Here is a 57,671-nt window from a genome sequence, read left to right as displayed (position 1 = left end):
TGCCCGGCCTGCTCTGGGCGCTCGTCCGGCTCGGCGGCCTCGACCGCGGGCCGCTCGTGCAGCTGCTGGCCTTCACCCCGTACGTGGCGGCCTGGTCGCTGGTGCCCGCGGCGCTGGCGCTGGGCACCCGGCGCTGGCCGGCCGCCGGGCTCGCGATCGTGGTGGTGGCGGCGTTCGCCGTGTTCGTGCTGCCCCGGGCCGTCCCGGGCGGCCGCGGACCGGCCGACGGCGTGCGGCTGCGGGTGATGACCAGCAACCTGCTGATCGGCGGCGCGGACCCGGACACGATCGTCCGGCTGGTCCGCGACCAGGGCGTGGATGTGCTGGCGGTCCAGGAGTTCACCCCCGACGCCAAGGACGCGCTCGCCAAGGCCGGCCTCGGCGATCTGCTCCCCTACGCGTCGCTCGCCGCCGAGCCCGGCGCGCTGGGCTCCGGCCTCTACTCCCGGTTTCCCGTACGCGAGGCGGGACACCAGCGGAATCGGGGCGGCTTCGAGCAGGCGTACGGGACGATCCAGCCGCCCGGCGCGGGAGCGCTGCTCGTCGAGTCGGCGCACCCGCTCGCCCCGTGGGCGCTGCGGGTCAACCCCGACTGGCGCCAGGACCTCGAGGCCGAGCCGCCCGCCGACCCCGGCGGCCCGCCGCGGATCCTGCTCGGCGACTTCAACGCGACGCTCGACCACGCGCCGCTGCGGCGGCTGATCGCCACCGGGTACCGCGACGCCGGGGCGGCCACCGGCCAGGGCCTGGTACCGACCTGGCCGTACGAGGGGCACCCGGGCATCCCCAAGATCACCATCGACCACGTGCTCGTGGACCGGCGGATCGGCGTACGGGAGCTGAGCGTGCGAAATATTCCGCGCAGCGACCACCGGGCCGTCATCGCGGAGTTGGCGGTGCCGAAGGCGTGACGGAGGGCGGTAAATCGGCTGCGCGGCCGCATTCGCGCGCCCTACCATCGGCCGCATGATGAAGCGCTGGTCCATGACGACGACGCCGGAGAAGTCCCGGCGTTGCTGACCTAGCGCACACGACCCCGGGCGAGATGCCCGGGGTTCGGGGTCTCGCTCTGCGTTGACCGAGGAGACCCCGTCATGCATGTCGACCATCGCAAGCTCGGGCGCGAGCTCGATTTCTTCGACTCCGACCCGCTGATCGGCGCCGGCCTGCCGTTCTGGCTGCCGACCGGCGCGGCCGCCCGCCACGAGGTGGAGTCCTATCTGTACGAGTTGGAGCGGCGCGCCGGCTACCAGCACGTCTACTCCCCCGCCCTGGGCAAGAGGCAGATGTACGAGCTGTCCGGGCACTGGAAGAACTTCGCCGACGACATGTTCCCGCCGATGGTGCTCGGCGGGGACGAGTTGGTGCTACGGCCGAGCCTGTGCCCGCACCACGCGCTGATCTTCAAGTCCCGCCAGCGGTCCTATCGCGACCTGCCGCTCCGCATCGCCGAGCTGGGCCCGATGTACCGGGCCGAGCGGTCCGGCGTGCTCGGCGGCCTGTCCCGGGTGCGTTCGATCCAGCTCAACGACTCGCACATCTTCTGCGCCCTCGACCAGGTCGGGTCGGAGGTGGCCGAAGTCCTGCGGCTGATGCGCCGGGCGCATGACGCGCTGGGCATGCGGCCCTCGTCGGTTCAGCTCTCGCTGCGCGGCGAGGGCGGAAAATACGCCGGCAACGACGACATGTGGGAGCGGGCTTCGGCGCTCCTGCGCGCCGCCCTCGACAGGTCGGAGATCTCCTATCAGGAGGCGCTGGGCGAGGCGGCCTTCTACGGGCCGAAGATCGATATCCAGGTCGAGGATGCCGCCGGACGGGAGTGGAGCCTCTCCACCATCCAGGTCGATTTCCACATGCCGGCGCAGTTCGGGCTCGAGTTCGTCGCCGCGGACAGCAGCCGACAGCGGCCCGTGATGGTGCACCGGAGCCTGGCCGGATCGATGGAACGGCTCTTCGGGCATCTGATCGAGGTGCACGAGGGCGCGTTCCCGCTCTGGTACGCGCCGGTCCAGCTGGACGTGCTGCCGATCTCGGAGGAGCAGTCTGCGGCGGCGGAGGCGTTGCGGCGTCTGGCGATCGAGTCGGGACTGCGGGCCGAGGTGCACCACGACGGGTCGATCGGGGCACGCATTCGGGGAGCGGCCGAGCGGAAGGTCCCGTACGCGGGAATCGTCGGCAAGCGGGAGGCGGCGGACGGCCTGGTCGCTCTCCGCCTGCGCGACGGACGTCAGTTGCCAGCGATGCCGGCGGCGGAGGCGATCGCGCTGATCGCCGCCGCCGCAGCAGAGTCTCAGGCGGGGGCCGACGTCCGGGCCAGGCCGTAGGTGAGGGCGTCGACGAGCGCGACCCAGCTGGCCTCGACGATGTTCTCGTGCACGCCCACCGTGGTCCACTCGCGCTCGTGGTCGCCGGTCTCCAGCAGCACCCGGGTGACCGCGTTGGTGCCGTGGCTGCCCTCCAGGATGCGCACCTTGTAGTCGGTCAGCTCGACGGTCTTGAGCTGCGGGTAGTGCTGAGCCAGCGCCACCCGCAGCGCCTCGTCGAGGGCGTTGACCGGGCCGACGCCCTCGGCGGTGGCGATCACCCGCTCGCCGCGCACCCGCACCTTCACGGTCGCCTCGGAGACCACCGCGCCGTCCTCCCGGTGCTCGACCAGCACCCGGTAGGACTCGAGGGCGAACGGCCGGATGTACGCCTCGCCCGGCAGCTCGCCGCGGACCAGCAGCTCGAACGAGGCGTCCGCGGCCTCGAACGACCAGCCGACGGCCTCCAGGTCCTTCACCTTCTGGGTGATCGTGGAGAGGGCGTCCGGGTGGCCGGCCAGTTCCAGACCGAGCTCCCTGCTCTTGAGCTCGATGCTGGCCCGGCCGGCCATCTCCGTCACCAGGATCCGCATGTCGTTGCCCACCACCGACGGGTCGACGTGGTTGTAGAGCAGCGGATCCACCTTGATCGCGCTCGCGTGCAACCCCGCCTTGTGAGCGAAGGCCGCGGCCCCGACGTAGGCCTGGTGGGTGTCGGGGGCGATATTGGCGATCTCGGCGAGCGCGGTGGACACCCGCGCCGCCTTCTCGAGGCAGCCGTCCGGTAGGACCTGCAGCCCGAGCTTGAGCTGTACGTTGCTGACCGTGGCGAACAGGTCGGCGTTGCCGGGCCGCTCGCCGTACCCGTTCGCGGTGCACTGGAAGTGCTTCACCCCGGCCTCGACCGCGGCGATCGTGTTCGCGACCGCGCAGGAGGTGTCGTTCTGGCAGTGGATGCCGAGCCGGTCGGCGCTCACCCCGGTGCGGGCGACGACCTCCTCGATCGCCTTGGTGACCATCGACGGGAGCATGCCGCCGTTGGTGTCGCACATGACGACCCGCTCGGCGCCGCCCTCGAAGGCCGCCCGCACCACGGAGGCGGTGTACTCGGGGTCGAAGCGGAAGCCGTCGAAGAAGTGCTCGCAGTCGAGGAACACCCGGCGGCCGTTCTCGACGAAGTACCGCACGGTGTCCCGGACCATCGCGAGGTTCTCCTCGCCGGTGGTGCGCAGCGCCCGCACGACGTGCCGGATGTCCGACTTGGCGACCAGGCAGACCACCGGGGTCCCGGCGTCCAGCAGCGCCCGCACCTGCTGGTCCTCGGCCACGTCGACGCCGGCCTTGCGGGTCGCGCCGAACGCGACGAGCAGCGCGTTCCGGAGGTTGAGCTCGGTCTTGGCCCGTTCGAAGAACTCGGTGTCCTTGGGCATGGCCCCCGGCCAGCCGCCCTCGATGAAGCCCACCCCGAACTCGTCCAGCAGCCGCGCGACCGCCAGTTTGTCGGCGACCGAGTAGCTGATGCCCTCGCGCTGCGCACCGTCTCGCAGGGTCGTGTCGAAGACCTGGTACTCCATGGGAGCTCGTTCCCTTCCGAGGATGTGGTGGCCCAACAAAAAGACCCCCCGCGGTCGCGGGAGGTCTGCGCATCGGCGAGAAGTCAGCCGACGCGCTAGGTGCCAATAATGAGCACGAGACGGGTCACGGAATGAAGCATGCCACTAACCGCGGCCGTGGGAAGCCTTGTTCCACCTTTCGAGACTAGGTTCATGGATGTGGTGACCGACCCCCCATCCAACCGCCCCACCGCCGCCCTTGACCGGACCGACGGCTCCTACCCTCGGAACCTCGGCTTCTCCGCTACCTACAACTTCCGCGACGTCGGCGGCTACCCCGGTCTCGACGGCCGCACGGTGCGCTGGCGGCGGCTGTTCCGCTCCGATGCCCTGCACCGCCTCGGCGACCCGGACGCCGCCGCGTTCGCCCAGCTGGGCGTGCGTACGGTGATCGACCTGCGACGGCCGTTCGAGGTCGAGAAGTTCGGCCGGGTCCCGGAGCGCTACGGCCTGGACTATCACCATCTGGTGCTCAACCACATCGACTGGGAGGGGATCGAGCAACCGGCCGCGGCGCAGCAGGAGCGGTGGCTCGCCGACCGCTACCTGAACTTCGCCGAGGACGGCCGGGAGGCCCTGCGCACCTCGCTCCAGGTGATCGCCGACCCGTCCCGGGCCCCCGTGATCGTGCACTGCATGGCCGGCAAGGACCGCACCGGCACGGTGTGCGCGCTGGCGTTGGCGCTGCTGGGGGTGTCCGACGAGGACATCGCCGCCGACTACGCCCTGACCACCGCGGCGATGCGCCCGCTGACCGAGTACCTGCTGGCGAAGAACCCCGAGGTGGTCCAGGGCAACGAGCACATGTTCGACTCGCCGCCCGGAGCGATGCTGCTGTTCCTCGACGACCTGCGGGCCCTGCACGGGTCGATCGAGGGGTACGTCCGCGAGATCGGCCTCACCGACGACGAGATCGCGTCGATGAGGTCCCATCTCCTCGCGTGATCGGTGGTCCCTGCTTCACAGCACCCGGTGGACCCAGCCGAACGGGTCGGCGGCGCGGCCGCGCTGGATGTCGACCAGCTCCTTGCGCAGGCCCATGGTGACCTCGCCCGAGCCGCCGTCGGCGACGGTGAACTCGAAGTCGGGAGACTTGACCGTGCCGATCGGGGTGATCACGGCGGCCGTGCCGCAGGCGAAGGCCTCGCGGATGCGGCCGGAGGCGGCGCCCTCGCGCCACTCGTCCATGCTCACCGGGCGCTCGGCCACCCGGCGGCCGGCCCGCTGGGCGAGCTGGATCACCGAGTCCCGGGTGATGCCGGGCAGGATCGTCCCGGTCAGCGGCGGGGTCGCCAGGCTGCCGTCGTCGAGGACGAAGAAGACGTTCATGCCGCCCAGCTCGTCGATGTTCTTGCGCTCCACGGCGTCGAGGTAGACCACCTGGTCGCAGCCGTTCTCGATCGCCTCGGCCTGCGCGGAGAGACCCGCCGCGTAGTTGCCGCCGCACTTGGCCGCGCCCGTGCCGCCCGGCGCCGCGCGGGTGAAATCGGGGCTGACCCACACCGAGACCGGCTTCACGCCGCCCGAGAAATAGGCACCGACCGGCGACGCGATCACCAGGTACAGGTATTCCCGCGAGGGGCGCACGCCCAGGAACACCTCGCTGGCGTACGCGAACGGCCGAAGGTACAGGCTGCCCTCGTCGCTCTGCGGGATCCAGCTGCGGTCGATCCGGATGATCTCGCGCAGCGACTGCAGGAACGTCGCGGTGGGCAGCGCCGGCATCGCCATCCGCTGCGCCGACTGGGCGAAGCGGGCGGCGTTGGCGTCCGGCCGGAACATGGCGACGCCGCCGTCGGCCATCTTGTACGCCTTCAGCCCTTCGAAGATCTCCTGCGCGTAGTGCAGCACCGCGGAGGCCGGGTCGATGGAGATCGACGCGCGGGCCTCCACCCGGGCGTCGTACCAGCCCTTGCCCTCCGCATATCGCACCGTCACCATGTGATCGGTGAAGACCCGGCCAAACCCGGGGTTGACCAGCAACGCATCGCGTTCGGCGACGGCTACGGGCGCCTGGTTCGGACGGATCTCGAAGTCGAGGTTGTCACCACCGCTCATGGCGAATAGACCTGCCTATCTGAAAAGAATGAGGGCACGCGTCAGCTGCAGTGCCACGAAGATACCCCGAACGGCCGTTAAGACCACGGGGGTGAAGTGACCCGACAGTAGGGTCAGAGCGACGCGGCCACCCGGTCGCCGACCTCGGCGGTGCGCAGCGAGGCGCCCGGGGCCCGGGACGCGACCTCGGCGGCGACCGCCTCGGATACTCGGCGCGCCTCGTCGTGGTGGCCCAGGTGCTCGAGCAGCAGCGACGCGGAGAGGATGGCCGCGGCCGGGTCGGCGATGCCCTGGCCGGCGATGTCCGGCGCGGAGCCGTGCACCGGCTCGAAGGTCGACGGGTACTTGCGCTCCGGGTTGACCGAGCCGCTGGCCGCCATGCCGATGCCACCGGTCACGGCGGCGGCGATGTCGGTGATGATGTCGCCGAAGAGGTTGTCGGTCACGACCACGTCGTACCGCTGCGGGTTGCTGACCATGAACATGCAGGCCGCGTCGACGTGCTGGTATTCCGTGGTGACCTGGGGGAACTCGGCGGCGACGGCGGCGAACGTGCGCGCCCAGAGGCTGCCGGCCTTGGTCAGGACGTTGGTCTTGTGCACCAGGGTGAGATGCCGGCGGTCGCGGCGCTGGGCTCGGGCGAAGGCGTCCCGCACGACCCGCTCGACGCCGTGCCGCGTGTTCAGGCTCTCCTCGGTGGCGATCTCGGCGGGGGTGTCCCGGTGCAGGACGCCGCCGGCGCCCACGTAGAGGCCCTCGGTGCCCTCGCGGACCACCACCATGTCGATCTCGCCGGGCTTCACGCCGGCCAGCGGGCTGACGGTGCCGGGCCAGAGCTTGGAGGGGCGAAGGTTCACGTACTGGTCGAAGTCGAAGCGCAGCTTGAGCAGCAGGCCCCGCTCGAGCACACCCGGCGGCACGCTCGGGTCGCCGATCGCGCCGAGCAGGATCGCATCGTGGGCAGCCAGCTCGTCCTCGATCGCCTGGGGCAGGACCTCGCCGGTGCGGTTGTAGAACCGGGCGCCCAGGTCGTAGTCGTCGAACTCGGTGCCGGGCAGCACGGCCTCGATCACCTTCCGCGCCTGCGCGGTCACCTCGGTCCCGATGCCGTCGCCGGCCACCACCGCGATCCGCGCCACGCTCACGACTGACTCCCTCGACGCACCACCAAAGACCCGACCAGGCTAGCCCGGTGTCCCGATCTTCGGTATGTGAGTCCCAGGAAGTGAGCGGGAGGCTCGGCCTTCAGTCCGGTTTTGGGTGGCGGGCGGGGCGGTCGGATGGGATAACGGCCCCCGCACCGCGGCAAACGGTGCTGGGGGCCGTTGCGACGAGTACGCGTGGCTCGGTCCCGCCGGATACACACATCCGTCCGGCGCGCAGCGGCGGACGCGTCACCCGAAGACGAACCCACCGGCGGGCCGTGCGGCAGGGACAACGCTAGCGATGCGGACTAATGACGCGCAAGACGCATCCCCCGCGTGTCGACCCACCACTTCCCGCGTGTCGTCCCCGGTGATGGCACCATGCGCCGGTGAGTTTTGACCTTGTGGTGTGGGCGATGGGCATGGCGGACCCGCCGCACGCCGTGCGGACCGCCAACGCGCGCTGCGCCCGCGGCGAGCACCCCCAGCGCCCGGCCGACCCCCGCGTTGTCGCCTTCTATGACGCCCTGACCAGGGAATACCCGGACCGTGGCCCGCGCGCCTCGGCGCCCGGCTCGCCGTGGGCGGTGGCCCCGCTGCACGCCGCCGCCGACCACATCGAGATGCGGCTGGACGACAACTGCGCGGACCTGGTGCTCGAGACGATCGAGCGGCTGGCCGGCGAGCTGAACCTGGACCTGCTCGACCTGCAGGACGGGACGGTGTATCCACCACCCGCCCGGGTCCGCTAGAAGGAGCGGAGGTCGACCAGGCTGCCCCGGGACGAGCCGATCTTCGCGGCCACCTCGGAGAGCAGCTCGGCGTCGATCGAGGAGTCCACGGTCAGGGTCATCAGCGCCTCGCCGCCGGCCTCGCGGCGGGCCACCTGCATCGCGGCGATGTTCACCCCCGACTCGCCGAGCAGCGTGCCGATCGCGCCGATCACGCCGGGCCGGTCGGAGTACCGGAAGAACAGCAGGACCCCGTCGGCGGTCAGGTCGAGGTCGAAGCCGTCGACGCCGGTGAGCTTGCTGATCTCGCGGGTGGCGGTCAGCGTGAGGGTGCCCGCGACGCTCACCGTCCGGCCGTCGGGCAGCGCGCCGCGTATCGTCACCAGGTTTTGGTGTTCCGCCGGCTCGTCGCTGACCAGGAGCTCGACCTCGACGCCCCGATCGGCGGCCAGCTGCGGGGCGTTGACGTAGGTGACCCGCTCGTCGACCACCGAGGCGAACAGGCCCTTGGTGGCGGCCAGCTTGAGTACCTTCACGTCGTGCGTGACGATCTCGCCGCGCACCTCGACGGCCACGCTGGCGGCCACGCCCCCGGCCACCGCCGTGAACACCCGGCCGAGCTTCTCGGAGAGCGCGAGCATGGGGCGGACGTCCTCGTCCACCACCCCGCCGGCCTGCACGTTAACCGCGTCCGGCACGAACTCGCCCTGCAGCGCGAGCTTGACGCTGCGGGCCACCGAGAGACCGGCCTTGTCCTGCGCCTCCACCGTCGAGGCGCCCAGGTGCGGAGTGACCACCACGTTGTCGAAGCCGAACAGCGGCGACTCGGTGACCGGCTCGGTGACGAACACGTCGAGCCCGGCCCCGGCCACCCGGCCCTCGCGCAGCGCGGCGGCCAGCGCCTCCTCGTCGACCAGCCCGCCGCGGGCCGCGTTGACGATCCGGACGCCGGGCTTGACCATGGCGAGCTCCTTCTCGCCGATCAGCCCGACCGTCTCCGGCGTACGGGGCAGGTGCACCGAGATGAAGTCGCTCTCCCGCAGCAGCTCATCGAGCCCCACCAGGCGCACCCCGAGCTGGGCGGCCCGGGCCGGCTGGATGTACGGGTCGTACGCGATCAGCCGGGTGCCGAACGACGCCATCCGCTGCGCGAACAGCACCCCGATCCGGCCCAGCCCGACCACGCCCACGGTCTTGCCCTGCACCTCCACCCCGGTGTAGCGGGACCGCTTCCATTGCCCGTCCTTGAGCGAGGCGTTGGCCGTGGCGGTGTGCCGGGCGACCGACAGCAGCAGCGCGATCGCCTGCTCGGCGGCCGAAACGATGTTGCTGGTCGGCGCGTTGACCACCATGACGCCGCGCAGGGTGGCGATCGGCACGTCGACGTTGTCCAGCCCGACGCCGGCCCGGGCGATCACCTTGAGCGACGCGCCGGCCGCGATCACCTCCGCGTCGACCCGGGTGGCGCTGCGCACGATCAGCGCGTCGGCCTCGGCGACGGCGGCGAGCAGTGCCGGACGATCGGTGCCGTCGACGTGCCGGACGTCGAAGTCGTAGGCAAGCACATCGATGGCGGACGGAGCGAGTTCCTCGGCGATCAGAACGACGGGAGTCAATGCGCCTCCATCCGGGTCGCGGACCTCGTATCCTGCCGCCGACCCCCGCCGTCATGTCATATGTATGTGACTGGCGTCACAATTATGACTACGCGACCCGCCGCGGGATCGCCGCCCGATCGATCGGCGGCGCCGCCGGGAAACCCGAGGCCGCGCGCCCGTCCGGCTGCCGGAAGCTGAGCGCCTCGGCGTCCAGCGCGTCGTAGAGAAGATCCAGGTCGAGCGTGCCGACCGGCGGGTAGACCCGCTCCTTCGGCGGCTCCTGGCCGATACCGAGCGCGCCCTGCTCGACCATGAAGTCGACGATCGCCTGCCGCACCGCCGGCAGCGTCACCGGCGAGTGGTAGAGCACGTTGAGCGCCTGCATCCGCATGCCCTGCACATGCTCCTCGCCCTTGTTGTCGTGGAAGTGCGGGTTGCGGGTCTCGATCTGCAGCACCGGGACCGAGCTGGCCATCACGTCCGCGCTGGTGCTTTCCAGCACCCCGCCGAACTGCTCGAACAGATCGAGATATTCGTACGGCTCGACCGCGAACCCGCCGGCCAGCCGCAGCTTGAGTCCGAGGTCGAGGGTCATCGCGTGCTCGCCCGCGTTGCCGGTGGCGATCACCTCGGTGCCGAAGCCGGAGTATTCCGCGAGGAAGCGGTTGAGCCACTCATTGGTGATCGCCGAGCTGCGGCCCTTGCGGCTGAAGAACAGCCGGCCGTCGCGCAGCTTGGGCTTCGAGTGCCAGGAGATCCGGACCATCGAGTACGGCGAGTCGGCCAGGTACAGGCCGGCCGCGTACACCTTGCAGTACTCGTGGACCGAGCCCGGCACGTAGTTGTCCGCATCCACGTAGCCGAGGTAGCGCCGGCCGGTCATCGCGGCCAGGGCCATCCCGATCAGCATGGCCTCGCCCTTGCCGGCCTGGACCAGCCCGCCGTCGTCGATCAGCTCGGACATCCCGGCCGCCTTGAACGCGCCGGCCACGCCCGGGTCACGCTGGTGGACGGTGATCGCGGAGCGGCCGGCCAGCCGGCAGAACTGCTCGACGGTCTGCGCCTCGATCTCGTACCGGTCGACCGGCGCGCGGTCGCTGTTGGACACCAGCACAATGAGGCAGTCGTGCGGAATACCGGAGAGCACTCCCTCGATCACGCCCCGTGCCTCATTCATGCACGGCACGACGATTACCATTTGCGATTCGACCGCGTGTAACTCGTCGGGAGCCACAATACGACTGCCAGCCCCCGCCGACATGCCCGAGTCCAGCTCGATGACCCGCTGCAGCTCATGAATCCGGACCGCGCCGAAGCGCTCACTCCGGAAAGAATCAGCCAGTCGCATGCGGCCGAAGATACCCGCCCAAGACCACCTTCCCGCACCTGAATGGCACACAATTCTGTTTCGGCGCCAACCAGGTAAGCGGGACGTAACGTGGACGTTTCCGTTTATCGAAAACGCCCGGTTTCATCCGACATTACGGACGAAACCGGGCGTTTGACCTGTCTAAAAGATGGCACCCCGCGATGCCGGAGGCGACGCCAGCCAGTTAGGCAGTTTCGGTGATCGGGCGGTCGACCCAGGACATCATGCCGCGGAGCTTGCGCCCGGTGACCTCGATCGGGTGGTTGGCGCCCTGCTCGCGGTACTTGGTCAGCAGCGGGCGGCCGTTGTCGTCGTCCTCGATCAGCTGGCGGGTGAACTCGCCGGACTGGATGTCGGCGAGGATCCGCTTCATCTCCGCCTTGGTCTCGGCGGTGATCACCCGCGGGCCGCTGACGTAGTCGCCGAACTCGGCGGTGTCCGAGACGCTGTAGCGCATCCGGGAGATGCCGCCCTCGTACATCAGGTCGACGATCAGCTTGAGCTCGTGCAGGCACTCGAAGTACGCGATCTCGGGGGCGTAGCCGGCCTCGGTCAGCACCTCGAAGCCGGTCTGCACCAGCGCGGCGGTGCCGCCGCAGAGGACGGCCTGCTCGCCGAAGAGGTCGGTCTCGGTCTCCTCCTTGAAGGTGGTCTTGATGACGCCCGCGCGGGCGCCGCCGATCGCCTTCGCGTAGGAGAGCGCGAGCGCGAGGCCCTCGCCGGTCGGGTCCTGCTCGACGGCGACCAGGCACGGCACGCCCTTGCCGTCCACGTACTGGCGGCGCACCAGGTGACCCGGGCCCTTCGGGGCGACCATCGCGACGGTCACATCGGACGGCGGCTTGATCAGCTCGAACCGGATGTTGAGGCCGTGCCCGAAGAACAGCGCCTTGCCGGCGGACAGGTTCGGGGCGATCGACTCGGCGTAGATCTTGCGCTGCGCGGTGTCCGGCGCGAGCACCATGATCACGTCGGCCCAGGCGGACGCCTCGGCCGGGGTCTTGACCTCGAGGCCCTGCTCCTCGGCCTTGGCCCGGCTCTTCGAACCCGCCTGCAGGCCGACGACCACCTCGACGCCCGAGTCACGCAGCGACAGCGAGTGCGCGTGACCCTGGCTGCCGTAGCCGATCACGGCGACCTTCTTGCCCTGGATGATCGACAGGTCGGCGTCGTCGTCGTAGAAAACTTCCGCGGTCATTACTTACCTCTCGGGCTTTCGATTAGGCGGCGCGGAGCGCCGGGCCGGTGGTGATGGAACGGGAGCCGCGGCCGATGGCCACCAGGCCCGACTGCACCATCTCTTTGATGCCGTACGGCTCGAGGTCGCGCAGCAACGCGTCCAGTTTGTCGGGGTTACCCGTGGCCTCGATGGTGAGGGTGTCCGGGGCGACGTCGATCACCTTCGCCCGGAACAACTCGACCGTCTCGAGGACCTGGCTTCGCTGCGCACGATCGGCGCGCACCTTGACCAGCAGAAGCTCACGCTGGACCGACTGCTGCGGGTCCAGCTCGACGATCTTGAGGACGTTCACCAGCTTGTTGAGCTGCTTGGTCACCTGCTCCAGGGGTGAGGAGTCGGCGTTGACCACGATCGTGATGCGGGAGACGTCCGGGTTCTCCGTCTCGCCCACCGCCAGAGAGTCGATGTTGAAGCTGCGCCGGGAGAAGAGCCCACTCACCCGGGCGAGCACGCCGGGCTTGTTCTCGACCAGCACGGACAGCGTGTGCTTGTTCATGGTTACAGGTCGTCCTCGTCGAAGCTGGGGCGCACGTCCCGGGCGAACATGATCTCGTCGTTGCTGGTGCCGGCGGCGACCATGGGCCAGACCATGGCGTCCTTGCCGACCGTGAAGTCGATGACCACCGGCGCGTCGTTGATCTCCATGGCCTGCTGGATGATCTTGTCGACGTCGGCCTTGGACTCGCAGCGCAGCCCGATGCAGCCGAGCGCCTCGGCCAGCTTCACGAAGTCGGGGATGCGGTGCTTGTGGGTGCCCAGCTCGGTGTTGGAGTAGCGGCCGTCGTAGAACAGCGTCTGCCACTGCCGGACCATGCCGAGGTTGCCGTTGTTGATCACGGCGATCTTGACCGGGATGCCCTCGAGCGCGCAGGTGGCCAGCTCCTGGTTGGTCATCTGGAAGCAGCCGTCGCCGTCGATCGCCCAGACCGCCGCGTCGGGGCGGCCCACCTTGGCGCCCATCGCGGCCGGGACGGCGTAGCCCATCGTGCCCGCGCCGCCCGAGTTCAGCCAGGTGCCCGGCTTCTCGTACTTGATGAACTGGGACGCCCACATCTGGTGCTGCCCGACGCCGGCCACGTAGATCGCGTCCGAGCCGACCAGCTCACCGATCCGCTCGATCACGTACTGCGGGGCGAGCGAGCCGTCGGTCGGCTCCTCGTAGCCCAGCGGGTAGCGCTCGCGGATCTCGTTCAGCGTGGCCCACCACGACTCGTACTGCGCGGCGCCGGTGGCCGTGCCCGTGACCGCGGCGATCAGCTCGTCGATGACATGCCGTGCGTCGCCCACGATCGGGACGTCGGCGTGCCGGTTCTTGCCGATCTCGGCCGGGTCGATGTCGGCGTGCACGATCTTGGCGTCCGGGGCGAACGAGTCGAGCTTGCCGGTGACCCGGTCGTCGAACCGGGCGCCCAGGGTGATCAACAGGTCGGACTTCTGCAGCGCGTACACCGCCGGGACGGTGCCGTGCATGCCGGGCATGCCCAGATGCTGGGGGTGCGAGTCGGGGAACGCGCCCAGCGCCATCAGCGTGGTGACCACCGGGATGCCGGTCAGCTCGGCCAGCCGGCGCAGCCCGTCGGTGGCGCCGGCCTTGAGCACGCCGCCACCGACGTACAGGATCGGCCGGCGCGCCTGGGCGATCAGCCGGGCCGCCTCGCGGATCTGCTTGCCGTGCGGGTGCAGCGTGGGCCGGTAACCGGGCAGGTCCAGCTGCGGCGGCCAGGCGAACGTGGTCTGCGCCTGCAGCACGTCCTTCGGGATGTCGACCAGGACCGGGCCGGGCCGGCCGGTGGCCGCCAGGTGGAACGCCTCGGCCAGGATCCGGGGCAGCTCCTCGGCGTTCTGCACCAGGAAGTTGTGCTTGGTGATCGGCAGGGTGATGCCCTGGATGTCCGCCTCCTGGAAGGCGTCCGTGCCGATCGCGGGCCGGGCCACCTGGCCGGTGATCGCGACGATCGGCACCGAGTCCATGTACGCGTCGGCGATCGGCGTGACCAGGTTCGTCGCGCCCGGGCCGCTGGTCGCGATGCACACGCCGACCTTGCCGGTGGCCTGCGCGTACCCGGTCGCGGCGTGCCCCGCGCCCTGCTCGTGGCGCACCAGGATGTGCCGCACCTTCGAGTCGTAGAGCGGGTCGTACGCCGGCAGGATCGCCCCGCCCGGAATGCCGAACGCAACCTCGACCCCGAGCGCCTCGAGCGACCGAACGAGAGCGCCGGCGCCGGAGGTGGGCACCGGGGAGGCTACGGCCGGCGCTGCGGTGGCCGCCGCAACGGTGGCCGGGTTGGCTCGGTGAGCGAGAGTCTCGGGAGTGGGTCTCGTCATGGCTTATCGAACCTTCTCGGGATGGTCGTACCGGTACTTGAGCAACAAAAAAGGCCCCTAGTGCTGAAAGCACGGGACCTAGCGCACTGCCTGCCTCGAAAGTCGCCGAAGATCAGGAAGTGCGCTCACATAAGTACTCGGAACGCGAAGCACATGGCCTTAAGGTTGCCCCATCTCACTCGGCGAGTCAACTGATCCCACATTTTGATCACTGACGAGTGCGCCGAACGCGGGATCCGTCGGCAGAACGGCCCTGAGCTGCTTCATTCCCGGCCCGAGGGTGACCACCTGGCTGCGCGCCGCCGCGCCCTTCGGTGGATCGTTGCGGGGGGCCGGCGCCGGCCGGGTGCCGGTGCGCAGGCCGTGCAGCTGCACCTCGAGGTGCTCGGCGGGCACGCCCCAGCCGAACAGCGAGCCCTGCCCGAGCCGGCAGCCCGCCTCCTCGACGGCGGCCCGCTGCGCCGGCGTGCTGATGCCCTCGGCCAGCACCTCCAGCCCGAGCCGGTGCCCGAGCCGCACGACGACGTCGACCAGCGGCGCGGCCGCCCCGGTACGCGATTCCGGCTCGTTCACCAGGGCATGGTCGATCTTGAGGATGTCGACCGGCAGGGTCTGCAACTGCCCGAGCGACGAATACCCGGCGCCGAAGTCGTCCAGCGCCACCCGCACGCCCGTGGCGCGCAGCGCGGCGAGCCGGCTGACCAGCTCGTCCATGTCGGTGGCCACGGCGTGCTCGGTCACCTCCAGCACCAGCCGTTGCGGCGGCACGCCGTGCTCGGCCAGCACGTCGGCGACCTGGCCGGCGTAGTCGGCGGCGTGCAGCTCCTTGGGCGAGAGGTTGACCGACACCCAGACGTCGTGCCCCTTGGCCAGCCAGTCGGCGAGCTGCGCGCAGGCCCGGGCGAGCACCCACGAGCCGATCCGGTTGATCAGACCGGACTCCTCGGCGACCGGGATGAACTCGTCGGGGCGGACCGCGCCGAGGGTCGGATGGTGCCAGCGCAGCAGGGCCTCGGCGCCGACCGGCCGCATCGAGGGCAACGCGACCACCGGCTGGAACACCAGGCGCAGCTGATCGCGGTCGATCGCGTGCCGCAGCTCGCTCTCCAGCGTGCCGCGGCGGCGCAGCAGCTCGTCGTACCGGGCCTGGTACCGCTCGACGCGGTTCTTCCCGCGCTGCTTGGCGTACCGCAGGGCCAGGTCGGCGTCGCGGATCAGCTCCCCGGTGTCGGCCACGCCCAGGCTCGCGGAGAGGAAGACCGAGCCGCCGTCGACCTCGTACGGCTCACCCAGCACCGCGAGCAGCCGGTGCGCCGTGAGCATCGCCTCGTCGGCCGTCCCGTGCATGAGCACCGCGAACTCGTCGCCGCCCAGCCGGGCGGCCACGTCGCCGTCCAGCAGGTTGCGCCGCAGCCGCTCGCCCACCTGGGCCAGCACCGCGTCGCCGGCGTCGTGCCCGCGCATGTCGTTGACCGTCTTGAAACCGTCCAGGTCGATGCCGACCAGCACCAGCGGGTCGTCCGGGCACTGACAGTCGCGCAGCGCCCGCTGCAGGCCGCGCCGGTTGGCCAGCCCGGTCAGCGCGTCGGTGTGCGCGAGCTCGCGGAAGTGCGCCTCGCTCTGCCGCAGCCGCAGCGTGTAGCGCCGGACGTCGCCGAGCGCCAGGTATTGCCGGCCGACCAGCGCGAAGCCCTCGACGGCGGCGCCGAGGAAGGCGTAGAAGCCGAACGAGCCGCCCTTGGCCAGATGGAGGCCGAGGGCGGTGACCATCGCGACCATCGGAACCACCGCGTACGCCGTGCCGCGCTCGCTCACGTCACCGACCACCTCGACCGGCTGGTCGGCCCGCTTCACCGCGTGCGCGATCAGGGACAGCCCGGCCGGCAGCAGCAGCGAGCCGCTCAGCGCCCACTGGTCGCGGGCCTGGCAGATACCGCCGGCCAGGGCGACCGTGGCCGCGGCCACCACGGTCACGCCGGTGGCCACCCGGACCGTGGTCAGCCGGGGGCGGTGCGCGTGCAGCGCCAGCACGATGGTGAGACCCAGCGAGATCACCAGCAGGCCGGCCGGGATCAGCACCGACGGGCAGGCCATCGGGGTGGCGTCGCCGAGGATGTGTACCGGCTCGGCGAGCAGCGCCCAGCCGACGAACCAGAACCCGGCGGCGATCACCAGGCCGTCGAGCAGATGGCGCACGGCGGCGCCCGGGCTCTCCGCCGCGCCCGGCAGCATGGCCGTGCCGACGAGCAGCGCGAGCGTGCCGATCGCGGCGCCGAGCGCCACCGCCGAGCCCAGGTGGACCCGGGGCGGCGGGGCGTCGCTGAGCATCGCGCTCAGCGCGCCGGCGAGTGCCGCGGCGGTGGCCACCGCGCCGCCGAGGGCGAGGATCAGATGCGCACGGCGGGCCGCGCCGGTGTGCCGGCGACCCGAATTGCCCAGCAGGGCCACCGCCGGGACGGCGAGCATCAGGCCCACAGCCCCGGCCAACTCCACGCCGGACGGTGATTGCACGGAAACACTGTGCCGGATCTCGCGCCGAATGGGGAGCCCCCATCGCATCGGCCCGCCGCAATCTCGTCCCGCGCTGTGGACGCCGCTGGCGTTCGAGGGCCGCCGCGGTGGCACTATGAGGGGATGCCTGACCTGCGCTCCCGGACCTCGACCCACGGTCGGACCATGGCCGGCGCGCGTGCCCTGTGGCGCGCTACCGGGATGACCGACGACGATTTCGGCAAGCCCATCGTGGCGATCGCCAACAGCTTCACCCAGTTCGTACCGGGGCATGTGCACCTCAAGGACCTGGGCGGCATCGTCGCCGACGCGGTGGCCGCGGCCGGCGGCGTCGGGCGCGAGTTCAACACCATCGCCGTGGACGACGGCATCGCGATGGGCCACGGCGGCATGCTCTACTCGCTGCCCAGCCGCGAGCTGATCGCCGACGCGGTGGAGTACATGGTGAACGCGCACTGCGCCGACGCCCTGGTCTGCATCTCGAACTGCGACAAGATCACCCCCGGCATGCTGATCGCCGCGCTGCGGCTCAACATCCCGACGGTGTTCGTCTCCGGCGGCCCGATGGAGGCCGGCAAGACGGTCGCCATCGAGGGCGTCGTGCACGAGAAGCTCGACCTGATCGACGCGATGAGCGCCTCGGCGAACGAGAACGTGACCGACGAGCAGCTCGGCACCATCGAGCGCTCGGCCTGCCCGACCTGCGGCTCGTGCTCCGGCATGTTCACCGCGAACTCGATGAACTGCCTGACCGAGGCGATCGGCCTGGCCCTGCCCGGCAACGGCTCGACGCTGGCCACGCACGCCTCCCGCCGCGCACTCTTCGAGCAGGCCGGCCGGCTGATCGTCGAGATCGCCAAGGACTACTACGAGAAGGACGACGAGTCGGTGCTGCCGCGCAGCATCGCGAGCCGGTCGGCGTTCGAGAACGCCGTGGCCCTCGACGTGGCGATGGGCGGCTCGACCAACACCGTGCTGCACCTGCTGGCCGCGGCCCGCGAGGCCGAGCTCGACTTCAGCGTGGCCGACATCGACGCGATCTCCCGCCGGGTGCCGTGCCTGTCCAAGGTCGCGCCCAACAGCGTGAAGTACCACATGGAGGACGTGCACCGGGCCGGCGGCATCCCCGCGCTGCTCGGCGAGCTGCACCGGGGCGATGCCCTGCGCACGGACGTCCGCTCGGTCCACTCGCCCTCGCTCGACGCCTGGCTGGGCAAGTGGGACATTCGGGGTAATTCCCCCTCGAGCGAGGCGCTGGAGCTGTTCCACGCGGCTCCCGGCGGCGTCCGCACCACCCAGCCGTTCAGCACCACCAACCGCTGGCACACGCTCGACACGGACAGCGAGAACGGCTGCATCCGGAGCGTCGGTCACGCGTACACGGTCGATGGTGGTCTGGCGATCCTGTTCGGCAACCTCGCGCCGGACGGCTGCGTGGTCAAGACGGCGGGCGTCGACGAGTCGCTGTGGAAGTTCACCGGCCCGGCCCGCGTCTTCGAGTCGCAGGACGCCGCGGTCGAGGGCATCCTCGGCAAGCAGGTGGTCGAGGGCGACGTCGTGGTGATCCGCTACGAGGGCCCGAGGGGCGGCCCCGGCATGCAGGAGATGCTCTACCCGACGAGCTTCCTGAAGGGCCGCGGCCTCGGCAAGGCGTGCGCACTGATCACCGACGGCCGCTTCTCCGGCGGCACCAGCGGCCTGTCGATCGGGCACGTCTCCCCCGAGGCGGCGTCCGGTGGCCTGATCGCCCTGGTCGAGACCGGCGACGAGATCACCATCGACATCCCGGGCCGCAGCATCACGCTCAACGTCGACGACGAGACGCTGGCCCAGCGCCGGCACGAGCAGGAGCGCCGCGCCAAGCCCTACACTCCGCTCAACCGGGAGCGTCCGGTCTCCGCGGCCCTGCGGGCCTACGCCTCGATGGCCACCAGCGCCAGCGACGGCGCGTACCGCCGCGTTCCCGACTAGCGCCTAATGGGTGGCGGTCACCGTGGTCAGTCGGTCCAGGGTGGCCGCCATCAGTTTGCCCAGATCCGGGTTGGCGGCGTCGGCGAGCCACTGCACCCAGGCGACCCGGAAGACGACGATGCCGGCCTCGGCGGCCAGGCTCGCGTCGCGCGCCGGGACGCCACGCCGGCGTAGGCCCTCGGTCAGCGCCTCGGCGATGGTCACCATCTTGATCAGCTCACGTTCGCGCAGCTCGGCGGCCGTGTCGATGACCGACTGGCGGCGCCGGGAAAACTCCGGGTCGTGGCCGAGCACCTGCGCCGCCGCGGCCAGCGCCGCCGCCACCGCGCGCATCGGCCCGTCGGCCGCCGGGGCCGCGTCGAGCGCCTCGACCATCCGGGCCAGCAGGAGCTCCGAGCCGGCGAACAGCACCTCGCGCTTGTCCGCGAAGTGCCGGAAGAACGTGCGGGCGGTCAGCCCCGCCTCCCCGGCGATGTCCGCGACCGTCGTCTGCTCGTAGCCCCGCTCGACGTACAGCCGCATCGCCGCCTCGCGGAGGCGGCCGGCCGCGTCTGGATCCCACCGTCCCACGGCATGATTCTAGTCATGTCACGTGATGACATCACCCATGCTATCGTCGGTGATGTCATCAAGTGACATCATCGGAGGTTCGACATGCGCATCTTCGTCACCGGCGCATCCGGCTGGATCGGCTCGCCCACCGTCGCCGAGCTGCTGAAGGCCGGCCACCAGGTCGTCGGCCTGGCCCGCTCGGACGCGTCCGCCGCCAAGGTGGCCGCGCTCGGCGCCGAGGTCCGCCGCGGCGACCTGGCCGACCTGGATGGCCTGCGCGCCGCCGCGGCCGACTCGGACGGCGTCATCCACCTGGGCTACAACCACGCCGACTTCTCGCCGGACGGCATGGCCGCCGCGGCCGCGCTGGACCGGGCCGCGATCGACGCGATCGGCGACACCCTGGCCGGCAGCGACCGGCCCTTGGTGATCGCCTCGGGCGTGATCGGCCTGGTCAACGACCGCCCCGGCACCGAGCACGACCGTCCCGACGCCCGGCTGCACCCCCGGATGGCCAACGCGGCGGCCACCCTCGCCCTCGCCGACCGCGGCGTGCGCTCCGCGGTGGTGCGGTTCGCGCCCACCGTGCACGGCCGGGGCGACCAGGGGTTCGTCGCCACGCTGGTGGACATCGCCCGCCGAAGCGGCGTGAGCGGCTACCCCGGCGACGGCGGCAACCGGTGGCCGGCCGTGCACGTCCTGGACGCCGCCGCTCTGCTCCGGCTGGTCGTCGAGCGGGCGACGCCCGGCTCGGTGTGGCACGCGATCGCCGAGGAGGGCGTCGGAACGAAGGAGATCGCCGAGGCGATCGGCCGGGCCACCGACCTCCCGGTGAAGCCGGTCCCGGCCGAGCACTTCGAGTGGCTGGCCATGTTCTTCGCGATGGACGTCCCGGTCACCAGCGAGATCACCCGGCAGGCCCTCGGCTGGACGCCGACCCACCCGGGCCTGCTCGAGGACCTCGACGCCGGCGCGTACGGCAGCTGAGGGGTCAGTGCCCGTGGTGGGGCACGTCGGCGTCCAGGTCGGGGCCCCCATGGGAGAGATCGATTCCCGGGCCCGCCTCGTTGGCGGTGACCTGCACCCGATCCGCCGGCACCCCGGCGGCGCGGCCCATCGCGGCGCGCACCGAGGCGATCGCCGGGTCGCTGAGGATCGCCCCGAAGTAGCGCACGGTCACCCCGGCCGGCTGGACCGTCGTGTCGTACCGGTTGAGCGTGTCGGCCAGGATGCCCTCGGCGTCCTGGCTGTCGCGCACCGACGCCGGGGTGCGACCGGCGGCCGGCACCACGGCGAACGTCAGGTCGTGCACGAGCACCGGCTGCACCACGTAGAAGGCCACGTCGGCGGGCTGGTAGTCGCGCATGAACGCATCGCCTCGGTCCAGCGGCACGCCCTCGGGCAGCACGAAGGTCATCTCCGGCACCAGGTAACGCAGCATCTGCTCGCTGAACACCGCGAACGTCGCCTCGCCGAGCGGCCCGACCTTCGACTTCAGCGCCGCCTCGGTGAGTTCGGCCCGGATGTGGGCACGGTCCGCGCCCTTCGCCGGGCGCACCGCGATCGCCGTCCGCTTGCGCACCATCGCGCCGTCGTACGTGGTGGTGGCGCGCTTGTCGCCCGCGTCGTCCCCACCGATGGCGGTCGGCGGAGACGACGCTTCCGGCCTGGCCGGCGCGTGCATCGTGACGGCCAGGACGATGGCGGCCAGCACGGCGGCGAGCACCGCGTTTCGGACCCGCATCAGGTGCCACCCGGGCAGCCGGACACGCATCAGGTGCCCGCCGGGAAGCCGGGAGCGTAGACCGGCGCCGTCTCCGGCTCGGACTCCGGCATCGGCCGGTCCGAGGAGATCGGGTCGTTCACCGTCGGGTCGCCGACCGCGAACTGGATCATCATGTCGTTGTCCTCGTGGATGAGGTTGTGGCAGTGCGTCATGTAGCGCCCGCCGGCGTTCCCGTCGCCGGTGGTGAACTGCATGAGCACGCTCACGGTCTCGTTCTCGCCGAGGTAGAAGACGTCCTTGCCGCCGGCCTCCCACGCGTGCGCCTTGCCGTTCGAGGTCGTGTTGCGGCCGATGATCTGCCCGTCGATCAGGTGGATGTGCAGCGGGTGGAACCAGCCGCCGGACTCGTTGACCAGGTCCCAGATCTCCACGTCGTACGGCTGCGGGTTGCCCAGCACCCGGGTGAAGCCGGTCTCCTCGACGTCCTCCCAGGTCTCCCCGTTGATCGTCCAGAGCCCGTTCGAGCGCTCCACGCGCACCCGGCGCCGAGCCGTGGCCATGTTCGGCGTGAGCTTGTTGACCTCGACGGCACCACGCTCCGACCACGGCTGCGGGCCGAGGTCGAGCAGGGTTGGGATCACGTACGGGTCCTTGGCGCCGGTGTCGGCGACCACCTCGAACTGCATGACCTTGCCGGTGTTGGCGTAGTCCTCGTTGTTCTTGTTGCTGAGGTTCTTCAGCTCGATCTTCTGGCCGACCTTGTACTTCCGGAAGTCGATCAGAACCTCGTACCGCTCGGCCGCGCCGTGCCGGTAGGAGGCGACCGCGGCCGGCTTGGGCGTCATGCCGGCGTCGGTGGCCACCACGTACAGCGGCTCACCCGTGCTGAGCGCGAACCGGTACGAGCGGGAGATGGAGGCCACCAGCACGCGGAACCGGTACACCCGGGGCTTGACCTTCATGGTCGGCCACGGCACGCCGTTGACCAGGATGATGTCGCCCATGAGGCCGGCGTTCGACTCGTCGTTGAAGGCGACCGAGCCGTCCGCGTTGAAGGCGATGTCGCTGACCACGAGCGGGACGTCGTACTCGCCCTGCGGGAGCTGGCCCCGCTCGTACGGGTCGCTGAGGTGGTACTGCGCGGCCAGGCCGGAGTACACGTTCTGCGCGGTGTCCCGGTGGTTGTGGTCGTGGTACCAGAGCGTGCGCGCCTGCTGCCAGTTCGGGTAGTGGTAGGTCTTGACCTGCCCGGGCTTCGTCTGGTCGTTGGCGTAACCGTCGTACTGCGGCAGCGACGCCGACCCGTGCAGGTGGGTGACGGTGGAGAAGGGCAGCCCGTTGAGCCGGTTCACGGTCAGCGAGTTGGAGATCCGCACCTCGGTCCGGGTGCCCTGGTTCACCTTGAGGGTCGGCCCCGGGAAGATCCCGTTGTAGCCGGCCACCGTGGTGGTCAGGCCCGGCACGATCGAGGCCTGGCCGACCTTCTGGGTGAGCCGGTAGCGCTGCCACGGCCCCTGGTCGTCGACGCCCTCCGCGACCGGCAGCAGCACCGGCGGCCGGCGGAACAGGTTCGCGTACGGCGTGGGGGTGTTCTTGGACGCAAGCCGGCTGGTCGTGTCCGATGCCATTACTTCACGGCCGCCGGCCACCGCGATGAGCCCACCGCCGCCCACCGCCAGTGCGCCGCGCAGCAGATTGCGCCGGCTCAACCTTCCGGACATGCGTACTCCCGTTCTCCTCAGGTTTCAGGAGCGGCAGACGCTAGGAACGACGGCTTAAGTCTGCCTGAGGAAATCCTGGGAATTGGTACAAACCCTGCGCAGATAGGGCGAGCTGTCGATGGTTCATCCGAGTTCTCCGGCGGAGGAGGAGCGGCGGTGTTGCGGGTAAGTGTGCTCGGGCAGCTGGCGGTGACCGCTGCGGACGGCACCGTGCTGCCGGCCGGCGAGCTGCCGCGGCGCGCCCGGCAGGTGCTGGCCGTGCTGGCCGCCAGGCACGGCCGGATCCAGACCAAGGACGCGCTGGCCGACGCGGTCTGGGGCACCGACCTGCCGGGCAACCACGTGAGCACGCTCGAGCACTATGTCTCGGTGATCCGCCGCCGGCTTCAGCCCGACGACCCGGCGTCCGCCTGCTTCATCGTGACGCAGGGCGGCGGTTACTTCTTCGACACCGGTCGGGCCATCCTCGACCTGGCCGAGCTCCGGCAACAGGTGCGCGATCTGGACGGCCTCCCGGGCGGCGACCCGGAGCGGGTGAAGCGACAGGAAGAGATCCTCGCGCTGGCTCGCGAGCTGCCGTTCCCCGAGGACCCGTACGCGGACTGGGCCGACTCGGCGCGGGTCGAGGTGCAGATCGCCGCGGTCGCGGCCCGGGTGGAACTGGCCACCGCGAGCCTGCCGACCGACCCCACCCGGGCGTTGCGCCTGGCCCAGGAGGCCATCGAGCTGAACCCGTTCCTCGAGCGGGCGTACCAGATGGCGATGGAGGCGGCCGCGGCGCTGGACCGGCGGGACGACGCGCTGCGGTTCTTCGAACGTTGCCGCCAGGTGCTGCACGACGAGCTGGGCGTGACGCCCTCGGACGACCTGATGCGGTTGCGCCGGCAGATGCTCGCCGACCGGCGTACGGGCGACACGCCGAAGACGGCGCACAAGCCGGCCCGGCCCTCGGTGCCCGAACGGTTCCTCGGCCGGGTCGCGGAGTTGCGCGTGCTGCTCGAACCTCAGCGACCGCGGATGGTGCACATCGTCGGCCCGTCCGGCTCCGGCAAGTCGGCATTCCTCGCCGAGCTGGCCCGGCACCTGGTCGGCCGGGTCGGCATCGGGGTCGCCGGCTCGTCGGTCGGGGTGCACCGGCTGGCCTGGCTGCACGCGGCGCTGGCCCAGCTCGGCGCCGGCCCGGAGGTGCTGGCCGTGGTGGACGCCGCCGAGGCGGAGCGCCCGCTGTGCCGCTCCGAGCTGGAGCTGATCGGCGCCGCGCTGGGCGCCCCGGCGCCCGTCGAGCCGGGGTCGCCCGGCGCGATACGGCCCGTCGTGCTGGCCGTCGACGACGCGGCCGACCTGGACGCCGCCGGCGTGGCCGAGCTGGCCTGGCTCTCCGCGAACTGCCCGGCGCTGCACCTGGTGCTGGCCTACTGCTACCCGTCGGAGATCGTCCGGCGGCCGCTGTCCGGGCTGGGCACGCCGGTGGTGCTGCGCCTGGAGCCACTGACCGCCGAGGAGTTGGCCCCGCTCGGCGACGACACGCTGCTGGAGCGTACCGGCGGCATTCCGGCCCTGGTCGCGGCCGCGGCCCGGCCCCGGGAGATCGCGCTCGGCGTGGCGATGCAGACCGCCCGGGCGCGCACCCGGTGGATGTCCGATCCGGCCTGGGAGATCCTGCGACTCTGCGCGGTCCTCGGCGACCTGTCCGCCGCCGACCTGGTCCGCCTCACCGACTACCCGGCCGGCGAGGTGCTGGCCACGATCGACGGCCTCGTGCACGCGCGCCTGCTCGGCGAGCGCGACGACGGACTGGCCGGCCACCGCGCCACGTTGATCCGTGACGCCGTGGCCGGCCAGGTCTCCGGCGCTTCCGCCCGCTACCTGCGGGAGCTGCGGGCTAGTTGGTGACCGTCACCGGCTGGGCGAGCAGTCGGCCGCCGGTCGTGGTGACCAGGCTGATGGTGGTGCTCCCGCTCAGGGCCGGGCCGTTGACCCGGATGCTGAACGCGCCGGTCGCGTCCACCGCGACCGGAGTGCCGATCACCCGGCCGGTCAGCGTGGAGCCGAGCACCGCCGTCACCATCTGGCCGGCGACCAGCGTGTCGGTGCCGCTGATCCGCCACTCATCCTTGTCGGTGCGGAAGCGCACGGACAGGTTGGTCAGCTGGTCGGCTGTCGGCCGGACTGTGGTGCGCACCACGTCGGAGCCGGCCGAGTTGCGCACGGTCAGCTCCAGCACGACCGGGTCGTTGTTGTAGAGGTAGCCGGCGTTCGGGCCCGGCGCGGCCGGCAGGGCCTGGGCCGGGTAGGTGAAGGACGGCTTCGCGGTGGTCGTGCTCGAGAGCGTCACCTGCGGTCCGGAGACCTGGCGCCAGGCGTACGACTCGACGCCGGTGGAGCCGCTGCCGTCGACCGTCACCGAGCGCCCGCGCGTCACGGTCTGGTCGGCGCCGACGATCGCCTTGGGCGCGGCGACCTGGTCGGCAACGGTGAAGGTCACCGTGGCCTTCGCGCCGGCGCCGCCGGGACCGGCCACGTCCAGGGTGAACGTGTAGTCGCCGGCCTTGGCCGGGGTGAACGTCGCGGTGCGCTCGGTGGCACCGGTCAGCGTGACGGACGGGCCGCCCGTCTGGGTCCAGGAGTACGCGTCGATCTCACCGACCGAGCCCGAGCCGTCGAGCCGGACGGTCTGCCCGACGACGGCCAGGGAGTCGAGCGTCGCGGCGGCGACCGGCGCGGCGGGCAGGAAGACGCCGCCCGTGCCGATCAGCGGGACGGTGGTGGAGCCGCCGGCGGCCGAGGTGACCGTGACGGCGGGCGGCGGCGCGAGCACGCCGGTGAACGGCGACCCGGTGATCGGGCCGAAGCCGGTGACCGAGAGGGCCGGGCCGGTGCGGTCGCTGGAGGACGCCTTCACGGTGAGCGTGCCGGCGTCCGCGTCGTACCCGAGCTCCTCGATCCGCACCACGTCGACCACGGTCTTGATCTTCTTGGCGACCGGCCGGTCGCCGGTGTTCGACACCTCGATCTTCGTGCCCGGCGGGACCGGGCCGGTGATCGGGAAACGGCCGTAGTAGCGGCCGTTGCCGCCGCCGCGCAGCCGGGTGGTGCGGAAGCCGAGCGCCGGGTTGCCGGTCACCTCGATCGCCTGGCCGGGCTCGCTGGTGGCGAAGACCTCGAGCGTGCCGTGCTGGCCGTCGGTCGAGTAGGTGGCCTGATCGACGTCGACGCCCGCGTTCGTGGCGTACCGGCCCTGGATGCTGAACAGGTCGGTGTACCCGACCTGCGCCAGCACCGCGCCGGAGGCCGGGTCGAGGCGCTCGATGCGGACGAAGTTGGTGTTGTAGGGCGAACCCACCACCTTGTGGTTGACGCCCGGGTCGCCCACGTAACCGGCCGGCGCCGCCGGGGCCACGCTCGGATCCCACTTCAGGAACGGCCCGACCCGGCCGGCCAGGGCCTGCCCGAAGGCGCCGGCCGCCGCGCCGGTGTCCTCGGTCATGTTGACGCCTTTGTCGGTCGCCACGATGTCGTCGACGCCGTACGGATGGGTGATCCGGTAGCGCTCACCGGCCGGCGCGTCGAACCGGATCCGCACCCGGCCGAAGACCATCTGGTCGCCGTCCACCACCCGGTCGGCGGCGAACGCGCCCTCCAGGTTGAGCCCGATGACCGCCCGGGCGCCCGACGTCAGGGTCAGGTCGGCGCCGTCCAGCTGGTAGAAGGACTCACCGGGGAAGTTGTCCGGGAACGAAATCGGCTGCGTGGGGTCCGGCACCTCGTCGGCCAGCGCCGGGCACAGCGGGTCGTCCATCGTCGTGCAGAGCTCCAGGCGCACGTCGTTGCTGTCCCGGTACCAGGTGGGGAAGCCGTGCTCAGCGATCGGACCCACCTGCGTCAGCTTGCCGCTCCGCGGCCCGCCGGGCGAAACCGGGATGGCCATCGCCACCCCCGCCAGCGACGACCCCACGGCGGTCGCCGCCACCACAGCAAAGGCCAATCGGCCCAGCTTCTTGCTCATCGATTAACCACTCCCCGGTCAAAGATCGGAACCGCGACCCTGACGGCTGGGGCTGAGGTCTCGCTGAGGACCGGCTGAAACCTCGTGGCCCGACGCATCGTTGCGAGTAGGTGGGATCTTCCGAGTCATCGCCTCTCCGCCACCGTCAGATCCTCCAGGTGCTCTCCGGACTGATGCTCGGCATGTTCCTCGCCGCGCTCGATCAGACGATCGTGGCGGCGGCGATCCGGACCATCGGCGACGATCTGCACGGGCTGTCGGTGCAGGCCTGGGTCACCACGGCCTACCTGATCACGGCGACCATCTCGACGCCGCTGTACGGCAAGCTGTCCGACATCTACGGCCGCAAGCGGTTCTTCCTGGCCGCCATCACGATCTTCGTGCTCGGCTCGGCGGCCTGCTCCTTCGCCACCTCGATGTACCTGCTCGCCGCCTGCCGGGCGATCCAAGGGCTGGGCGCGGGCGGGCTGTTCTCGCTGGCGCTGGCGATCATCGCGGACATCGTGCCGGTCCGGGACCGCCCGCGCTACCAGGGCTACTTCCTGGCCGTCTTCGGCATGTCGAGCGTGCTCGGCCCGGTGATCGGCGGCTTCCTCGCCGGCGCCGACCAGATCCTCGGCATCGCCGGGTGGCGATGGGTGTTCCTGGTCAATGTGCCGGTCGGCATCGTCGCGCTGCTGGTGGTCGCCCGGGTGCTGCACCTGCCGCACGTCCGGCGCGACCACCGGATCGACTGGTGGGGCGCGGTCACCCTCTGCCTCTGCCTGGTGCCACTGCTCGTCGTCGCCGAGCAGGGCCGGGTCTGGGGCTGGACCGACGGACGCTCGCTCATCTGCTTCGCGGTCGGCGTCTTCGGCCTGGTGATGTTCCTGCTCACCGAGGCGGTGATGGGTGAGGAGGCGCTGATCCCGCTGCGCTTCTTCGGCAACCCGACGTTCGCGCTGACCTCGGCCGGCGGCTTCGTGATCGGAATGGGCATGTTCGGCGGGCTCGCCCTGCTGCCGCTGTACCTGCAGATCGTGCGCGGGGCGACGCCCACCGAATCCGGCCTGCAACTGCTGCCGTTGACCGCCGGCATCGTGGTGGGCTCGCTCATCTCCGGCCGGCTGATCGCGCGGACCGGCAAGTACAAGTCGTACCCGGTTTCCGGGTCCCTGTTGATGATCTCGGGGTTGCTGTTGCTCGGCGAGATCGGGGTCGACACACCTTTCTGGCGTACGGGATTGTTCATGGCGGTTTTCGGTCTCGGGTTGGGTTTCGTGCTCCAGCCGATCACGCTGGCCGTCCAGAACGCGATGGCGCCGTCGGAGATCGGGGTGGCGACCAGCTCGGCGACGTTCTTCCGGCAGATGGGCGCCACCGCCGGGACCGCGGTCTTCCTGTCGATCCTGTTCGGCACGGTGGGCGACCGGATCGGGGACGCGTTCCGCGCGGCGAGGGTGCTCGCCGACCCCGCGGTGACCGGCAACCCGGCGAACCGGCCGCTGCTGGCGGCCTTGCAGGGCGGTGGGGTGTCCGGCAGGTCGCTGGACGACACGTCATTCCTCGATCGGGTGTCGCCGGCGCTGGCCCGGCCGTTCCAGAGCGGGTTCTCCGACGCGATGGACCAAATCTTCCTGCTCGCGGCGCTGCTGCTGGTCGTGGCGTTCGTGCTGTTCATGCTGCTGCCGCAGGTACCGCTGCGGGCGCAGTCGGGGATTGCGGCGCGCGCCGCCGCTGCACCCACCGTCCCGGCGCACGCCGAGCCGGCCCTGTTCGCCGCGGCGGCCGGCGCCACGCCCGAGCCGCAGTTCGCTTCCGCGGCCACGTCAGGAAGGACGACCCCAGTGTCCGAAGAGGAACGACGCGGAGCCGGGGCGGCCGACCGGCCGGACGGGCCGACGGTGAGCGGCCGCGGCGCGGAGACGATGGCCGGCGGGCGGGCCTCCGCCTCCGGGCCGGCGCCGAGCGGGCCGGGCGCGGGACCGTATGCCGGCGGGCGAGGTGTGGGGCCGGTGGTCAGCGGGCGGGTGGATGGGCCGGACGGGCTGCCGCTGTTCGGCGCGACGGTGACGGTCGCCGAGTTCGCCGGCGGGGAGGTCGCGCACACCGCGACCGGGCCGGACGGCGAGTTCCGGCTGCCGCTGCCGACCGGCGGGGCGTTCCTGCTGATCTGCGTCGCCGATGACCACCAGCCGGCCGCGGTGCTGGTGAACGCCGGAGTGGGCGAGGTGCGCCGGGTGCTCGCGCTGGCCGGCGCCGGCCGGATCGAGGGCCGGATCACCGACCGGCAGTCCCGGCCGCTCGCCGGCGCCTCGGTGACCCTCACCGACCTCGGCGGCACGGTGGTGGCCACCGCGACCACCGACGCCGACGGCCGCTACCGGCTCTCCGGGCTCGATCAGGCCGACTACATGCTGACCGCGACCGCCGAGCATGCCCGCCCGGCCACCCGGATCATCTCGGCGGGCCGCTCCCGCCAGGCCGACCTGATGCTGGCCGTCGGCACGACGCTGACCGGCCGGGTCCGCGCGGCCATCTCCGGCCGCCCGGTGCCGGAGGCGTCGGTGGTGGCGGTCGACGCGGCCGGCGAGGTGGCCGGCTCCACCACCACCGACCGCGACGGCCGGTACGAGCTGCGCGACCTGCCGCCGGGCACCTACACGGTCGTGGCGAGCGGATACGCGCCGGTGGCCAGCCGAGTGGAGCTGAGCGGCGAACACGCGGACCACGACATCGTGCTCGGCGCGCCCCACGCCTACGCCACCGCCGATTCCGCCCAGGACGCGCAGCCCGTGGCTCGCGGGTGACAACTCATCGGGCGAGCGCGTCGTCGGCCCAGGCCGTTCCGTCGGTACCGAGGTGCGAATAGGACCGGGCGATCGACTCGGCGAAGATGACCAGCAGCCCGTCCGGAAAGTAGCTGGGCCGCGCGTCGCCGTCGAGCTCGCCCAGCGCGATCACCACGCTCCCACCCGTGCCGACGTCGAGCCGCACCGACCAGAGGCTTTCGGGGCAGCCCTCCTCGCTCGTCTGCCAGCCGAGCGACACCGACCGGATGGGCTGCCCGAGAAGCGGACGCCAGTGCGGCGTCTGACCGACGTCAACGTTGATCACTCCCTTGGTCGACGACATCTGGTCGGCGGCACTGACTGAGATCCCCTCGACCAGGTCGTCCCGGTCCCAGGTCAGACCGACGCCGCCCGTCGAGAGACGCAGCACAACGTCGAGGTCCACCTCGTGGCACAGCCCGTCGGGCACGCCGGTCAGTCCGCCGTGTTCGGTCTGCCGATACACGACGGTCTCCAGCGAGCGCCCCACCAGGGCCTCCCTGAGGGAAACCGCCTGCTTGTGATCGGACCGCAGGACCGGCATGTCAAGAATCACCCGTTATACGGTCCGATGTCGTTGACGCAGCGAAGAACCGGGCGGGAGACGAGTGCCTCCGGGTCGAGCGACCGTTCCGTGTGGACGGTGAAAGTCACCGTGTCGCCGGGGAGCAGGGTCACGCCGGCCTGGTCGGGCTCGGCGACGGGGTCCAGGCGGTCGGGGAAGAGCGTGAGCGACCGCAGGATCGTGCCGGCCGTGACGGTGACCTTGGTGGTCGGGCCGTCGGTCGCCACCTCGGTGGCGAAGGCGGGGGCCGGCCAGGCGATGTCCTTGTCCGGGACGAAGAACCACCAGGCGCGGCCGGCGCCGGAGTCGGCGACGATCAGCTCGGCCGCCGGGTCGCCGGGAGTGGTGACCTCGGCCGGGAGCGGCACGGTCGTCGCGGATGCCGGGGCGACCGTGGCGTCGACGACCACCCGGGCAAGAACGTCGCCGGCCAGGTTGCGGCGGGTCACGGTGGCCCGCAACGGCCACGGCTCGAGGCCGTCGTTGACCGCGACCAGGGCGGGGGCGCCCTCGGGCGAGAAGACCGCGCCGCGCACGACCTCGGGCGGGCCGCCGGGGGTCAGGGGCTCGCCGGTGCGGGGCTGCAAGGTGAGCAGACGGTCGGCGTAGGCGTCGCGCATCGCGTACCAGAGGGGCTTCTTGCGGCCGTAGCCGTCGACCGCGGCCCATGAGGTGACCGGCCAGCAGTCGTTGAGCTGCCACATGATGGTGCCCATGCAGAGCGGGCGCAGCGACCGGAAGTGCTCGATGCCGAACGCGACCGCGCGCGCCTGGTTGAGCTGCGTCAGGTAGTGCCAGTCGTCGAAATCGCCCGGCGCGGGCAGGTGGTTGGCCAGGCCGCGCTCGAGCTTCCGGTCACCGCCGATGGCCTTCTGATGGTGCGCCATGCCGGGCGAGTCGGGGGCGAGCGGGTGGTCGGCGAGTGCCCGTTTCAGGGTCGAGTAGGCCGGCGGGCCCTGGAAGCCGAACTCGGACACGAAACGGGGACGGTAGGCGGCGTACTTGGTGTAGTCGTCGGTGTTCCACACGTCCCAGATGTGCGTGGTGCCGTACCCGGGGTCGTTCGGGTGGCGGTCCGGCGTGCCGGAGTACGGGCTGCCCGGCCAGTACGGGCGGGTCGGGTCGAGCTCGGCCACGATCCGGGGCAGCAGCTCGTAGTAGTAGGTGGCGCCCCACGAGCGGCCGGCGAGCGGCTGCTTCCAATTCCAGTCCTCGTGGCCCCACAGGTTCTCGTTGTTGCCGGTCCACACCGCGAGGCTGGGATGCGAGCTGAGCCGCAGCACGTTCTCCCGGGCCTCGGCCTCGATCTCGGCGGCGAACGGCTCCTCCTCCGGGTAGGCCGCGCAGGCGAAGGCGAAGTCCTGCCCGACCAGGAAGCCCAGCTCGTCGGCGAGGTCGTAGAAGTCCTCGGACTCGTACCGGCCGCCGCCCCAGACCCGCAGGTAGTTGACGTTGGCGTCGGCGGCCTGGCGGAACCGCTGGGCCAGGCGGTCGCGGGTGATCCGGTCGGCGAAGACATCGTCGGGGATCCAGTTGACGCCGCGGACGAAGACCGGGACGTCGTTGACCACCACCGTGTACGCGTCGCCGGCGGTGTCGACGCGTACCGTGCGGAAGCCGATCCTCCGGTGCCACGAGTCGAGGGTCGAACCGTCCGACGCGGACACGGTCACGTCCAGGTCGTAGAGCGCGGGCCGGCCGTAACCGCGGGGCCACCACAGTTCCGGCTCGTCGATCGTGAGGATCAGCAGCGCCTCGATGCCGTCGACAGTGGCGGTGGCGCGGCGGCCGGCCATCGAGGCGGTGATGGTCACCGGCTCGTCGGCCGCCCGCTCGAGCCGCACTCGCACCTCGACCCGGCCCGTGCCGGCACCGACCGTGACCTGGGGGCGAACCTCGGCGAGCCGCGCCACCGACCAGCCGTGCAGGCCGATCGGCTGCCAGATGCCGGCCGTCACCAGGGTCGGTCCCCAGTCCCAGCCGAAGTTGCACGCCTGCTTACGGATGAAGTTGAAGGGTTCCCCGTACGCGTTCGGCCGCGCCCCCAGCCGGCGTTGCTGCTCCTCGGCGTACGCGTAGGGGCTGTTGAATTTGATCTTCAGGGAGTTGTCGCCCGCGCGCAGCAGCGACCGCACATCGAAGCGGTAGCCGCGGTGCATGTTGGCGGTCTGCCCGACCTGCTCACCGTTCAGCTCGATCTCGGCGATCGTGTCGAGGCCTGCGCAGACGAGGTCAACTCGACGCGAGGCCGAGCCGTCCAGAAAGCGGCCGGCGGTGAAGGTGGTCGAATACACCCAGTCCGTGCGCCCGATCCAGGACTGCTTCGTCTCGTTCTCGTCGAGGTACGGGTCCTCGATGCGACCGGCCGCGAGCAGGTCGGTGTGCACGCAGCCGGGGACGCGGGCCGGCAAGCCGGCCACGTCGCCCCCGGTGAGGGTCCAGCCTTCATGCAACGGTTCGTACGAGGTCACGACTCTCCCCATCACCATCAGCTCTTTACGGCGCCTTCCATAATTCCCCGTACGATCTGCCGGCCGCCGATCAGCAGCAGGACGATCAGGGGAACGGTAGCGGCGAAGGCACCCGCCAGCACCCGGCGATAGATCACGTAGTTGCCGCTCGCCAGATCGCTGAGCGCGACCATCGAGGTGGGAAAGTCGGTGCCGTTCAGCGTGATCAGCGGCCATTGGAAGTCGTTCCAGGCCATCACGAACGTGAGCAGGCCGAGGACGGCGAGCGCCGGGCGGATCGCCGGCAGCACGATGCTCCAGTAGACCCGCATGGTCATCGCGCCGTCGATCCGCGCCGACTCGACCAGCTCGTCCGGCACCGCGTGCCCGATGAACTGTCGCATGTAGAACACCCCGAACGCGCTGACCAGGCCGGGCGCGATGACCGCGAGCAGGGTGCCGTTCCACTGGAGCTTGCCCATCAGGATGTACAGGGCGACCACGCCGAGCTGGTTGGGCACGGTGAGGGTCAGGATCACCACGAACATCAGCGCGTTGCGGGCCGGGAACTTCAGCTTCGCGAAGGCGAACCCGGCCAGCGAGCAGAAGAACAGCGTGGACAGGGTGATCACGCTCGAGACGATCACGCTGTTGATCAGCGAGGCCGTGAAGTAGACCTCCTGCATCGTGAAGACCTCGTGCAGGTTCTCGAAGAGCCGGCCGCCCGGGACGACCGAGGGCGGGATCTGCGAGACGGCCTCGTCGGTGCTCGTCGCGATGACGAACATCCAGTAGACCGGGAAGGCCGAGAAGATCAAGACCAGGGAGAGGCCGAGGTACGTCTTCCAGTTGCCGCGGGTGTCCTGCGGCGCCCGGTTCACGAGCGTGGTCACCGGTCCCCTCCGATGCGCTTGGTCAGGCTGGCGTTGATGCCGGCGACGATCAGGATGATCAGGAACAGCGCCCAGCTCATCGCGGCCGCGTACCCGAGGTCGAGGTCCTTCCAACCGACCTTGTAGATCAGCTGGGCGATGGTCTGGAACTGGTGCGCCGAACCGCCGGACGCGGACTGGGGGTTCTCGTCGAACATCATCGGCTCGTTGAACAGTTGCAGGCCGCCGATGGTCGACAGGATCACGGTGAACACCACGACCGGCTGGATCATCGGCACGGTGATCCGCCAGAGCTGGCGCCACGGGCCGGCGCCATCGACGGCCGCCGCCTCGTACACGTCCTTGGGGATGGCCTGCATCGCGGAGAGGTAGAGCAGGGCGTTGTAGCCGATCCACTTCCAGTTGACCATAGTTGCGATGGCGATCCAGCTGCTCCACTTCTCGGCCCGCCAGTCGAGCGGCTGCTCCTGCCCGTAGCCAACAAGCGAGAGGAACCAGTTCGCCATGCCGTTGTCGCGGGAGAAGAACACCGCGAACACCAGCGTCGAGGCGACCACCGGGGTCAGGTACGGCAACAGGATGCCGATCCGCCACCAGGTCTGCGCCCGCAGCTTACGGTTGAGCAGGTTGGCGATCATCAGCGCGATCAGCAGCTGTGGCACGGTCGACAGAATGAAGATGCCGAACGTGTTGCCGAGCGCGTTCCAGAAGTCGGAGTCGGTGAGCAGCTTCGTGTAATTGGCGAAGCCGGCCCAGCCGTCCTTGTCCGGTTCGTCGAGCCGCCAGGTGCGCAGCGACACGACCGCGTTGTACACGATCGGGAAGAGGCCGAAGATCGCGAACAGGACGAAGAACGGCGCGATGAAGATGTACGGGATGGTCTTCGTGTCGAAGCGGTAGAGCCAGATCTTGAACTTGCTGTGCTGGGCCGGCGGCGCCGCGTGCTGCGGCGGCGGCCTGAGCTGGGTGAGGGACACAGCCACTCCTAAGTGAGTCGGCGGGGCGGCATGCGCCGCCCCGCCTCAAGGACTTCTTCAGATCAGGAGTTGGCGGCCTTCTCGGCTTCCTTGACGGCTACCGCCCAGGCCTCGCTCGACTTGAGCTTGCCCTGCTGGACCTGGGTGATCACGTTCTCCACCGCAACCCGGGTGGGGCCGGCCTTCTTACCCAGGTACTGCGGCTTCAGGCTCTCCGCGGTGGCCGCGAAGATCTGGCCGGTCGGAGCGTTGCTCATGAACTCCTTCTTGTAGTCGAGCACGGCCGGGTCCTTGTAGAGCGCCGGCTGCGAGGGCAGGTTGCCGACCGTCTTGAAGACCTCGATCTGCTGCTCCGGGGCGACCATCCACTTCACGAAGTCGGCCGCGGCGTCGATGTTCTTGCCCTGCGCGGGGATCGTCCACCACGAGCCGCCCCAGTTGCCGCCGCCGCCGGGGATCGAGGCGATGTCCCACTTGCCCTTCTGGTCGGGCGCCGTGTCCTGGATGTGGCCGATCATCCACGCCGGGCAGGCCAGGACCGCGAACTGGTCCTTCTTGAAGCCCTGGTCCCAGTTGGGCTGGAAGCTGGCGAGGTTGGCGGAGAGGCCGGCGTCGATCGCCTTCATGCTGACGTCGAACGCGACCTTCGGGCCGCCGTCCATCTGCAGCTTCTCGCTGGTGTCGTAGAAGCCGACCGGCTGCTGGGCGAGCACCGGGTTGAACATGTTGGTGCCGGAGTCGACGAACTTCTTGTGGGTCTTGGCCACGTACTGCTTGCCGACGTTGATGAAGGAGTCCCAGTCCGGCCAGAGCTTGCTGACCGCGTCCCGGTCGGTGGGCAGGCCGGCCGCCTTGAACAGGTCGGAGCGGTAGCACATGGCCAGACCGCCGACGTCGGTGCCGAGGCCGATCTGCTTGCCGTCCGTCGACATGGACGCCTGCCACTTCCACGGCAGGTACTTCGACTGGTAGTCGGCGCCGCCCTTGTCCATGAGGTTGACGAACTTGTCCGCCTGGCTGCGGAACTGGACGATGAAGCCCTCGTCGATGGCCGAGATGTCCGGGGCGCCGGTGCCGGCCACCAGCTTCTTCTGCAGGTCCTCGTGCTGGGCGTTGTACTCGCCGGAGTTCAACACGATCTTGACGTTCGGGTGGGCCGCCTCGTACTCGGCCTTGAGCTTGTCCAGGCCCATGTCGCCCCAGAACGCGACCTTGAGCGTGATCGTGCCGTTGCCGCCCTTGTCACCGCCCTCGAGGCTCTGCCCACTACAGCCGGTGAGGGCCAGTGCTGCCGCGACACCGGCCGCAGCCGTCGCTTTGCCAAGCCGTTTCATTGCGCCTCCATGCGGAGAGAATTTACTGAACCGGGTAAGTTGTGGTGACGCTAAGCCCCGCCCCGATGACTGTCAATAGCGTGTTACCAGCTTGATTTCCCGCCGTTGTCAGTGACGAATAAGCGGGCTGAACCGGACTTTTGCCTCAGTGGGGTTTACAAATGGGGCTGTGTCTGGCAACACTTAACCGTTCAAGCCTGGGCCGCGACGCTTGGCCATCTCGTCGCGCCGGGCCGTGAGAGCGCTCTACCGCAACTGATCCCGGTAAGCTTCAGCCGGAAACTAGAGGGAGACCGAGTGAAGCGGCCCACGATCGCCGACATCGCGCGGCGGGCGGGCGTGTCCAAGGGCGCCGTCTCGTACGCGCTCAATGGACAGCCCGGAGTCTCCGAGGCGACCCGGCAGCGCATCGTTGCCATCGCGCAGGAGATCGGGTTCAACCCGAACAGCGCTGCCCGGGCGCTGTCCGGCGCCAGCGCGCGCGCCGTCGGCCTCACCCTGTGCCGGCCCGCGCGCATCCTCGGCATCGAGCCCTGGTTCATGGGGCTGATCAGCGGTTTCGAGGCCGAGCTGTCCGCCCGGTCGTACGCGCTGACCCTGCAGGTGGTGGGCACGCCCGAGCTCGAGGTCGAGGTCTACCGGCGGTGGTGGGGCGAGCGCCGGATCGACGGCGTGATCGTCACCGACCTGCGGGAGAACGACATCCGCATCCCGGTGCTCCAGCAACTCCAACTGCCGGCCGTGGTCATCGGCGGTCCCGGCGAGACCGGCACGATCGCGCAGATCTGGTCGGACGACGCCGGAGCGATCACCGAGGCGGTGCGCTACCTGGTCGCGCTCGGCCACCGGCGGATCGCCCGGGTCAGCGGCCTGCCCGGCCTGCTGCACACCCAGACGCGCACCCGGGCGTTCAACGACATCTGCTCGTCGCTCGGGCTCGAGGCGATCACCGTGCCGTCCGACTACACCGGCGAGGAGGGCAGCCGCGCCACCCGGCGACTGCTGATCGACTCGGACCGGCCCACCGCGATCATCTACGACAACGACGTGATGGCGGTGGCCGGGCTCGCCGTGGCGCAGGAGATGGGGCTCGCGGTGCCGGGCGATCTGTCCATCGTGGCCTGGGACGACTCGCCGCTGTGCAGCCTCGTGCACCCGCCGCTGACCGCGCTGACCCGAGACATCGCAGAGTACGGCGCGCACGCGGCCCGGGAGCTGCTGGCCTCGATCGACGGCAAGCAGGTCGGCAACGTGGAGGCCGGCACCGCCCACCTCACGCCGCGCGGGAGCACCGCACCGCCTCGTTAGGCCTCGCCAAACAGACCTCGATTCCGCTCGGCTCACGCCCGGCGGCTCCCCGGCCCACGCCCGGCGACTCCCCGGCCCACGCCCGGCGGCTCTCCGGCTTACGTCCGGTGACTCTCCAAATAGGCCTCGATGCGCTCGGCCGGGGCCGGTCGGCCCAGCTCGAATCCCTGCCCATAGAGACATCCCGCCTTCGCCGCGCGGACGATCTGCTCCGGCGTCTCCAGCCCCTTCGCCACGATTTCGAGACCCAGTCGGCGGCCCAGGCTCACCACCACGTCGAGCACCGCCGGGCCGGCACCTGGCGCCGCCTCGGACGACGTGTTGACCAGCGAGGCGTCCAGTTTGAGCATGTCGACCGGGAGCCGCCGCAGGTGGGACAGCGACGCCTGACCCGCGCCGAAGTCGTCGAGCGCGGCCCGCACCCCCAGCTTGCGCAGGCCGGCCAGGGACGCCACGATCGCCGGCACGTCCTCGGCGATCCAGTCCTCGGCGACCTCGACCACCAGGCGCTCGGGCGGCAGATGATAGCGATTCAGCGTCGCTGCCACCTGGTCGGGAAAGCGGGCGGTGAGCAGCTCGCGCGGAGACACGTTGACCGACAGCCAGAACGACGTGTCGCCGGTCGACCAGGCCGTCAGGTGCTTGCAGGCGGCGTCCAGCACCCACTCGTCCAGCTCGGCCGCGATGCCCACGGCCCGGGCGATCGGCAGCAGCTCGCCCGGCAGGATCGTGCCCAGCTCGGGGTGGCGCCAGCGCAGCAGTGCCTCCACCCCGACCGGCAGGTTGTCCCGCAGGTCGGCCACCGGCTGGAAGACCAGGTCGAGCTCGCCGCGCGCGGCCGCGCCGAGCAGCTGCTGCTCCAGCTCCATCCGGCGGTTGAGCTTCATCTCGACGTCCGGGTCGTACCACTCGACCCGGTCGAGGCCCAGCTGCCGGGCACGCTTGCGGGCCAGGTCGGCGTGCCGCAGCACCTCGTCCGAGCTGCTGCCGCCGGCCAGCTCGGCCAGGCCGATGCTGGTGTGCAGCTCGACCAGTGAACCGGGCAGCTCGAGCGGCTCGGCCAGCACCGCGGCGATCCGGGTGGCCAGCGCGTAGGCCAGCACCGCGCCGTCGGTGGTGAGCACCGCGAACTCGTCGCCGCCCAGCCGGGCCGGGACATCGTCGGCCCCCAGCAGCATCTTGATCCGGCGGCCCACCTCGGTCAGCACCGCGTCGCCGGTCTCCCGCCCGCGGCTGTCGTTGATCTCGGCGAGGCCGTGCAGGTCGATCACCAGCAGGCTGCCCGGCCGGCCGGGTCGCCGGCGGTGGGCCAGCAGGTCACGCATCAGCGTCCGGCGGTTGGCCAGCCCGGTCAGCTGATCGGTGGAGGACAGCTTGTGCAGCGCCCGCTCGAGGTGTTTGCGCTCGCCCACGTCGCGCACGTGCACCACCAGGGCGGCCACCTCGGGCACCGCGCGCTGGTCGGAGATCGTCGACTCGGTGTCCCGCCAGAGCTCGGCGCCGTCCCGCAGGCGGGCGTTGACCAGGGCGGGCGGGCCGTCGGCGTGCTCGCCCGCGACCACCGAGTCGATCACCGCCTGGGCGTCGGCGACGTCGCCGGGGTGGATCAGGTCACGGAAGGCGCGGCCGACCACCTCATCGTCGGTGAGACCGAACAGCCGGGACGCGGCCGGCGACTGCCAGGTGATCCGCTGCTGCTGGTCGAGCACCAGGGTGAGGTCGGTGGCGCCGGCCACCAGCGAGCGGAAGTGTGCCTCGGCGGTCTGCAACTGGCCGGCGTACCGCCGGATGTCCCGCACCACCAGCAGCTCACGCACCGCCAGCACGGCGACCATGCCGACGCCGAGGAGGATGGCGAGCGTGTCGAAGGTGCGGGCGGTGAGCAGGTGCCACAGCGCGGCGAACACGCCGACCGCGGCCGGCGCGGCCAGCAGCGGATAGCTGGCCAGCACCTGGTCGGGGTTGCGGGGCTCGAGTGGAGGCGGGGCCAGGTGCCGGCGGGCGCCGCCGTCGGCTGAGGCTGCCAGCCCGGCCACGATCGGCAGGCCCAGCAGCGGCAGCGCGATGCCGCCGCGGCCCAGCACGACCATCGTGGCGATGATGCCGAGGGCCGCCATGACCGCGATCGCGCCAGCGCCGCAGCGCACCGCGGGACCGCCGTGCGGGCGGCTGCGCAGGACCGCGACCACGGTGATCGCGATGGCGAGGGCGCCGAGCATGATGACCGGCAGGGTGGCGACCTGCTGGTGCTTGACCGGGGGGATCAGGTAGCCGGCGAAGGCAAGGCTGAGACCCAGCCCGGCGCCGTCGAAGGCGCGACGGGTGCGGATCACCCAGGTGGTCGCCCCGCCGGGGAGGAACAGCACGCCGACCGCGTAGAGGGCCGCCGCCACCGCATACCCACCGGTCGCCCAGACCCCGGCCCGCGGCGGGGCCGCCAGCGGCACCACCGCGGTGAGGGCGGTGGCCAGCGAGGCCAGGCCGACGAACCCGGCGCCCTTGCAGGCGACGAACGTACCCTCGGCGTGATGGATCTGGAGGGCCGCCCGGACCAGGTGGGAGCACGCCCAGAGCCCGGCGCCGCCGACGCCGATGGCCAGCGCGACCGCGGGCGGGGTCAGGCCGGCCGCGCCCGCGAGCAGCACGATCACTGCGGCGGCGGGCACAGCGACGAACGTCACCCGGTCGGTGGGCCGGGAGTGCACGGGGGGTTGCACTGCCACGTCGACGGATCCTCTGCGGTGCCGGTCGGACAAGGGGTAGGGCCAGTAGGGATCAACGAACGTCCCTAGAACAGGTTACGGCCGGACGCGATCCGGATGCATCCGCAGATCGTCGCCTGTGGACAAACGTGGCCGCGTCCGGCCCGCCGAGGCCGGGTGGGAGAATGCTCCGGTGCGAAGAAAGCCCCTGCTCCGCGTCCGCAAGACCGGCGCGCTCCTGGTCGCCGCCGTGATCGGCTTCGTCTGCGCGCTGCCGTTCGCCGGGGCCCGGTGGGAGCTGACCCCCATCCTGCTCGTCCCGCTCGCGATCTTCGTGTGGGCCTGGCGCGCCGGCACCGACGTCTACGCGGACGAGCTGCGGGTGAAGGCGCTGTTCGGCAGCACCCGGGTGCCGTGGTCGCGGATCACCGAGCTGGCCCCCGACCCGCGCGGCCGCGTCTCGGCCCTGCTTGACAACGGCAACGTGATCCGGCTGACCGCCGTCACGCAGGGTAATCTCCCGCGCGTGCTGGCCGCCGGGCAGCAAGAGATCCGCCACCCCGACTGATCGGACGGGGCTTTCCAGGCAGCGCCGCTACCCTGGGGTGCGTCGAAGTCGAGGAGGTCGCGTGATCTTGCGTTCCCGCCGGGTCCGGGCAGGCGTGGCGCTCGCCGCCGTGGCGGCGCTGACCGCGGCCTGCAGCTTCGGCCCGCCCGACCCCGATGAGCAGGGCACCTCGCCCAACCTCCCGACCCCCTCGGCGGCCGAGTCGGCAAGCGCCGCGCCTGGCGGCGGCGATCAAGAGGCCGTGGTCACGGTGCTGGCCAAGAAACTGGCGGTCCCCTGGGGCATGGCCTTCCTGCCCGACAAGTCCGCGCTGGTCACCGAGCGGGACAGCGGGAGCATCCTGCAGGTCGGCCCGGGTTCCGACGCGAACGGTCTGACCGTCACCGAGGTGCAGCGACTCGCCGAGGCGCAGGCCTCCGGCGACGGCGGCCTGCTCGGCATCGCGGTCTCACCGAAATACGCGACCGACAAGACGATCTACGTCTACTACTCCACGACGAAGGACAACCGGATCGGCAAGCTGGTGCTGAAGGGGAAGCTGCAGCCGATCCTGACCGGCATCCCGCGCTCGGCCGACGACAACGGTGGCGCGCTCGCCTTCGGCCCGGACGGTTACCTCTACGCCGGCACCGGCGACGGCACCCACGGCGTCCAGGCGCAAAACCCCAAGAGCCTCGGCGGCAAGATTCTGCGGATGACCACGGCGGGCAAGCCCGCCCCGGGCAATCCGTTCAAGGACTCGCTGGTCTGGTCGCTCGGCCACCGCAACGTGCAGGGCCTGGCCTGGGACGCCAAGAAGCGGATGTACGCGAGCGACAGCGGCCAGCCCAAGAACGGCGAGCTCAACGTCATCGTCAAGGGCAAGAACTACGGCTGGGCCAGGGCCGACGGCCCGAGCACCGACCCGGCACTGACCAACCCGCTGTACAGCTGGCCGATCGCCGACTCGTACTGCGCGGGGGTGGCGGTCGCCGACCGTACCGTGGCCACCGCCTGCCTGCTCGGCAAGCGGGTCTGGTTGCTCAACGTGACCGACAACGGCACCGTGCTGGGCACCCCGCAGGCGCTGCTGACCGGCGAGTACGGCCGGCTGCGGGGTCTGGTCGCGGCACCGGACGGGTCGCTGTGGGCCAGCACGTCGAACCAGGAGGATGCCGGCGATCCGGGCCCCGACGACGACCGGATCATCCGGATCGTCTTCTCCGACGGCGGGGCCGGAGTCACCTGATCGCCGATGACTGCTCCCACCTGGCTCCGCCATCTGTCCACCGCACGCCGCCACGTGCTCGGCGCCGCGGCTTGGGGCGGTCGCGCCTACCGCCACGTGCACGGCGCGACGGCGTGGACCGGGCGCGCCTACCGCCACCGGTGGACCCACCGGATCGGGGTCGCCGCGGCGATCGCCCTGATCGGCATCGGCGGCGCGGTGATCGGCACGATGCTGTTCGCGCACGCCACCATCGCCGTGGGACCGTTCCGGGCCGAGATGTCGATCACCCCGTCGATCCAGGGCGGAACCGAGGTGGACATCCCGCCGCTCGGCTCGCTGCACCTGGACAGCCACGACGGGCCGATCCACCTCAAGGTCAACCTGGGCTCGCTCGACCAGAGCCGCACCGAGGCGCTGATCGACGACCCGGCCGCGATCAGCTCGGCCGGGGAGCATGCGGTGGAAGACGTACGGACCGGCGTCGTCCGGCTCGGCATCCGCGCGCTGGGCATCGCGGTGCTCAGCGCGCTGCTCCTGTCCGCCCTGGTCTTCCGGAACATCCGCCGGGTCGCCGCCGCCGGGCTGACCGCGCTGGTGGTGACGCTCGGCAGCCTCGGCCTCGCGGCCGCCACGCTGCGGCCCGGCTCGATCGCCGAGCCACGCTATGAGGGCCTGCTGGTCAACGCGCCGGCCGTGGTCGGTGACGCGCGGCGGATCGCCGACAACTACGGCAAGTACGCCGACCAGCTGCAACAGATCGTCAGCAACGTGAGCCGCCTGTACACCACGGTGTCGTCGCTGCCGGTCTACGAGCCGGCCGGCAACACCACCCGCATCCTGCACGTCTCCGACCTGCACCTGAACCCGGCGTCCTGGGGCCTGATCCGCACCGTGGTGCAGACCTTCGACATCGATGCAGTGGTCGACACGGGCGATATGGTCGACTGGGGCTCGGCGGCCGAGACGAACTACGTCACCTCGATCCCGTCGGTCGGCGTCCCCTACATCTACGTGCGCGGCAACCACGACTCGGGCATCATCCAGTCCGCGGTGGCCCGCCAGAAGAACGCCATCGTGCTGGACAACAAGATCACGACGATCGACGGGCTCACCATCGCGGGCATCGGCGATCCCCAGTTCACCCCGGACAAGACCACCGCCGAGCCCCCGCCGAACGGCGACGAGCAGGGCGGCAACCCGCTCGTCGCGGCCGGCAACCAGCTGGCCCAGACGATCCGGGCCAGCGGCAAGCCGGTGGACATCGCCATGGTGCACGACCCGGCGATGGCCACCCCGCTCTCCGGCGTGGTGCCGCTGGTGCTCGCCGGTCACCTGCACAAACGCGAGGTGAGCCTGCTGTCGGCCCCCACCCCCGAGCCGTCGGCCTCGGGTGTGTCGGCCTCGCCCGCCCCGGCCCCGCTCGCCTCGGCGGACGGTTTCCAGGGGCCGATGCCGACCCGGCTGATGGTGGAGGGGTCGACCGGCGGCGCCGGGCTGCGCGGGCTGGAGAAGGAGAAGCCGACCCCGCTCACCCTCTCGGTGCTCTACTTCGACGAGAAACACCAGCTCAAGGCGTACGACGACATCCAGCTGGGCGGCACCGGCGAGTCCAACGTGGAGATGCAGCGAAACGTGATCGGCGCCGACGCCGAGAAGATCACGCCCACCAGCGCGCCGCCCAGCTGATCGAGGCCGGCGCCTGCGCCGGCCAGGCCCGCGGGCCGCCCGACCCCACGATCAGGCCCGGCCCGCGGCGCGCACGGCCGCACGATCAGGCCCGGCCCGCGGCGCGCACGGCCGCACGACCAGGCCCGGACCGCGGCGCGCACGGCCGCACGATCAGGCCCGGCCTGCGGCGCGCACGGCCGCACGACCAGGCCCGGACCGCGGGCCGCCCGACCTCGCGATCAGGAAAGACGGGCCAGGATGAGGTCGCGGACGGTCTTGGCATCCGCCTGGCCGCGCGTGGTCTTCATGACCGCGCCGACCAGGGCGCCGGCCGCGGCCACCTTGCCGTCGCGGATCTTGGCGGCGATGTCGGGGTTGGCGGCGATCGCCTCGTCGACGGCGGCGGTCAGGGCGCCCTCGTCGTTGACCACCTCGAGACCGCGCGCGGACATCACCGCCGCCGGGTCGCCCTCGCCGGCCACGACGCCCTCGAGGACGGTGCGCGCCAGCTTGTCGTTGAGCTTGCCGTCGTCGACCAGTTTCTGCAGCTCGGCGACCTGCGCCGGGGTCGCGCCGACCGCGGACAGCTCGATGCCCGACTCGTTGGCGCGGCGGGCCAGCTCGCCCATCCACCACTTGCGTGCGCCCGCGGGGGACGCGCCGGCCGCGATCGTCTCCTCGATCAGCTCGACGGCGCCGGCGTTGGCCACCGACTGCATGTCGATCGCGCTGATGCCCCACTCCTCGCTCAGCCGGGCGCGCTTGGCGCTCGGCTTCTCCGGCAGAGCCGCCTTGAGCTCGGCCACCCACGCCGGGTCGGGCGCGATCGGCACCAGGTCGGGCTCGGGGAAGTAGCGGTAGTCGGTCGCCTCCTCCTTCGACCGGCCGGGGCTGGTATCGCCGCGGTCCTCGTGGAAGTGGCGGGTCTCCTGGATGATGCGGCCGCCGCCGTCGAGCACCCCGGCCTGCCGGATGATCTCGGAGCGGACGGCGCGCTCGACCGAGCGCAGCGAGTTGACGTTCTTCGTCTCGGTGCGCGTGCCCCACTCCGCGCCCGGCTTGTTCAGCGAGGTGTTCACGTCGCAGCGCAGCGAGCCCTGCTCCATCCGCACGTCGGAGACGCCGAGCGACCGGATGATGTCGCGCAGCTCGGTCACGTAGGCGCGGGCCACCTCGGGGGCGAGCGCACCGAGCCCCGGCACCGGCTTGGTCACGATCTCGACGAGCGGGATGCCGGCCCGGTTGTAGTCGACCAGTGACTCGGACGCGCCGTGGATACGCCCGGTCGCCCCGCCGACGTGCAGCGTCTTGCCGGTGTCCTCCTCGAGGTGCACCCGCTCGATGCCGATCCGGTAGGTCTTGCCGTCCACCTCGACGTCGACATAGCCCTCGGTGCAGAGCGGCTCGTCGTACTGCGACGTCTGGAAGTTCTTGGGCATGTCGGGGTAGAAGTAGTTTTTCCGAGCCATCCGGCACCAGGTGGCGATACCGCAGTTCAGCGAGAGGCCGATGCGGATGGTGGCCTCGATGCCGGCGCGGTTGGCGACCGGGAGGGCGCCGGGCAGACCGAGGCAGACCGGGCAGACCTGGGTGTTGGGCTCGGCTCCGAACTCGGTGCGGCAGCCGCAGAACATCTTGGTCTGCGTGCCCAGCTCGACGTGCGTCTCCAGGCCGATGACCGGCTCGAAACGGGCGACGGCGTCCTCATACGTCGGCAGGGCGATGGTGGTCATGCGGTGAACTCCCCGACTGGGTCCGGTGACTTTCGGGCTCCAGCCTAGTGGCCCCCACCGACAGAATTTCCGCCGACCTCGCACCGCCCCCACGGCGGGTGATCATTTATGTAGCGTGCCTGCCATGCACCGCACCCCCCTCGTAGCCGTGGCCCTGGCCACGGTCGTTCTGATCGCCGGCTGTGACGACAAGCCCACGGCCACTCCCACCTCAGCGCCGAGCGCTTCGGCCACACCGCCGAAGACGGACTACACCGCCTGGGCGAAAGGCAAGTCCACGCCCGTCGCCGACCCGGTCTATCCGAAGCACGGCAACGCCGGCCTCGACGTGCTGCACTACGGCCTCCAGCTGAACTGGGCTCCGTCGACCAAGTCGCTGACCGGCACGGCGACGATCCAGGTCCGCCCGGTCGAGGATGCCGCCACGATCACGCTGGACTTCAAGCCGTACACGCTGGACAGCGTGACCGTCGACGAGGCGCCGGCCGACGCCGCCGTCCAGAACGAAAAGCTGGTCGTGCGGCACCCGGTGACCGCCGACCAGCCGGTGACCCTGGTGGTGGCGTACCACGGGAAGCCCGCCACGACGCCGTTCCCGACCCACCGCGGCGACGCCGAGCCGCTCGGCCTGACCGTCACCAAGGAGGGCGGCCTCTGGACGATGCAGGAGCCGTTCGGGGCGTTCACCTGGTACCCGGCCAACGACCAGCCGTCGGACAAGGCGCTCTACGACGTCTCGGTGACGGTGCCGGCCGGCTTCTCGGCGATCGCCGCGGGCACGCCGGGCGCGGTGCAGGGCAACACGTTCACCTACCGCAGCGACGAGCCGATGTCGTCGTACCTGCAGACGCTGGCCGTGGGCAAGTACAAGAAGGTCACCGCGAAGGGCCCGGGCGGCACCCCGCTGACCTACTGGTACCGGCCCGGCGCCGACGCCAAGCTGGTGCCCTCGCTGCGCAAGTCTCCGCAATTCCTGAGCTTCCTGGAGCAGCGGTTCGGCCCGTACCCGTTCGCCACCGGCGGCATCGTGCTGGTCGACTCCGAGTCGGGCATGGAGACCCAGCAGATGATCACGATGGGCGACAAGCTCGGCAAGCGGGACACCGCCAGGTTCGAGACCGACCTGCTGCACGAGTACGCCCACCAGTGGTTCGGTGACACGGTCACCACGTCCACCTGGACCGACCTGTGGCTGAACGAGGGCTGGGCGACCTACATCCAGTTCCTCTGGGAGCAACAGCAGACCCACTTCAGCGACAAGGTGCTGCGGGACTTCCTCCGCAAGTCGGACGCCGACCTGCGCAAGAGGCTGGGGCCGCCCGGCCACCCGCAGGCGGCCAACTTCGCCGAGGGCAACGTCTACGACTGCCCGGCCGCGATGCTCATGGAGCTGAACGACGCGCTCGGCGACGCGAAGTTCTTCGCGCTCGCCAAGGCCTGGGTGCAGACGCAGAAGTACACCCAGCAGGACCGGGCGTCGTTCATCGCGTTCGTCAACAAGCAGACCGGCAAGGACTTCACCAAGCTGATCAACTCGTGGCTGGACTCGAAGACGACGCCCAAGTCCTCCTGAGGGCGTGAATCAGAGGGACGGCGGCGTGAAGGTCCCCACCGCGGACTCGAGCGCCGCCGCCACCCGGTACATCCGGTCGTCGGCCATGGTCGGCGCCATCACCTGGAAGCCGACCGGAAGCCCCTCGGAGAGCCCGCACGGCACCGAGACGGCCGGGCCGCCGTACAGGTTCGTCGGGATCGTGAACAGGTCGGCCAGATACATCTGGTACGGGTCGGAGGTGCGCGACCCGAACGGAAACGCCACGAACGGCGTGGTCGGCGACACCAGCACGTCGACCTGCTCGAACGCCTTCTGGAAGTCCCGGGTGATCAGCGTGCGCACCTTCTGCGCCTGGCCGTAGTAGGCGTCGTAGTAGCCGCTGGACAACGCGTACGTCCCGAGGATGATGCGCCGCTTGACCTCGGGGCCGAAGCCGGCGTCCCGGGTCAGCGACATGACCTCCTCCAGCGACCGGTTGCCGTCGTCGCCGACCCGCAGGCCGTAGCGGACGCCGTCGAAGCGGGCCAGGTTGGACGAGCACTCGCTGGGGGCGATCAGGTAGTAGGCCGGCAGCGCGTACTGGAAGTGCGGGCAGGAGACCTCGACGACCTCGGCGCCCAGCTTGACCAGCGCCTCCAGCGAGTCGCGGAAGGCCGCGGTCACCCCCGGCTCGGAGCCGTCGCCGGCGAACTCCTTCACCAGGCCCAGCTTGACCCCGGTCAGGTCGCCGGTCGCGCCGAGCCGGGCCGCGCCGATCACGTCGGGCACGGGCTGCGGGATCGAGGTGGAGTCGCGCGGGTCGTGCCCGGCGATCACCGAGTGCAGCAGCGCGGCGTCCTCCACCGTGCGCGCGCACGGGCCCGGGGTGTCGAGCGAGGAGGAGAACGCGATCAGGCCGTAGCGGGACGTGCCGCCGTAGGTCGGCTTGGCGCCGACGGTGCCGGTCACCGCGCCGGGCTGCCGGATCGAGCCGCCGGTGTCGGTGCCGATGGCCAGCGGCGCCTCGTAGGCCGCGAGCGCCGCCGCGCTGCCACCGCCCGAGCCGCCGGGGATGCGCCCCAGGTCCCACGGGTTGCCGGTCGGCCCATAGGCGCTGTACTCCGTGGACGAGCCCATCGCGAACTCGTCCATGTTGGTCTTGCCGAGCATGACCGTGCCGGCCGCCTGGAGCCGCTCGACGATCGTGGCGTTGTACGGCGGCCGCCAGCCTTCGAGGATCTTGGAGGCCGCGGTGGTGGGCACGCCCTTGGTGGCGATCACGTCCTTGACCGCGACCGGCACCCCGGCGAGCGGGCCGGTGACCTCGCCCTTGTCGACCTTGGCAGCGGCGGCGAGCGCGCCCTCCCGATCGACATGCAGGAAGGCGTGGACCCGCGAATCCACCGCCTCGATCCGGTCGAGATGGGCCTGCGCCACCTCGACGGCCGAGACCTCTTTGCTCTTGATCTTGGCGGCCAGGTCGGCCGCGGTCAGCCGGGTGAGGTCACTCACGTCAGGCCTCCTCATCCAGGATCCGCGGCACCCGGAACCGGCCCTCGAACGCGTCGGGCGCGCCGGAGAGCGCCTCCTCCTGCGTGAGGCACGGCTGCGGGACGTCGTCGCGATACACGTTCGTCAGCGGCACGGAGTGCGAGGTGGGCGGAATGTCGTCCGCGGCCACCTCACCGACCCGCGCGACCGACTGGAGGATCACGTCGAGCTGCCCCGCGAACTGATCCAGCTCCTGCTCGGTCACGGCGAGCCGCGACAGGCGCGCGAGATGCGCGACCTCTTCGCGGGTGATGGCCATAGCTCCTACTTTCTCCGGCGAACAGCGACGCGACGAGTCTATTTCGACCCACCGACAGGATTTCCGGCGGGACTCCGAGATCACCACGCAAAAGATCAAAATCATCATGTCGTACGCAGGAGTCAGCCTTCAGTCCGTCTTTGGGTGGCGGGCGGGGCGGTTGGATGGGGTGCAGACCGTCGCTCCCGCCGGGACCCGGGCGGGCCGAGCAGGGCGCTGGCGCGCCCAAAACGCTCGACCCACCCGGGCGACCTGCGTGCGTGGTTGCGCTCAGGGCACCCGACGGTCGTCCCGACCGCCGGCAGGACCGGCCCCGAGCAGCCACTTTGCGCAGATCACGAGTAAGGCCATGCCCCGCATATCCAACTATATCGATGACTTCCGCGGCCTCGCGCGGAGGTGGTCAACTCGACGGAGCGGGCATGACGACGGACATCGGGCCGGGGCGCAGCGGCCGGTACCGCAACAGCCACGTCTCCAGGTCGGCGGCGGGCATCGGGCGGCCGTGGAACCAGCCCTGGGCGGCATGGCAGCCGGCCGCCGCGAGCAGCCGCCAGGTGCGCTCGTCCTCGACGCCCTCGGCGACCGCGCGCAGGCCCAGCGCCTCGGCCAGGTCGATCACCGAGCGGACGATCGCGGCGTCCCCGCGATCGGTGGCCATGCCCAGCACGAACGAGCGGTCGATCTTCACCTCGGCCAGCGGCAGCCGGCGCACGTGCTGCAACGACGAGTAGCCGGTGCCGAAGTCGTCCAGCGAGATCGCCACGCCCATCCGGTCCAGCCGGGTGATCGTGTTCAGCACCCGGTGCGGGTCGGCCATCAGCGCGCTCTCCGTGATCTCCAACTGGAGCAGATCGGCCGGCACCGCGTACTCCCGCAGCAGTTCCTCGATCCGGTCGGCGATCCCGCCGGCGTGCAGGTCGCGGGCGCTCACGTTGACCGCCGCCCGCAGCGACCGGCCCGCGTCCCGCCACGCCGCCACCTGCGCCACCACGTCGTGCAGCACACGCAGCGTGAGCAGCCGCATCACCGGGGTCGGCTCGGCCACCCGGATCAGCTCCTCCGGCCCGACCAGCCCGCGCTCGGGGTGCTGCCAGCGCAGCAGCGCCTCCACGCCGACCACCTCGCCGGTCGGAATGGCGATCTGCGGCTGATAGAACAGCATGATCCCGTCGTCGGGCGCGTCCTCGCGCAGCGCGCGCCGCAGGTCGGCGAGCAGCGCCAGCCGGTCGGGCGAGTGGTGGGCCGCGTCCGGGCCGTAGACGGCGACCTGATCCCCGCGCTGCTTGGCGTCGTACATCGCGGCCTCGGCCTCGCGCAGCAGCGTCGCCCCGTCGTCGGCCGAGTCGCCCTGCAGCGCTATCCCGATCGAGGCGCTCACGTCGACCGGGAGGCCGTCCAGCGCGAACGGCCGGTTCAGGGCCTCGACCAGGTGGCACGCGATACGCCGGGCCTCGGGGACGCCGTCCACCCGGTTGGCGAGCACCGCGAACTCGTCCCCGCCCAGGCGCACCACCAGGTCGTGCGCGGGCACCACGTCGGCGAGCCGGCGAGCCACCTCGACCAGCAGCCGGTCGCCGACCCGGTGGCCGAGCGCGTCGTTGACGGTGCGGAACCGGTCGAGGTCGAGCAGCAGCAACGCCCGCTGCCGGCCGTGCTTGTCCCCCACCGAGGCCTGCAGCGCCCGCCGGTTGGGCAGCCCGGTCAGCGCGTCCACCCGCTCGGCCCGCTCCGACTCGGTGGCCGAGCGCACCGTCCGGTGCACCGCGTGCAGGGCGAGCAGCACCAGCGGCACGAAGGCGAGCCCCACCTGCGCGGTGGCCAGTACTACCGGCCCGAGCAGCAGCAGCGCGCCGGTGGCCAGCACCTCGATCCCCCGCCGCCGCGCCCGGCGCCGCCGCCGGTGCGAGGTGACCCGGGCGACGCCGGCCGCCAGCCCGTAACGGGCGAGGATCCACGCCACCGCCGCCGCCACGGTCAGCAGGGCGTCGTCCCAGTCCGGCCGGGGCCCGATCCGAAGTGAGAAGAGCCCGGCCACCGCCACCGCGGCGCAGATCGCCACCGCATGCTGCATGGTGAGGTGGAAGGTCCGGCGGGCGGCCAGCCGCATCCGCACCCCGGCGACGGTGACCGCCACAACCTGCACGGCCAGCGCCGGCACCACGCCCCAGGCGAGCGCGATAGCGAAGGTGAAACATATCGACGGCAGGATCACCGAACTGGCCCGCCGGTCGGCCAGCACGTACGGCCGCGCGTCCACCACCACGGCCAGGACCGCCATCAGCCAGTACGCTCCCGGCAGCTCCGCAAACGTCCCCGCCCCGACCGCCCACAGCCCGGCATCGACGACCACCGCGGCCCCCGACGTGACCACCAGCGCCCGCCGGTACTCGACCACGTCCCGCCCGCGCCGCCCGGCCTCGTGCCCGCGCCGCCCGGTCTCGTGCCCGCGCCGCTCGGTCTCCCACTCACGCGGCTCGGTCTCCCACCCACGCGGGAGTCGCTCGGTCTCCCGGTCGCGCCGCTCGGCCTCCCGGTCGCGCCGCTCGGTCTCCCGGTCGCGCCGCTCGGTCTCCCACCCATGCGGGAGTCGCTCGGTCTCCCGGTCGCGCCGCTCGGTGGCGCGGTCACGTCGCGCGTGACTGTCGGCCACACCGTCGCTCCCCGGGTGGGAAGGAGCCACACGGTTGCGAGGGCGTGCGGCGTCCATGCGACCTCCACAATGGCGGGGATCTACCGATGGTTTTCACCATAGATCCGCATTGTCCGTTGGCCGCGAAAGAGCTTCGGCGTTATCAACTCGACATAAGCCCCCAAACGCTCATTATCCTCAAATTCCTCCATACGGGTGACCAGGCGAGGGACATGCAGGCATCACCCCCGGCCACCTCGAAGGGCGATCCGATCGACCACCGAGCCGGCCCAGGACCAGCCGCCCGCACCGCAGAAACCCTCCGCCATCTGGTCAGAGCCGCAAACCCGACGCTCGCTCCCAGCCTGCAGTTCCCGGGCCGACCTCGCCGGGCCGACCTCGCCGGGCCGGCGGCCGGACCGAGGCGCTCGCCGGCCGGGGCCGCAATCACTCGTCCGCCTGCGCCCGGGCGAGCTCGGCCGGACCGTGGCGCTCGCCGGCCAGGGCGCTCAATCGTCCGCAAGCGCTCTGGGCGAACTCGGCCGGGGCGCGCTCACTCGTCCGCGTGCGCCCCGGGCGGGCTCGGCCACGGCGCGCACTCGTCCGCGTGCGCTCGGGCGGGCTCGGCCAGGGCGCGCTCACTGCTCCGCCTGCGCCTCCGGGACGACCTCGGCCACGGCGCGCGCGGCCTCCGGACCGTCGGCCAGCAGCACCCCGAAGGCCGCCTCGTCGAGCACCGGCACCTTCAGCTGGAGAGCCTTGTCGTACTTGCTGCCGGGATTGTCGCCGACCACCACGAACGCCGTCTTCTTCGAGACCGAGCCGCTGACCTTGCCGCCGCGGGCGGTGACCGCCTCGGTGGCCTGGTCTCGCGAATATCCGGCGAGCGTGCCGGTGACCACCACGGTCATCCCCTCGAGCGGGCGCGGCCCCTCGTCGACCCGCTCGTCGGCCATCCGCACCCCGGCCGCGCGCCACTTGCGCACGATCTCGCGGTGCCAGTCGACGGTGAACCACTCGCGCAGGCTCTCGGCGATCGTCGGGCCCACGCCCTCCACCGAGGACAACACATCCGGCTCGGCCTTGGTCTTCTTGCGTTTGACGCCGGCCGCGCCCGCCGTCTCGCCGGCGCCCGTTGTTCCACCGTCGGCGGGCTCGTCCTCGGCCGGCTCGGGCGGGGCGGGAGGGGTCGCGACCACCCGTTCGATCGCCTCCATCGAGAAGAACTCGCGGGCCAGCGCCTGCGCCGCGGTCGGGCCGACATGCCGGATGGAGAGTGCCACCAGCACCCGCCACAGCGGTTGTTTCTTCGCCTTCTCCAGGTTTTCCAGCAGGCGGACCGCATTGCTGCCGAGGCTGCCGTCCTGGTTGACGAAGAACGGCGACTCGCGCAGTTGCTCCTCGGTGAGCGCGAACAGATCGCCCTCATCGGTGATCACGCCGGAGTCGAGCAGCGCCTGGGCGGCCTTGTAGCCGAGCACCTCGATGTCGAGCGCGCCCCGCCCGGCCAGGTGGAACACCCGCTCGCGTAGCTGCGCCGGGCACGACCGGGTATTGGGGCAACGGATGTCGATGTCGCTCTCCTTGGCCGGCGCCAGCTTGGTGCCGCAGGCCGGGCAGTGCGTCGGCATGACGAACGCGTGGGCGTCGCCGGGCCGCAGATCGACGACCGGGCCGAGCACCTCGGGGATGACGTCGCCGGCCTTGCGCAGCACGATCGTGTCGCCGATCAGCACGCCCTTGCGCTCGACCTCGCGCGCGTTGTGCAGCGTCGCCTGCGCCACCGTCGAGCCGGCCACCTTGACCGGCTCGAGAATCGCGAACGGGGTGACCCGGCCGGTGCGACCGACATTCACCGCGATGTCGAGCAGCTTGGTGGTGACCTCCTCGGGGGGGTATTTGTACGCGATGGCCCAGCGCGGCGCCCGGCTGGTGGTGCCGAGCCGGCCCTGGATCGACACCGAGTCGACCTTGACCACCACGCCGTCGATCTCGTGCTCGACGTCGTGCCGGTGCTCGCCGTAATACGCGATGTAGTCGTGGACGCCGGCCAGGTCGTCGACGAGTTTCCAGCGCCCGCTGGTCGGCAGCCCCCACGAGTGGAGCGCTTCGTACGCATGGGACTGCGAGGTCGGGGTGAAGCCGACCCGGGCGCCGATGCCGTGCACCACCATGCGCAGCCCGCGCGAGGCGGTGATCCGCGGGTCTTTCTGCCGGAGGCTGCCGGCCGCCGCGTTGCGCGGGTTGGCGAACGGCGCCTTGCCCTGCTCGACCAGCGACGCGTTGAGGTCGGCGAAGGCGGACACCGGGAAGTAGATCTCGCCGCGGACCTCGAGCAGGTCGGGCGGGTTGTCGTCGTCGAGCCGCTCGGGGATCTCCCGGATCGTGCGCACGTTGGACGTCACGTCCTCGCCGGTGCGCCCGTCGCCGCGGGTGGCGCCACGGACCAGCCGGCCCTTCTCGTACGTCAAATTGATGGCCAGGCCGTCCACCTTGAGCTCGCAGATGAACTCGACCGGCCCGCCCGCGTCGCGCACCGTGCGCTCGGCCCAGGCGGCCAGCTCCTGCTCGTCGAAGACGTTGTCGAGGGAGAGCATGCGCTCGGCGTGCTGCACCGGGGTGAACGTGGTGGAGAAGGTGCCGCCGACATTCTGCGTCGGGGAGTCGGGCGTACGGAGTGCGGGGTATTCCTCCTCCAACGCCTCCAGCTCGCGAAGCAGCTTGTCGAACTCGGCGTCGGAGACGGTCGGCGCGTCGAGCACGTAGTAGCGGTACTGATGGCCGCGGACCTCGTCGGCCAGCTCGGCATGCCGGGTGCTCACCTCGGACGTCGGATCCTTGCCGGCGGCGGCCTCCTGCTCGGGCGTCGGCCGGCCGATGGCAAGCTCCTCAGCCGCGTCGATCTCGGCCCGGGACTCCCCGTCACGCTGCACATCCGCTTTCTCGGCCACCGGATCCTCCGTCTCTTGGTACTAAGAGCACGGTAGTACCGACCCCTGACAGTTTCGCCTCGCGAGGTCAGGCCTCGGCGATGCGGCGACCGGCCTCGCGGCAGGCGGTCAGCACGGCCCGGGCGTACGGCTCGCTCGCCCCGGCCAGCCCGCACGCCGGCGTCACGACGACCTGCTCGGCGAGCCGGGCGGCCGGGAAGCCCAGCCGGGTCCACAGCTTCTGCACCCGCTCGGCGATCTGCTTGCCGGTCAGGGGCCGGCCGCCGGCCGGGCGGGTCGGCGCGGCACCGGCGAAGAGGCCGATGCCGGCCTCGATCGCCTCACCCACCGGGTCCAGGTCTTTGAGCAGCGCGAGGTCGAGAGCGACCGCCGCGGCCCCGGAGTCGCGCAGCACCTGTAGGGGCACGTCGGCGGCGCAGCAGTGGGCCACCACCGGGGCGCCGGCCGACTCCACCACCGTACGCAGGGCGGTCGCCGCGTCGTGGCCGTCGACCGCGCGGTACGCGCTCAGACCGCTCTCGGTCGGCACCTGGCCGGCCAGCACCGCGGGCAGCGACGGCTCGTCGAGCTGGAGCAGCACGGTCGCGTGCGGCAGCCGCTTGCGCACGTCGTCGACGTGCCGGCGCAGGCCCTCGGCGAGCGAGTCGGTGAGGTCGCGCACGGCGCCGGGGTCGCGCAGCAGCCGGCCGCCGATCTGCAGGTCGAGGCTCGCGGCCAGCGTCCACGGGCCGGCCGCCTGCACCTTGAACGTGCCCGCGAAGCCGTCGCCCTGCTCGGTCGCCTGGTCGAGGTCGCGTTCCAGCAGGTCGAGCGTGCGGCGCAGGTCGGCGCCGGGGCGCGGCGCCATCTGCCAGCGGCCGGCGTAGAGCTGCACCGGCAGCTCGACCAGGAAGCCGGCGCTGCGCCCGATCAGGTCGGCGCCCGGGCCGCGGGCCGGCAACTCGGGCAGGTGCGGCAGGTCGGGCAGCTCGCCGAAGACGATGCGCTGCGCCTCGACGACGTCGGTGCCGGGCAGCGAGCCGATCCCGGTCGCTGCCCCGACCGGCCACGGAAACTCAGGCACGAGCCACTCCGCCCACCGGCAACCCGGCACCCGCGTCAGGCTCGGCCGACGCGGAGACGCCCGAAGCGGAGACGCCCGAAGCGGAGGAACCGGCCGAAGCGGAGACGCCCGAAGCGGAAACGCCCGAAGCGGAGGAACCGGCCGAAGCGGAGACCCCGGCCGTGATGGTGGCCGAGCCGAGCACGACATCGCCGGCCGGGTCTCGCCGGTATGCCACGATCGCCTGGCCGGCCGCCACGCCCCGGGCCGGCTCGCGCAGCCGGGCCGTCAGCGTGTCGCCCTCGACCGTCACCTCGGCCGGGACCACCTCGCCGTGGGCGCGCAGCTGCACGTCGCACTCGACCGTGGTCGGCTCGCCGTGCCAGATCACCCGGGACGCCGTCACCACGTCGACCGCGAGCGCCTCGCGCGGGCCGACCGTGACCGTGTTCGTCTTCGGGGTGATGGACAGCACGTATCGCGGGCGGCCGTCGGGGGCCGGCACCCGCAGGTCGAGACCCTTGCGCTGACCGACCGTGTACGCGTACGCCCCGGAGTGGGTGCCGATCGTCTCGCCCGTACGGGAATCGACGATGTCGCCCGGCGTCGCGCCCAGCCGGCGCTCGAGGAAGCCCCGGGTGTCGCCGTCGGCGATGAAGCAGATGTCGTGCGAGTCGGGCTTGTCGGCGACCGCCAGGCCCCGCTCGGCCGCCTCGGCGCGCACCTGCGCCTTGGTCGAGTCACCCAGCGGGAACACCGCCCGGTCGAGCTGGGCACGGGTCAGCACGGCCAGCACATAGGACTGGTCCTTGCCCAGGTCGACGCTGCGGCGTAGCAGGCCGTCGGCGCCCAGCCGGGCGTGGTGGCCGGTGACCACCGCGTCGAAGCCGAGGGCGACCGCGCGGTCGAGGACCGCGGCAAACTTGATCTTCTCGTTGCAGCGCAGGCACGGGTTCGGCGTACGGCCGGCCGCGTACTCCGCCACGAAGTCGTCGACGACGCTCTCGTGGAACTGGTCGGCCATGTCCCACACATAGAACGGGATGCCGATCACGTCGGCGGCGCGCCGCGCGTCGCGGGAGTCCTCCAGCGTGCAGCAGCCGCGCGCGCCCGTCCGATAGGTCTGGGGATTGCGCGCCAGCGCCAGATGCACCCCGGTGACGTCGTGACCGGCGTCATGGGCGCGCGCGGCGGCAACGGCAGAATCGACGCCGCCCGACATGGCCGCTAGAACTCGCATACCAGCAAGCCTATCTGCCGCGTCCGGCCGGTTTTCAGCGCGCGGTCTTCCAGGCCGTCCCGCTCGACGGCCGCCGGGAGGGCGGCTTTCAGCGCGCGGTCTTCCAGGCCGTCGCCCGGCGGGCCCGCTCGACGGCCGCGGGGAGGGCGGCCATCAGCGCGTCCACGTCCTCGATGGTGCTGGTGTGGCCGAGGGTGAAGCGCAGCGACGAGCGCGCCCGGTCGTCGTCGGCGCCCATCGCGAGCAGCACGTGGCTGGGCTGGGCCACCCCGGCCGAGCACGCCGAGCCGGTGGAGCAGGCGATCCCCTGCGCGTCGAGCAGCAGCAGCAACGCGTCGCCCTCGCAGCGGGGGAAGCTGAAGTGGGCGTTGCCGGGGAGCCGGTCGTCGGCGGCGCCGTTGAAGACCGCGTCCGGCACCGCGTGGCGGACCCGGGCGATCAGCTCGTCGCGCAGGGCGCCGACCCGGACCGCGTAGTCCTGCTGCGATTTCACCGACATCTCGACGGCCACCGCGAAGGCGGCCACGCCGGCGGTGTCGAGCGTTCCGGAGCGGACGTCGCGCTCCTGGCCGCCGCCGTGCAGCAGGGGGGTGCAGGCGACGTCCCGGCCCAGCAGCAGCGCGCCCACGCCCACCGGACCGCCCAGCTTGTGCCCGGTCACCGTCATCGCGGCGGCGCCGCCGGCCGCGAAGTCGACCGGGATCTGACCGACCGCCTGGACGGCGTCGGTGTGGAACGGGATGCCGGCCTCGGCGGCCAGCCGGGCCAGCTCGTGGATGGGCTGGACGGTGCCCACCTCGTTGTTGGCCCACTGCACGCTGACCACCGCGATCTCGTCCCGGTAGCGGTCGATCAGGCCACCCAGCCGGCCGGGGTCGACCGCGCCGGTGTCGTCGACGGCGAGCAGGTCGACGGTCGCGCCCTCGTGGGTGCCCAGCCAGTCGACGGCGTCGAGCACGGCGTGGTGCTCGACCGCGGAGGCGATCACCCGGGTGCGGTTGAGCGACGCCGCGCGCTGCGCCCAGAAGATGCCCTTGATGGCTAGGTTGTCGCTTTCGGTGCCGCCGGAGGTGAAGACGACCTCGGAGGGCCGGGCGTTCAGCGCGGCGGCGATGCGCTCCCGGGACTCCTCGACCAGGCGGCGGGCGTACCGGCCGGCGGCGTGCAGGGATGACGGATTGCCGACGTCACGAGCGGCGGCGGCGTAAGCATCCAGCGCTTCTGCGAGCATCGGCGTGGTCGCCGCGTGGTCCAGGTATGCCATCAGTCGCCAAGCTTATTCCTTCGCGATGCGAATGCCTCCCGGCGCTCACCGCGCGGAAAACGGGGAGCGGCGGCAAGGCCGCCACTCCCCGTCACCGTGCGATGACCGCGC

The 57,671-nt window shown here is 71.3% G+C and carries 40 protein-coding genes (1 of these 40 running past the window's edge); 13 read left to right on the top strand and 27 right to left on the bottom strand.

Features of this window, described 5'->3' with window-relative positions:
* Positions 1-911 carry the 3' portion of an endonuclease/exonuclease/phosphatase family protein gene (locus ODJ79_RS07825; RefSeq protein WP_263022650.1) on the top strand. Its footprint begins 88 nt before the window's first position, so the window shows 911 of its 999 coding nt (coding positions 89-999); its start codon lies off the left edge, out of view; it ends in the stop codon at positions 909-911.
* A 183-nt stretch (positions 912-1,094) separates the two neighbouring features.
* A complete protein-coding gene (gene thrS / locus ODJ79_RS07820; protein ID WP_263022649.1) occupies positions 1,095-2,324 on the top strand; it encodes a threonine--tRNA ligase in 1,230 nt (409 codons plus the stop codon).
* Here thrS and cimA read toward each other — a convergent pair.
* On the bottom strand, positions 2,291-3,877 hold the full coding sequence (gene cimA, locus ODJ79_RS07815; protein ID WP_263022648.1) for a citramalate synthase: 1,587 nt from the start codon (positions 3,875-3,877) through the stop codon (positions 2,291-2,293). The genes thrS and cimA overlap by 34 nt on opposite strands.
* A 192-nt stretch (positions 3,878-4,069) precedes the next feature.
* Here cimA and ODJ79_RS07810 point away from each other — a divergent pair, with 192 nt between their 5' ends.
* The gene (locus tag ODJ79_RS07810) at positions 4,070-4,861 is read left to right on the top strand and encodes a tyrosine-protein phosphatase (protein WP_263022647.1); all 792 of its coding nucleotides are present in this window, start codon (positions 4,070-4,072) and stop codon (positions 4,859-4,861) included.
* 15 nt (positions 4,862-4,876) lie between these two features.
* Here the strand turns inward: ODJ79_RS07810 and ODJ79_RS07805 are convergent, their stop codons facing one another.
* Together ODJ79_RS07805 and ODJ79_RS07800 are read right to left on the bottom strand one after the other, a co-directional pair.
* Positions 4,877-5,974 carry a branched-chain amino acid aminotransferase gene (locus tag ODJ79_RS07805; protein ID WP_263022646.1) on the bottom strand — a complete coding sequence of 366 codons (1,098 nt, stop codon included), beginning with the start codon at positions 5,972-5,974 and terminating at the stop codon, positions 4,877-4,879.
* Positions 5,975-6,087: 113 nt separating this feature from the next.
* Positions 6,088-7,113, bottom strand: coding sequence for a 3-isopropylmalate dehydrogenase (locus tag ODJ79_RS07800; protein WP_263022818.1), 1,026 nt, complete (start codon positions 7,111-7,113; stop codon positions 6,088-6,090).
* A gap of 422 nt (positions 7,114-7,535) precedes the next feature.
* Between ODJ79_RS07800 and ODJ79_RS07795 the strand changes: the two genes are divergently transcribed.
* On the top strand, positions 7,536-7,871 hold the full coding sequence (locus tag ODJ79_RS07795; RefSeq protein ID WP_411267285.1) for a hypothetical protein: 336 nt from the start codon (positions 7,536-7,538) through the stop codon (positions 7,869-7,871).
* Here ODJ79_RS07795 and serA read toward each other — a convergent pair.
* From serA to ODJ79_RS07765, 6 genes are all read right to left on the bottom strand, one after another.
* Complete coding sequence (gene serA / locus ODJ79_RS07790; RefSeq protein ID WP_263022644.1) at positions 7,868-9,466, bottom strand: phosphoglycerate dehydrogenase; 1,599 nt, start codon at positions 9,464-9,466, stop codon at positions 7,868-7,870. The genes ODJ79_RS07795 and serA overlap by 4 nt on opposite strands.
* An 88-nt stretch (positions 9,467-9,554) precedes the next feature.
* Entirely contained in the window at positions 9,555-10,796 is a 1,242-nt protein-coding gene (gene mpgS, locus ODJ79_RS07785; protein ID WP_263022643.1) for a mannosyl-3-phosphoglycerate synthase, read from the bottom strand.
* A gap of 205 nt (positions 10,797-11,001) precedes the next feature.
* A complete protein-coding gene (ilvC, locus tag ODJ79_RS07780; protein ID WP_263022642.1) occupies positions 11,002-12,015 on the bottom strand; it encodes a ketol-acid reductoisomerase in 1,014 nt (337 codons plus the stop codon).
* Positions 12,016-12,037: 22 nt separating this feature from the next.
* Positions 12,038-12,553, bottom strand: a complete 516-nt coding sequence (ilvN, locus tag ODJ79_RS07775; protein ID WP_030436185.1) for an acetolactate synthase small subunit — start codon at positions 12,551-12,553, stop codon at positions 12,038-12,040.
* Positions 12,554-12,555: 2 nt separating this feature from the next.
* The gene (locus tag ODJ79_RS07770; RefSeq protein WP_263022641.1) at positions 12,556-14,382 is read right to left on the bottom strand and encodes an acetolactate synthase large subunit; all 1,827 of its coding nucleotides are present in this window, start codon (positions 14,380-14,382) and stop codon (positions 12,556-12,558) included.
* 159 nt (positions 14,383-14,541) lie between these two features.
* On the bottom strand, positions 14,542-16,848 hold the full coding sequence (locus ODJ79_RS07765) for a bifunctional diguanylate cyclase/phosphodiesterase (RefSeq protein ID WP_263022817.1): 2,307 nt from the start codon (positions 16,846-16,848) through the stop codon (positions 14,542-14,544).
* A 168-nt stretch (positions 16,849-17,016) separates the two neighbouring features.
* On the opposite strand from ODJ79_RS07765, the gene ilvD reads away from it, so the two are divergent.
* Positions 17,017-18,864: a dihydroxy-acid dehydratase gene (gene ilvD, locus ODJ79_RS07760; RefSeq protein ID WP_263022640.1), complete on the top strand. Its 1,848-nt coding sequence runs from the start codon at positions 17,017-17,019 to the stop codon at positions 18,862-18,864.
* 3 nt (positions 18,865-18,867) lie between these two features.
* On the opposite strand, the gene ODJ79_RS07755 is transcribed toward ilvD, so the two are convergent.
* Positions 18,868-19,434 (bottom strand): TetR/AcrR family transcriptional regulator, encoded by a 567-nt coding sequence (locus tag ODJ79_RS07755; protein ID WP_263022639.1) that lies wholly within the window; start codon positions 19,432-19,434, stop codon positions 18,868-18,870.
* Positions 19,435-19,518: 84 nt separating this feature from the next.
* On the opposite strand from ODJ79_RS07755, the gene ODJ79_RS07750 reads away from it, so the two are divergent.
* Positions 19,519-20,403: an SDR family oxidoreductase gene (locus ODJ79_RS07750; protein WP_263022638.1), complete on the top strand. Its 885-nt coding sequence runs from the start codon at positions 19,519-19,521 to the stop codon at positions 20,401-20,403.
* 4 nt (positions 20,404-20,407) lie between these two features.
* On the opposite strand, the gene ODJ79_RS07745 is transcribed toward ODJ79_RS07750, so the two are convergent.
* The gene (locus ODJ79_RS07745) at positions 20,408-21,160 is read right to left on the bottom strand and encodes a hypothetical protein (RefSeq protein ID WP_263022637.1); all 753 of its coding nucleotides are present in this window, start codon (positions 21,158-21,160) and stop codon (positions 20,408-20,410) included.
* 29 nt (positions 21,161-21,189) lie between these two features.
* Entirely contained in the window at positions 21,190-22,863 is a 1,674-nt protein-coding gene (locus tag ODJ79_RS07740) for a multicopper oxidase family protein (RefSeq protein ID WP_263022636.1), read from the bottom strand.
* A gap of 156 nt (positions 22,864-23,019) precedes the next feature.
* On the opposite strand from ODJ79_RS07740, the gene ODJ79_RS07735 reads away from it, so the two are divergent.
* On the top strand, positions 23,020-24,756 hold the full coding sequence (locus tag ODJ79_RS07735; protein ID WP_263022635.1) for a BTAD domain-containing putative transcriptional regulator: 1,737 nt from the start codon (positions 23,020-23,022) through the stop codon (positions 24,754-24,756).
* On the opposite strand, the gene ODJ79_RS07730 is transcribed toward ODJ79_RS07735, so the two are convergent.
* The gene (locus ODJ79_RS07730; RefSeq protein ID WP_263022634.1) at positions 24,746-26,869 is read right to left on the bottom strand and encodes a PKD domain-containing protein; all 2,124 of its coding nucleotides are present in this window, start codon (positions 26,867-26,869) and stop codon (positions 24,746-24,748) included. The genes ODJ79_RS07735 and ODJ79_RS07730 overlap by 11 nt on opposite strands.
* A 158-nt stretch (positions 26,870-27,027) precedes the next feature.
* Here ODJ79_RS07730 and ODJ79_RS07725 point away from each other — a divergent pair, with 158 nt between their 5' ends.
* Positions 27,028-29,658: an MFS transporter gene (locus ODJ79_RS07725; protein WP_263022633.1), complete on the top strand. Its 2,631-nt coding sequence runs from the start codon at positions 27,028-27,030 to the stop codon at positions 29,656-29,658.
* 4 nt (positions 29,659-29,662) lie between these two features.
* Here the strand turns inward: ODJ79_RS07725 and ODJ79_RS07720 are convergent, their stop codons facing one another.
* The 5 genes from ODJ79_RS07720 to ODJ79_RS07700 all read right to left on the bottom strand — a co-directional run bounded on the left by ODJ79_RS07720 (position 29,663) and on the right by ODJ79_RS07700 (position 35,898).
* A complete protein-coding gene (locus ODJ79_RS07720) occupies positions 29,663-30,235 on the bottom strand; it encodes a hypothetical protein (RefSeq protein WP_263022632.1) in 573 nt (190 codons plus the stop codon).
* Positions 30,232-32,727: a glycoside hydrolase family 2 protein gene (locus tag ODJ79_RS07715; protein WP_263022631.1), complete on the bottom strand. Its 2,496-nt coding sequence runs from the start codon at positions 32,725-32,727 to the stop codon at positions 30,232-30,234. Before ODJ79_RS07715 ends, ODJ79_RS07720 begins: the two co-directional genes overlap by 4 nt.
* Before the next feature lie 5 nt (positions 32,728-32,732).
* Positions 32,733-33,587, bottom strand: a complete 855-nt coding sequence (locus ODJ79_RS07710) for a carbohydrate ABC transporter permease (RefSeq protein ID WP_263022630.1) — start codon at positions 33,585-33,587, stop codon at positions 32,733-32,735.
* The gene (locus tag ODJ79_RS07705; RefSeq protein ID WP_263022629.1) at positions 33,584-34,564 is read right to left on the bottom strand and encodes a carbohydrate ABC transporter permease; all 981 of its coding nucleotides are present in this window, start codon (positions 34,562-34,564) and stop codon (positions 33,584-33,586) included. The genes ODJ79_RS07710 and ODJ79_RS07705 overlap by 4 nt, the downstream gene beginning before the upstream one ends.
* Before the next feature lie 62 nt (positions 34,565-34,626).
* Complete coding sequence (locus ODJ79_RS07700; protein ID WP_263022628.1) at positions 34,627-35,898, bottom strand: ABC transporter substrate-binding protein; 1,272 nt, start codon at positions 35,896-35,898, stop codon at positions 34,627-34,629.
* A 297-nt stretch (positions 35,899-36,195) separates the two neighbouring features.
* Between ODJ79_RS07700 and ODJ79_RS07695 the strand changes: the two genes are divergently transcribed.
* Positions 36,196-37,206 (top strand): LacI family DNA-binding transcriptional regulator, encoded by a 1,011-nt coding sequence (locus ODJ79_RS07695; protein WP_263022627.1) that lies wholly within the window; start codon positions 36,196-36,198, stop codon positions 37,204-37,206.
* A 98-nt stretch (positions 37,207-37,304) separates the two neighbouring features.
* On the opposite strand, the gene ODJ79_RS07690 is transcribed toward ODJ79_RS07695, so the two are convergent.
* Positions 37,305-39,929 carry a putative bifunctional diguanylate cyclase/phosphodiesterase gene (locus ODJ79_RS07690; RefSeq protein WP_263022626.1) on the bottom strand — a complete coding sequence of 875 codons (2,625 nt, stop codon included), beginning with the start codon at positions 39,927-39,929 and terminating at the stop codon, positions 37,305-37,307.
* 172 nt (positions 39,930-40,101) lie between these two features.
* Between ODJ79_RS07690 and ODJ79_RS07685 the strand changes: the two genes are divergently transcribed.
* From ODJ79_RS07685 to ODJ79_RS07675, 3 genes are all read left to right on the top strand, one after another.
* Entirely contained in the window at positions 40,102-40,476 is a 375-nt protein-coding gene (locus ODJ79_RS07685) for a PH domain-containing protein (protein ID WP_263022625.1), read from the top strand.
* Positions 40,477-40,537: 61 nt separating this feature from the next.
* On the top strand, positions 40,538-41,704 hold the full coding sequence (locus ODJ79_RS07680) for a PQQ-dependent sugar dehydrogenase (RefSeq protein WP_411267279.1): 1,167 nt from the start codon (positions 40,538-40,540) through the stop codon (positions 41,702-41,704).
* 6 nt (positions 41,705-41,710) lie between these two features.
* Positions 41,711-43,372, top strand: coding sequence for a metallophosphoesterase (locus ODJ79_RS07675; protein ID WP_263022624.1), 1,662 nt, complete (start codon positions 41,711-41,713; stop codon positions 43,370-43,372).
* 221 nt (positions 43,373-43,593) lie between these two features.
* Here the strand turns inward: ODJ79_RS07675 and gatB are convergent, their stop codons facing one another.
* Positions 43,594-45,087 (bottom strand): Asp-tRNA(Asn)/Glu-tRNA(Gln) amidotransferase subunit GatB, encoded by a 1,494-nt coding sequence (gene gatB, locus ODJ79_RS07670; RefSeq protein ID WP_263022623.1) that lies wholly within the window; start codon positions 45,085-45,087, stop codon positions 43,594-43,596.
* Positions 45,088-45,211: 124 nt separating this feature from the next.
* Here gatB and ODJ79_RS07665 point away from each other — a divergent pair, with 124 nt between their 5' ends.
* Positions 45,212-46,660, top strand: a complete 1,449-nt coding sequence (locus ODJ79_RS07665; protein WP_263022622.1) for a M1 family metallopeptidase — start codon at positions 45,212-45,214, stop codon at positions 46,658-46,660.
* A 9-nt stretch (positions 46,661-46,669) separates the two neighbouring features.
* On the opposite strand, the gene gatA is transcribed toward ODJ79_RS07665, so the two are convergent.
* From gatA to ODJ79_RS07630, 7 genes are all read right to left on the bottom strand, one after another.
* Positions 46,670-48,133 (bottom strand): Asp-tRNA(Asn)/Glu-tRNA(Gln) amidotransferase subunit GatA, encoded by a 1,464-nt coding sequence (gatA, locus tag ODJ79_RS07660; RefSeq protein WP_263022621.1) that lies wholly within the window; start codon positions 48,131-48,133, stop codon positions 46,670-46,672.
* A 1-nt stretch (position 48,134) separates the two neighbouring features.
* Positions 48,135-48,431 (bottom strand): Asp-tRNA(Asn)/Glu-tRNA(Gln) amidotransferase subunit GatC, encoded by a 297-nt coding sequence (gatC, locus tag ODJ79_RS07655; protein ID WP_263022620.1) that lies wholly within the window; start codon positions 48,429-48,431, stop codon positions 48,135-48,137.
* Between the two features lie 403 nt (positions 48,432-48,834).
* Entirely contained in the window at positions 48,835-50,712 is a 1,878-nt protein-coding gene (locus ODJ79_RS07650) for a putative bifunctional diguanylate cyclase/phosphodiesterase (RefSeq protein WP_263022815.1), read from the bottom strand.
* Positions 50,713-51,701: 989 nt separating this feature from the next.
* On the bottom strand, positions 51,702-53,966 hold the full coding sequence (ligA, locus tag ODJ79_RS07645) for an NAD-dependent DNA ligase LigA (protein WP_263022814.1): 2,265 nt from the start codon (positions 53,964-53,966) through the stop codon (positions 51,702-51,704).
* Between the two features lie 115 nt (positions 53,967-54,081).
* Positions 54,082-55,077, bottom strand: a complete 996-nt coding sequence (locus tag ODJ79_RS07640; protein ID WP_263022619.1) for a methionine synthase — start codon at positions 55,075-55,077, stop codon at positions 54,082-54,084.
* A complete protein-coding gene (gene mnmA, locus ODJ79_RS07635) occupies positions 55,070-56,296 on the bottom strand; it encodes a tRNA 2-thiouridine(34) synthase MnmA (protein ID WP_263022618.1) in 1,227 nt (408 codons plus the stop codon). The genes ODJ79_RS07640 and mnmA overlap by 8 nt, the downstream gene beginning before the upstream one ends.
* 88 nt (positions 56,297-56,384) lie before the next feature.
* Positions 56,385-57,560: a cysteine desulfurase family protein gene (locus ODJ79_RS07630; protein ID WP_263022617.1), complete on the bottom strand. Its 1,176-nt coding sequence runs from the start codon at positions 57,558-57,560 to the stop codon at positions 56,385-56,387.
* Positions 57,561-57,671: the final 111 nt, after the last annotated feature.

Source organism: Actinoplanes sp. KI2 (assembly GCF_025630775.1).
Taxonomy (GTDB): Bacteria; Actinomycetota; Actinomycetes; order Mycobacteriales; family Micromonosporaceae; genus Actinoplanes.
Note: the sequence above shows the minus strand (reverse complement) of the source record. Positions and strands in the feature narration are given on the sequence as shown.

What these genes read in the sequence shown, in the direction of transcription:
- ODJ79_RS07700 (WP_263022628.1), bottom strand. Translation starts at nt 35,898, where the DNA reads ATGAAACGGCTTGGCAAAGCGACGGCTGCGGCCGGTGTCGCGGCAGCA.
- ODJ79_RS07745 (WP_263022637.1), bottom strand. Translation starts at nt 21,160, where the DNA reads ATGCGGGTCCGAAACGCGGTGCTCGCCGCCGTGCTGGCCGCCATCGTC.
- thrS (WP_263022649.1), top strand. Translation starts at nt 1,095, where the DNA reads ATGCATGTCGACCATCGCAAGCTCGGGCGCGAGCTCGATTTCTTCGAC.
- ODJ79_RS07730 (WP_263022634.1), bottom strand. Translation starts at nt 26,869, where the DNA reads ATGAGCAAGAAGCTGGGCCGATTGGCCTTTGCTGTGGTGGCGGCGACC.
- ODJ79_RS07665 (WP_263022622.1), top strand. Translation starts at nt 45,212, where the DNA reads ATGCACCGCACCCCCCTCGTAGCCGTGGCCCTGGCCACGGTCGTTCTG.
- ODJ79_RS07740 (WP_263022636.1), bottom strand. Translation starts at nt 22,863, where the DNA reads ATGTCCGGAAGGTTGAGCCGGCGCAATCTGCTGCGCGGCGCACTGGCG.
- ilvN (WP_030436185.1), bottom strand. Translation starts at nt 12,553, where the DNA reads ATGAACAAGCACACGCTGTCCGTGCTGGTCGAGAACAAGCCCGGCGTG.
- ODJ79_RS07805 (WP_263022646.1), bottom strand. Translation starts at nt 5,974, where the DNA reads ATGAGCGGTGGTGACAACCTCGACTTCGAGATCCGTCCGAACCAGGCG.
- ODJ79_RS07795 (WP_411267285.1), top strand. Translation starts at nt 7,536, where the DNA reads ATGGGCATGGCGGACCCGCCGCACGCCGTGCGGACCGCCAACGCGCGC.
- ODJ79_RS07770 (WP_263022641.1), bottom strand. Translation starts at nt 14,382, where the DNA reads ATGACGAGACCCACTCCCGAGACTCTCGCTCACCGAGCCAACCCGGCC.
- ODJ79_RS07810 (WP_263022647.1), top strand. Translation starts at nt 4,070, where the DNA reads ATGGATGTGGTGACCGACCCCCCATCCAACCGCCCCACCGCCGCCCTT.
- ODJ79_RS07630 (WP_263022617.1), bottom strand. Translation starts at nt 57,560, where the DNA reads ATGGCATACCTGGACCACGCGGCGACCACGCCGATGCTCGCAGAAGCG.
- gatB (WP_263022623.1), bottom strand. Translation starts at nt 45,087, where the DNA reads ATGACCACCATCGCCCTGCCGACGTATGAGGACGCCGTCGCCCGTTTC.
- ODJ79_RS07650 (WP_263022815.1), bottom strand. Translation starts at nt 50,712, where the DNA reads ATGGCGGTCCTGGCCGTGGTGGTGGACGCGCGGCCGTACGTGCTGGCC.
- ODJ79_RS07765 (WP_263022817.1), bottom strand. Translation starts at nt 16,848, where the DNA reads ATGCTCGCCGTCCCGGCGGTGGCCCTGCTGGGCAATTCGGGTCGCCGG.
- ODJ79_RS07715 (WP_263022631.1), bottom strand. Translation starts at nt 32,727, where the DNA reads ATGGGGAGAGTCGTGACCTCGTACGAACCGTTGCATGAAGGCTGGACC.
- ilvD (WP_263022640.1), top strand. Translation starts at nt 17,017, where the DNA reads ATGCCTGACCTGCGCTCCCGGACCTCGACCCACGGTCGGACCATGGCC.
- gatC (WP_263022620.1), bottom strand. Translation starts at nt 48,431, where the DNA reads ATGGCCATCACCCGCGAAGAGGTCGCGCATCTCGCGCGCCTGTCGCGG.
- ilvC (WP_263022642.1), bottom strand. Translation starts at nt 12,015, where the DNA reads ATGACCGCGGAAGTTTTCTACGACGACGACGCCGACCTGTCGATCATC.
- mpgS (WP_263022643.1), bottom strand. Translation starts at nt 10,796, where the DNA reads ATGCGACTGGCTGATTCTTTCCGGAGTGAGCGCTTCGGCGCGGTCCGG.
- mnmA (WP_263022618.1), bottom strand. Translation starts at nt 56,296, where the DNA reads ATGCGAGTTCTAGCGGCCATGTCGGGCGGCGTCGATTCTGCCGTTGCC.
- ODJ79_RS07675 (WP_263022624.1), top strand. Translation starts at nt 41,711, where the DNA reads ATGACTGCTCCCACCTGGCTCCGCCATCTGTCCACCGCACGCCGCCAC.
- cimA (WP_263022648.1), bottom strand. Translation starts at nt 3,877, where the DNA reads ATGGAGTACCAGGTCTTCGACACGACCCTGCGAGACGGTGCGCAGCGC.
- ODJ79_RS07750 (WP_263022638.1), top strand. Translation starts at nt 19,519, where the DNA reads ATGCGCATCTTCGTCACCGGCGCATCCGGCTGGATCGGCTCGCCCACC.